Genomic DNA, 41,135 nt, shown 5'->3' with positions numbered 1-41,135 from the left:
CTTATCGGCTGTTAATTTTTAAAGAGCGTTTCTGCGAGGAACTTCGTGTTTCTCAGCAGCGCTGCGTTTTCAGCAGCAGAGAAGCGAGATTATGAACCGTGTTTCGCATTTCGTCAACAACTTTTTTCACTACATCGTTGCGACTGCGGGGTTCAACTTCCAGGCCAGTGGCGCGCTCCAGACTCCAGCACACCGCCAACCCTGCTTCCCTCTCCCGCGCCGTGTTTCCGTTAGCGCGAAAGAGGCGTGATTGTAGGCAACCTCTTCGATCTGCGCAAGGGGTTTTCTCAAAAAAATTTAAGGCCCCGCACGCTACCGCGTGCGGGGCCTTATATAGAAGCAGCCGAACCGTCAGCCCACGCGCGCCTGGCGCGCGACGATCTCCATATAGTGATCGAGATCCGGCGTCACCTTGCCTTCTTCCTTCGCCGTATCGTCCCAGCGGCGCAGACGCAGCGCGTCCTTCGCGAACGGGCGTTGCAGGAACGCCGCCGTCTCCTCTTCGCTGAAGATGCCGCCCTGCAACGCGAGGCTGCGCACCGAGTCCGGCGACAGGCTCTCGAAGTAGCCGGCGTCCGTGCGGCACAGGCAGCGCTTCGCGTCGACATGCAGCCGGATCGGCTCCAGCACCGCGTCGGAAAACAGCGGCCGCAGGAACGGCAGCACGTAATACTGATGCAGATCGTCGATCCCTCGGGCGCTCGGCGTCTCGCCCTGGCGATTCAGCAGATGCCCGAGATCGTGCAGGAACGCCGCCGCGACCAGCGCGTCGTCAGCTCCCGCCTCTTCCGCCAGCAATCCGCTCTGCAACGCATGCTCGAGCTGCGTGACCGGCTCGCCGCTATAGGCCACATGGCCATGCTCGCGATACAACCCGTGGATCTCTTCCACCGTCAATGCCATTCGTTCACTCCCAAGGCAGCGAAAACGTCTTCAGGTTCGTGAAGCTCTTCATCGCCTCCTGAACGCCTTCCTTGTAACCTAGCCCCGAATCCTTGATCCCGCCGAACGGCGACAGCTCGATCCGGTAGCCGGGCACTTCCCATACATTCACCGTGCCGACGTTCAGCTCGTTCACGAACCGCACGACCGCCGCCGTACTGTCCGTACAGACGCCCGACGACAGCCCGAACGCCGTCCCGTTGCTGATCCGGATCGCGTCGTCGATCGTGTCGAACGTGATCACCGGCGATACCGGGCCGAAGGTCTCCTCGCGCACGATCGTCATCGACGGATCGACGTTGTCGAGCACGGTCGGCGCATACAGCGCGCCGCGCCGCTCGTTGCCGGTCAACAGGCGTGCGCCCTGCGCGACCGCTTCGTCGACCCGCGCCTCGAACAGCCGCGCCGCTTCCTCGTCGATCACCGTGCCCATTTCGTTCGCGGGATCGAACGGATCGCCGTACTTCCATGCGCGCGTCTTCTCGACCAGCAACTCGGTGAAGGCGGGCGCGATCGAACGCTGCACCAGCATCCGCTTGACGGCCGTGCAGCGCTGGCCTGAATTCCGGTACGAGCCGAGCACCGCCAGCGACGTCGCGCGTTCGAGATCGGCATCGTCGAGGACGATCAGCGGATCGTTGCCGCCCAGTTCCAGCACGATGCGGCGGTAGCCGGCCCGCGCGGCAATCGCCTTGCCGATCGCCACGCCGCCCGTAAAGGTAATCAGCGACGCATGCGGATGCGTGACGAGTTCGTCTGCGATCTCGCGCGGATCGCCGGTCAGCACCTGCAGCATCGGCTCCGGCAGCCCGGCTTCGACCAGCAGGTCGGCCAGGTAGAACGCCGACAGCGGCACCTTCTCCGACGGCTTCAAGATCACGCGGTTGTTGGTCGCGATCGCCGGCGCGATCTTGTGCGCCACCTGGTTCATCGGATGATTGAACGGCGTGATCGCGACGATCACGCCGTCGAGCGGCTGCCGCTGCGAAAACACGCGGCGCGCCTTGCCGTGGGGCGTCAGGTCGCACGAGAAACTCTGCGCGTCGTCGCGCAGCGCCTCGATTGCCGCAAACTTCAGCACATCGGCAACGCGGCCGATCTCGTAGCGGGAGTCCAGTTTCGACAGGCCCGATTCGAGCGTGATCAGGTCGGACGCTTCCTCGGTACGCTCGCGCAACAGCGCGGCCGCGCGTTCGAGGATCTGCGAGCGCTCGTAACGCGTGAGCTTCGGCCGATACGCCATCGCGTAGTCGAATGCCGCGCGCACATCGTCGACGCTCGCCAGCGGCACCGTGCCGACGCGCGTGCCCGTGTATGGGTCCATGACGTCGAGCGTGCGTTCCCGCATCGCGCGCGTGCCGCACCAGCGCAGCGCCTCTGCGCGAAACGCCGGGTGATCGTGTCGGGGATGAGCCATCATGTCGCGACCCGGTTCAGCACGAAATCGAACACGTCGAAGTTGCGCGGGCGACGCGCGGGATCGAGCGGCTCGATACGGCGATTGAACAGCAGCGGCACTTCCTGCTCCGACACGCCGCCATGCGAACGCAGCGGCACCGTGAGACCCGACAGATCGTGTTCGCGCTCACGCGTGCCGAGCGTCATGTCGCGGCGGCCGATCACGACGAGATCGCCGATCCGGTCGGCCGGCAGCTCGAAACGTGCGGCAGCTTCCGCGTTGTCGAGCACGAGCTCGACGCCGTCGAGACTGCCGACGCGCCACATCGCCTCCGCCCGGTCGACACCCGGCGCCAGATAGATGGTCGCAAACGAACCGAGCGCGCCATGGTGCACGACGTACGGATCGGTGATCGGCAGGATCACGCGCGCAGCCTGCGCGCCGTACCAGCCGTCGAATGCGTCCTGCAGATAGATGACGTTCGGCCGGCCCGTCGCGGGATCGTGCTTCGCGTTCATCCCGTGATCGGCCGTGAGCCCGATCACCCAGCCGAGCGCGTCGAGCTGCGCGAGATAGCCGTCCATCATCGCGTAGAACGCGTTCGCGCCGGCACTGCCCGGCTCGCACTTGTGCTGCACGTAATCGGTGGTCGACAGGTACATCAGGTCGACCTGGCGCGTCTGCGCAAGCCGCACGCCGGCCGCGAACACGAATTCGGACAACGCCGCGCTGTAGACGTCCGGCGACGGCAGGCCTACCCAGTCGAGCACGTCGACGATCCCGTTTTCCGCGAGATTCGCCTGCGCGGCCTTCTCGGCCGAAAAGCAGATGCCGTTCATCTGCCAGCCGAGCAGCCGGCGCAGCTTGTCCTTCGCCGTCACGACGGCAACCCGCGCACCGGCGTCGGACGCCGCCGCGAGCAGCGTGCCGGCCCGCAGGTAGGCCGGGTCGTTCATCATGACTTCGGCACCGCGCCCGCCGTCGGCGGCCGGATCCCAGAAATAGTTGCCGCAGATCCCGTGGACCGACGGCGGCACGCCGCAGACGATCGACAGGTTGTTCGGGTTGGTGAAGGTCGGCACGACGCAATCGCCACGCCAGGCCGTGCCTTCCGCGATCATCCGGCCGATGAACGGCGCGACGCCCGCTTCCACCGCCCGTTCGAGATAGTCGTACTCGCAGCCGTCGACGCAGACGACGACGGTCGGCTCGACCGGCAGCCGGTAGTGCCGGCCGTTGACGTCGACGGAACGTCCCGCGAGATCCGTCGAAGCGCCCGCTGCCGATGCTTCGCCCGGTTGGCGCAATGCGAACGCGGCGTTCATGATGCCACCCGCTTGCCGCGCGGCACGCGCGCAGCGATCAGCAGCAGCGCCGCGAGCGACGCGCCGAGCATCAGCAGCGACAGCGCCGATGCCGGAAGGTAGTAACCGCGCTCCACCTGGCCGATCACGACGATCGGCACGGTCGCGAAGCCGGGCGGATACACCGTCAGCGTCGCGCCGAGCTCACCGAGCGACAGCGCAAAGCCGAGCGCGAGGCTCGCGCGCAGCGCCGGCACGAGTTGCGGCAGCAGCACGCGGCGCAGCACCATCGCGGGCGGCGCACCGAGGCTCGCCGCGGCTTCGCGCAGCACGGTCAGTTCCGGACGCAGCGCGGCGGCCGCGCAGCGATAGCAGAACGGCAAAATCAGCGCGAGCTGCACGAGCACGACGATCGCCGCCGAGCTCGACAGGTCGACCGGCTTCTGGTGATACGCGATCAGCACCGCAAGCCCGAGCACGACGCTCGGCACGCCGTTCGGCACCATCACGAGCGCGTCGACCACCGCGCCGAGGCCGCGCCGGTCGCGCCCTTCGAGCGCCAGCGCAAGCCACAGCCCGAGGATCGTGCCGACCGCCGACACGCCGAAGCCGATTTCCAGGCTCGTCAGCAGCGCGTCGTATTCCGGCGACCCGAGCCGCTCGAACCAGCGCAGGCTGTAGCCGGCCGGCAGAATCGTGCCCGACCACTGCGTCGACACGCTCGACAGCGCGACGACGACGACAGGCAACACGAACAACCAGAAGCACGCGAACGCGGCCAGCGCGAGCGCCGCGCGCGACGCATGCTTGAGCACCGTGTCGCCCCAGCCGATCTGGTGGCGCGGCACGGCTTGCCCGATACGAAATTCAGCGGACATCGTTCCCTCCCGTCGCACGCCGGTTCACCCGGCGATAAACCGCATACAGCGCCAGCGACAGCGCGAGCATCACGACCGCGCCGGCCGACGCGGTCGGCAGGTCGAGGTCGACGGTCGCGCTGCTGTAGATCGCGACCGGCAGCGTCACGAGCCGCGCGCTGCCGAGCACCAGCAGAATCCCGAACTCGTTCAACGTCAGCAGAAAGCACAGCACGGTGCCGGCGGCGATACCCGGCCACGCGATCGGCAGCACGACGCGGCGGGCGAGCATCCAGCCGGACGCGCCGAGGCTGCGCGCGGCTTCGATCAGCCGCAGGTCGAGCGTCGCGAACGACGCGAGCGTCGGCCGCACCACGAACGGCGTATAGAACACGGTCTGCGCGAGGATCACGCCGCCAATGCCGAACAGGAAGTCGAGCGGCGGATTCTCGAGATGGAACAGGTGCTGCAGCGCAATGCTGATCGAGCCCTGCGAGCCGTACAGAAAGATCAGCGTGAACGCGACCAGGAACGACGGGAACGCAACGTACAGTTCCAGGAAGCGCGTGACGAGCGACGCGCCCGGAAACGGCTTGAAGAACAGCAGCGCAGCCAGCAGCACGCCGAGCACCGACGCGGTGCCGGCACTCGCGAACAGCACGCCGAGCGTCGTCAGCATCACGTCGCGCGTGTCGGGGTTGCCGAAGAACGTGCGGTACGCGGCAAAACTCAGCCCGTGGTCGCCCGATACGCTCAGCAGCACGAGCCGCACCAGCGGATAAACGACGAGCGGGCCCAGCAGGAGGATCGCAAGCGCGGCCAGGTGCAGGTCGCCCATGCGCTTGCGGCGCCGCGCAGCGGCGGCGTGCGCGGCGGCCGACGCGAGCACGTGCGGCGGCAGGCCGGCTTCAGGGCTCGATAAGGACGACATCGTCTGCCTCGCAATGCAGGGAAACGCGCGCACCGCGCTCGGGAGCCGCACCGCGGCCGCGTTGCATCGTGACGCGCACGGGTTCGTCGGGGGCCGCATCGATCGTGACCGCGATCGACAGGTCCGCGCCCTGCCATTCGACGGACGACACCGTGCCGTGCAGCCCGCCCGCAGCGGGCGGCATCACGGTCAGGCGCTCGGGGCGCACGCAGGCCACCTTGCCGCGCACTTCGTGGCGCGGATCGCCGAGCGGGAAGATCACGTGCGGCGGCAGCAGGTTCGCCGGGCCGAGATAGCGTGCGACGTAGCCGTCCTGCGGCGCGTCGTACAACTGCTGTGGCGTGCCGAGCTGCGCGATATGGCCGTCGCGCATCAGCAGCGCGCGATCGGACAGCACGAGCGCGTCGTCGCGGTCGTGCGTCACGCAGACGACGGTCAGGTTCGGCAGGCGCTCGTGTAGCGCCTTCAGTTCGCTGCGCACCGATGCGCGCAGGTTGGCGTCGAGCGCCGACAGCGGCTCGTCGAGCAGCAGCACGTCCGGCTCGATCACGAGCGCGCGCGCCAGTGCGACACGCTGCTGCATCCCGCCCGACAGTTGCGCGGGCAGGTGATGGCCCGCATCGCCGAGCTGCACGAGCTTCAGCGCGTCGGCAACGCGGCGCGTCACTTCCGACGACGCCATGCCGCGGGCGCGCAGCCCGAATGCGACGTTCTCGAACACCGACAGGTGCGGGAACAGCGCGTAATTCTGGAACAGCAGACCGAGATTGCGCTTGTGCGGCGGCGCATAGGTCAGGTCGCGTCCGGCAACGGTCAGCGTGCCGGTCAGGCCATCGGCCTTCACGAACCCGGCGATGAAGCGCAGCAGCGTGGTCTTGCCGCAGCCGCTCTTGCCGAGCACCGTCAGAAATTCACCGGCACCGATCGACAGCGACAGATCTTCCAGCACCGTGCGTGCGCCGTAGCGCACGCTCAGGTGTTCGATCTGCACGCCGCCCGGCGCGCCGGACCGCAGCGTTGCTTGCGGTTCGGCGGCGCCGAATGCGCCGGGATGGGTCAGGGTGGTTTCCACCGGGTTCATCCTCTTGCTCACAAATACAGGCGGCGTGCGCCGATCACTTCGGCTTGACGACGTCGAGCTGCTTGCCCGAGCTGCCGATCACGTCCTTCTTCCAGCGCTCGATCCACACCGGCTTCTTCGCCATCACCTGGGTCCAGTCGACCGGGATCAGCTTCACGCCCGCGATCGCCTTCTTGACCGCTTCGCCGTTCTTGCCGGCCAGCGGCACGTCCGTGCGGCCCGGGATACCGTACATGTCCGGCACCTTCGACTGCACTTCCGTCGACATCAGGTAGTCGATCAGCTTCTTGCCGGCGTCCTGGTTCGGGCCGCTCTTGATCAGGCCGATGCCGTACGGGAGCTGGAACGTGGTCGGCTGGTCGCCATCCTTCGCGGCCAGGAAGATCGGCTTGACGGACAGCGCGCCGTGTTCGGCATCGTCGAGGTCCATCTGCAGGTCGCCGTTCGCGACGCTGATTTCGTTACGCGACAGCAGCACGTTCAGGTAGCCCGTGCCCTTCGTGTGGAACTTCACGCTCTTCGACAGTTGCGCGAGGTAGTCGAACGCCTTGTCCTCGCCCATCAGCGACGTCGTCAGGATCAGCACGGCCATCCCGTCGCCGGCCGTGGCCGGGTTCGAGTACGCGACCTTGCCCGCGTAGGCCGGCGACAGCAGGTCGCCAAACGTCTTCGGCTGGTTCTTCACGACGTCCGGGTTGATCGCGAACGAGAAGTAGTTGTTCACGAACGTTGCCCACGTGCCGTCTTCAGCCTTCGCGATGGCCGGCACGTTCTTGTAGTTCACGCTCTGGTACGGCTGCAGCAGGCCCATCTGGCCGGCTTGCTGAATGAACGGCGGCAGCGTGACGAGCACGTCGGCCTTCGGCGAGTTCTTCTCGATGTTCGCGCGGTTGACGACTTCACCGCTGCCCGCCGTCACGATGTTGACCTTGACGCCTTCCTTCTTCTCGAAAGCCGGCAGCACATCGCGATAGAGGTTCTCGAGACCGTCTGCCGTATACAGCACGACCGCGCTCGCCGCATGGGCGGGCAACGCGGCGCCCATCAGACCGGCGACGCTGGCGGCCAGCGCAAGCTTGCGGAACGCGCCGGCAGCGGCGCGCGAGGGTTTCTGCAGTGTCATCTGACTTCTCCGTAGGCGGAACACCAAATGGCCGGGGGCACGATCCGGCTCTCCTGTTATCTCCGGGCAAGGCCGATCGACGGCCCGCCTCGCCGCCGCGCTGAGGTTAGGTTTTGCGCGGCAAGCGAAGGATCACAGCGTTCGATGACAAACCCGTGACGAATACCACAATTTCCAAAAAATGACACATTTTGCCAATATCATGCAAGTCATTCAGAAATGCCGCCCGGCGTTTCTTCCTACCTTTGCAGAGGAAAACCATGTCCGATCCGATTCTTCTTACGCCCGGCCCGCTCACCACGTCCGCCACAACCCGCCACGCAATGCAACATGACTGGGGCTCGTGGGATGCCGCTTTCAATGAACTGACGGCCAGCGTCTGCGCGGATCTCGTCGCGATCGCGCACGGCGGCGACGAGTACGTGTGCGTGCCGATGCAGGGCAGCGGCACGTTCTCGGTCGAAGCAGCGCTCGGCACGCTGGTGCCGCGCGACGGCGTCGTGCTGGTGCCCGACAACGGCGCGTACTGCGCGCGCATCCTGAAGATCCTCGGCCGGCTCGGTATCGAAGCGATCGCGTTGCCGTTCGGCGAGGACGCCGCCGTCGATCCGGCCGCGATCGAAGCCGCGTTCGCGCGCGAGCCGCGCATCACGCACGTCGCGCAGGTGCATCTGGAGACGAGCGCCGGCATCCTGAACCCGCTCGACGACATCGCCGCCGTGTGCCGGCGCCACGGCAAGCGGTTGATCGTCGACGCGATGAGCTCGTTCGGCGCGCTGCCGATCAAGCTGGCCGGCAGCGGCATCGATGCGCTGATCTCGGCAAGCGGGAAATGCCTCGAAGGCGTGCCGGGGATGGGGTTCGCGATCGTGCGGCGCGATGCGCTCGACGCGAGCGAAGGCAACTCGCCGTCGCTCGCGCTCGATCTCCACGATCAGTACGCGTATCTGCGCAAGACGGGCCAGTGGCGTTTCACGCCGCCGACGCACGTGATCGCCGCGCTGCGCGCCGCGCTCGACCAGTATCTCGCCGAAGGCGGCCAGCCGGCGCGCGGCGCGCGCTATGTGGACAACTGCCGGACGCTGGTCGAATCGATGCACGCGCTCGGCTTCACGCCGTTCCTCGATGCGAGCGTGCAGGCGCCGGTGATCGTCACGTTCCACGCGCCCGACCACCCGGCCTACGATTTCCGCCGCTTCTACGACGCCGTGCGCGACGCAGGCTTCATCCTGTATCCGGGCAAGCTCACGCAGCTCGAGACGTTCCGCGTCGGCTGCATCGGCGCGATCGACTCGAACGATATCCGGCGCGCGGTCGCGGCAATCGCACAGGCGGTCGAGTCGCTCGGCATCGCCGTGCAGCGCGCATAAGCGCGGCACGACGCTAGCCGGCAGACCCGCCGGCACACGCAAACAAAAAAGCCCGGCGGCCTTGCGGCTGCCGGGCGAACGCACTGGATGTGCGTGGAGCCGGTGCTTACAGCTCGATCCGCTTGATGTCGCCGACCACGAAGATGTACGACGCCGCGCCAACCAGCGCGATCACACCGATGAACACGAGCGCGCCGACGAACGACCCGGTCGACGCGACGATGAAACCGACCACGAGCGGCGTGACGATCCCGGCGAGGTTCGCCGCGAAGTTGAAGATGCCGCCCGTGACGCCGAGCAGGCCGTCCGGCGCGATGTCCGACACGAGCGTCCAGCCGAGTGCGGCCATCCCTTGCGCGAAGAATGCAACCGACATGATCGCGATCACGGCCTCGTTGCTCTGCACGTAGTTCGCGAGAATGATCGTCGACGCGAGCAGCAGGCCCGCGATGATCGGCAGCTTGCGCGCGAGGTTCGCGGACTTGCCGCGGCGCAGCAGCCAGTCGGAGAAAATCCCGCCGAACATCACGCCGACCGACGCGGCGATGAACGGCATCACTGCGAAGAAACCGATCTTCAGCCAGCCCATGTGACGCTCGGTCGCGAGGTAGGTCGGGAACCAGGTCAGGAAGAACACGAGCGTCGAGTTGCCGGCGAACTGGCCGAGGCAGATGCCCGCGAGCTGGCGCTTCTTCAGCAGCTTGCCGGCCATCGCCCAGCTGAATGCCTTCTGCTCGCCCTTGGCGCCCTTGCCACCTTTTTCGCCGTCCTTGCGCACGCCGTGCACCAGGCCGCCGCCCGCCTCGATATAGGCCAGCTCCTCCGAATTCGCGCCCGGATGGTTGCGCGGCTCGTGATAAAACTTCCACCAGACCAGGCCGAACACGATACCGATCGCGCCGACGACCCAGAACAGCGAGCGCCAGCCGAATGCCCCCATCAGCGCAAACAGCACCGGGCTGAAGAACGCGAGGCCGATGTACTCGCCGACGGTGTAGGTACCCGTCGCCATCGCACGCTCGTTCTGCGGGAACCACGTCGCGACGACGCGGCTGTTGGTCGGGAAGCACGGCGCCTCCGCGATGCCCAGGCCGAGACGACAGGTGAGCAGCGTCGCGACGCCGGGCACGAAGCCCTGCAGGAACGTGCACAGCGACCACAACGTCATCGACCAGTAGTAAGTGACCTTGCTGCCGAAACGGTCGAGAAAGAGGCCGCCGGGCACCTGCGCGGCCACATACGTCCACGAAAACGCGGAAAACATGATGCCCATCACGGCCGCGTTGATGCCGAGCTCCTTGGTGAGCTGCGGCGCAGCCACCCCCAGCACCGTGCGGTCGAGATAGTTGATCATCGTGCCGATCGCGAGCAGCGCGAGAATCTTGTAGCGCGCCGAGGTGCGCCGGACGGTGCCGGACGCCTGCGCCGGCGCGGCGCTCGTGTGGGTGGTGTGCTGCATGGTCGTCTCCTGGTCTCTCTTTCTGGAAGGGGGTCAGCGCGCGACGAGCGACTGAAAGTGATCGAACATCCGCTCGGCGTCGGGCGTGCGTCCGGTGAAGATCTCGAACGCGTCGACCGCCTGGTAGACGGCCATCCCGCCGCCCGGCAGCGTGGCGCAGCCGGCCGCGCGCGCCGCGTGGATCAGTTCGGTTTCGAGCGGGAAATACACGATGTCGGCCACCCACATGCCCGCGTGGAGCAGCTCGGCCGGCAGCGGCAGGCCCGGATGCTTGGCCATGCCGGTCGGCGTCGCGTGGATCAGGCCCGTCGCGGCGCGCATCGCGTCCGCGAGATCGCCGCCCTGCACGACGCGTGCCGCGGGGAAGCGCTGCTGCAGCTCGGCCGCGAGCGCGGCGGCGCGCGTGCCGTCGACATCGAAAATCGTCAGTTCGGCCGCGCCCATCTGCAGCGCGGCGTGCGCAACGGCCGCGCCCGCGCCGCCCGCACCGAGCTGGACGACGCGTTCGAGCGACGCGTCCGGCAACCCGCGGCGAAACGATTTCGCGAAGCCCGACCAGTCGGTGTTGTGGCCGATCCGCTTGCCGTCCTTGAACAGCACGGTGTTCACCGCGCCGAGCGCACGCGCATCGTCCGACAGCGCGTCGAGGTGCTCGATCACGCGCTGCTTGCACGGGTGCGTGATGTTCAGGCCGTTGTAGCCCATCCGCTGCGCGGCATCGAGCAGTTGCGGCAGGGCGTCGACGGTCACGCCGAGCGCGTCGAGATCGATGCGCCGGTAGACATAGCCGAACCCCTGGCGGAATCCTTCTTCCTCGTGCATCGCGGGCGACAGCGAGCCGCCGATGCCCTGGCCGATCAGGCCGATCAGAAACGACGGGCGGCTCATCGTGCGGCTCCCTGCGCGAACAGCGTCGCCAGACGCTGCAGCGCGAACACGTAGCCTTCGGTGCCGCAGCCGCAGATCACGGCTTCGGCCACCGCCGACACATAAGAATGGTGACGGAACGCTTCGCGGCGATGCACGTTCGAGATATGCACTTCGATCACGGGCTTCGCGATCGCGGAAAGCGCGTCGGCCAGCGCCACCGACGTATGCGTATAGGCGGCCGGGTTGATCACGATGCCGTGCGTGTCGTGACGCGCGGCATGCAGCCAGTCGATCAGCTGGTGCTCGGCGTTCGACTGACGGAAGTCGATTTCCAGCCCGAGCCCCTCGGCCGCCGTGCGGCAGCGCTGCTCGACGTCGGCGAGCGTTTCCGCGCCGTAGATATGGGGCTCGCGGGTCCCCAGCAGATTCAGGTTCGGGCCGTTCAGCACCAGCACCTTGTGCTTGCTCATGGTGATTCTGCTCCTAAAACAGGGGCGGACCGTGACCGGCATCGCCCCGAAGACATCGGAATTTGGCGCTAGTGTGCGCCCGGGAAGGCAAGCTGTCTTTTCGGGTTTTCGCTAATTTGTACCACCTAGTTAGTTTGTACAATACGCATCACTAGCCCAGTAAATTCGGGATATGGCGCGCACCAGGAATTCAATGACTGGTTCATTCAGGGTCGGTTCGACCGACGCCATGCCCCGCTCATCCGCAGGATTCGCCCATGCAGCGCTCGATCGCCACCGTGTCACTGTCCGGCACGCTCGCCGAGAAACTCGCCGCCATCCAGGCCGCAGGCTTCGACGGCGTGGAAATCTTCGAAAACGACCTCGTCTATTTCGATGGATCGCCGGCCGACGTCCGGCGCATGGCCGCCGATCTCGGCCTCGACATCGTGCTGTTCCAGCCGTTTCGCGACTTCGAGGGCGTGAGCCCGGCCCAGCTCGCCCGCAACCTCGACCGGATCAAGCGCAAGTTCGACGTGATGCATGCGCTCGGCACCGACCGCATCCTGGTGTGCAGCAACGTGTCGGCCGACACGATCGCCGACGACGGGCTGCTCGTCGACCAGCTCGGCGCGCTCGCGGAAGCCGCGCGGCAGGCCGGCGTGGTCGCCGCGTACGAAGCGCTCGCGTGGGGCCGCGTCGTGAAGCGCTACGGCCATGCGTGGACACTCGTGAATGCGGTGAACAGCCCGCATCTCGGCCTGGCGCTCGACAGCTTCCACACGCTGTCGCTCGACGATTCGCCGGACGCGATCGCCGACATCCCCGGCGACCGGATCGCGTTCGTGCAGATCGCCGATGCGCCGAAGCTCGCGATGGACGTGCTCGAATGGAGCCGCCACTACCGCTCGTTCCCGGGTCAGGGCGACTTCGACCTCGCACGCTTCACCGCGCGCGTGATCGAGTCGGGCTATACGGGGCCGCTGTCGCTCGAGATCTTCAACGACGGCTTCCGCGCGGCGCCGACCGCGATCACGGCCGCCGACGGCCATCGCTCGCTGCTCTATCTGGAAGAACTGACGCGCGAGCGGCTCGCGCAGGACGGCCGCGCGCCGGCCGCCAGCCAGCCGCTGTTCGCCCCGCCGGCGCCGCCCGCGCACGTCGGGTTCCAGTTCATCGAATTCGCCGTGGACGCGCAGGCGGCGGCGACCGTCGGCGAATGGCTCGGCCGGATGCGCTTCCGGCTCGCGGGCCGGCATCGGTCGAAGGACGTGACGCTGTTCCAGCACGGCGCCGCGTCGATCGTGCTGAATGCGGAGCGCGACTCGTTCGCCGATGCGTTCTTCCAGCAGCACGGGCTGTCGCTGTGCGCATCGGCATTCCGCGTCGACGACGCGAAAGTGGCGTTCGACCGCGCAGCCGGCTTCGGCTATGCGCCGTTCTCCGGCCGCGTCGGGCCGAACGAACGCGTGCTGCCGAGCGTGCAGGCGCCGGACGGCAGCCTCGAGTACTTCGTCGACGAAGCGCCGAACGCGCCGACGCTGTACGAATCGGACTTCGTGCTGACCGACATCGACGGCCCGAGCGAAGTCGGCCCGCTGACGGGCATCGATCACGTGTGCCTCGCGCTGCCGGCCGACGCGCTCGATACGTGGATCCTGTTCTTCAAGACCGCATTCGGCTTCGAGGCCGAGCGCAGCTGGCTCGTGCCCGACCCGTACGGGCTGATGCGCAGCCGCGCGGTGCGCAGCGCCGACGGTTCGGTACGGATCGCGCTGAACGCGTCGGTCGACCGGCACACGGCGGTCGCCGAATCGCTCGACCGCTACCACGGCACGGGGCTGAACCACGTCGCGTTCCGCACGGACGACATCGTGAAGACGATCGCCGCGTTCGCGGCCGACGGCATTCCGTTCCTGCGCATTCCGCCGAACTACTACGACGATCTCGCCGCCCGCTACGCGCTGCCGGACGAGCTGATCGACACGCTGAGCACCCATCACCTGCTGTACGACCGCGACGAACACGGCGGGGAGTTCCTGCACGCGTATACAGAACTGGTCGACAACCGCTTCTCGCTCGAGATCGTCGAGCGGCGCGGCGGATACGACGGCTACGGCGCGACAAACGCGGCCGTGCGGCTCGCCGCACAGGCGCAGCGCAGGAAATAAGGGAAGGAACTGAACCGGGATTTCGGGGCCGAATCGCATTCGCAGCCCGCGGTTGCCCCAAAGGGCCACATCCCACGCGCACCATCGTGGTGAATCGCGCGGCGGCGCACCCGCCCGCGCGGCTCACCGCGATCGAGCCGGAAACCGCATTCCATATGGCGTTACATCCCGTAACCCATACCGCAGCGCAGCATCCCGTCGCCCACCGTGGTTTTAAGAATCGCTTAAGTCTTCGACGGCACCATCCGCAACCAGTACCCCATGGTTATCTTGAAAAGGAGGAAAGCGATGAGCGCCGTAGATGCACCCGCGGGCCGCCAGGCCGCGCCCCCTGTAAAGAAGACGATGCTGCGCCGCCTGCTCAGTCATCATGAAATCGCGACGCTGCTCGTGCTGCTGCATGCCCCGATCGGCGCGAATGCCAAACCCGAACTGCCCGCGCTGCAGGAAGCCGGCCTCGTCGAGATGGTCAAGCTCGACGCCGATACGACACCCAGCTTCCGGCTGACCGAAGACGGCACCGCCGTCCTGAAGGGGCTCGGCTACCGCTGAGCCGCCGTTTTCACCCTTTCCCGTTTTCCCGCATCACCCCCGATCCCAGCGACTCGCCGGCCCTTTCGGCGTGTCGCGTCACCCTGCCCGCTCCTGCAGCATCAACCGGTATTCCGTCGGCGTCACGCCGACCGTCGCCTTGAACTGGCGCGTGAACGCGCTGTGATCCGTATAGCCGCATAGCGCCGCGACATCGGTCACCTTGTCGTGCGTGACGAGCAGCGCGGTGGCCGCATCGAGCCGCGTCTTCAGCAGCACCTGGCGCGGCGTCAGGTGGAACACCTTGTGGAAGTAGCGTTCGAGCTGCGCCACCGACATCCCGGCCATCTGCGCGAGCTGCTTCAGGTTCAGCGGCTGCACGTAGTGATCCTGGATGTGCTGGACCACGTCCGCGAGCTTGCTGTACGCCGGATGCGAGCCTTCGTGCGCCTTCAGGTCGCGCGAGATGCCGGCGAGGCCGACGACCTTACCCGCCGCATCGCGCAACGGCTCCTTGCAGGTCAGGCACCAGCCCGGCTGGCGACCCGGATACAGATGCAGCTCGAGCTGATCGATCAGCTGCTGGCCGGCGTTGATCGTCGCCATGTCCTGCTCGAAATAGCTGCGGCCGAAGCGGCGCGGAAACACTTCGTCGGCCGTCTTGCCGAGCAGGTCGCGCTTGTCCTTGTAGCCGCAGCGCATCGCCAGCGTGCGATTGACGATCGCGTAGCGGCCGCTCGCATCCTTCACGAAGAACGCGACGTCCGGCAGCGCATCGAACACCGGTTCGAGCAGGCGGAAATGCGCAAGCATCGCGCCGAGATCGGCGTTGTCGGGCTGGTAGCGCAATGGTTCGGACAGGCTCATGGGCGGTACGGCAAGCAAGGTCGTCATCCCGGCAACCGCATGGCGAGTGGCAGATGGCGTCGATTATAGAAGCGCCCCTTCGATCGCGTCGTGCCGATCGCGGGGCGGGCAAGTTGGCGGAGGCCGCCGCATCGCGCCGCCGATCGGTCGGCATCGTCACGCGATATACCGCATACGTTGCGTGCGCAACCACTGCGCTGCGCATGCGGCGGCCGGCCGCGTATCCGCTTGCGTCAGCGCGGCAACCACGCATGCGCCGATGCCGACATGCCGCGAGCGCACTGGCTCACCCGCGCACCGGCACGGCGCGCCCGAACTCGCCAGCATAAAAATGCGAACGTGCAGCGTCTTGGCGCGTTTGCGCATTCGGCGTGACGAAATCGGCACATATCAGGGTTATCGACGATATGCCGATATCGTCGCCGGCCGCGCACCGAACGCGCAAGACGCACGCATTTTCGCTACCTAGACTTTGCTTCACGGTCACGAGACGACCGCCCGCCGCGGCAGCAATCGGCGTGCACGGCCTGCGGCATCGGCCATCACGCACGCCGATTCCGGCACAGCCCGGGCAGCACGCGGCAAGCACGCACGGCCCTCGCATCGGCCTGCCGACCGAACCGTCTCGCCCGGTTTACCGGCGCCGGCCCGCCAGCCGGCGGCGGCCCAACCACGCCATCAAGGGGAAGTGAAAGTGAAGCTGAAGGTATCGCACGTCGCGCTGGCCGCTGCCTGCGCACTGTCGGGCGCGCACGCCATTGCCGCCGACGTCGTCAAGATCGGTTTCGCCGCACCGCTGACCGGCCCGCAGTCGAACTACGGCACGGACATGCAGAAGGGCGTGCAGCTCGCGATCGCCGATTTCAACGCGACGCGTCCGACGATCGGCGGCAAGCCCGTCACGTTCCAGCTCGATTCGCAGGACGACCAGGCCGACCCGCGCACCGGCACGACCGTCGCGCAGCGGCTGATCGACGACAACGTCCGCGGGATCATCGGACACTTCAACTCGGGCACGAGCATTCCCGCGTCCGACCTGTACGATCGCGCGGGGCTGCCGCAGATCTCGATGGCCACGTCGCCGCAATACACCGCGCGCGGCTACAAGACGACCTACCGGCTGCTGACGAGCGACGCGCAGGCGGGCCGCATCGTCGGCACGTACGCGGTGAAGACGCTGCGCTTCAAGCGCATCGCGATCATCGACGACCGCACGGCCTACGGCCAGGGCATCGCCGACGAATTCGCAAAGGCCGTCGAGGCAGCGGGCGGCACGATCATCAAGCGCGACTTCACGAACGACAAGGCGCTCGATTTCTCCGCGATCCTGACCAATCTCAAGGGGATGAACCCGGACGCGATCTTCTACGGCGGCGGCGACGCGCAATCGTCGCCGATGATCCGCAAGATGCGCCAGCTCGGGATGAAGTCGGCGTTCGTGACGGGCGAGATGTCGCGCTCGCCGACGTTCCTGAAGGTCGGCGGCGATGCGGCCGAAGGCGCGATCGTCTACATGGGCGGGCTGCCGAAGGAGAAGATGCCCGGCTTCGCCGGCTACGCGGCACGCTACAAGGCACGCTTCAACGAAGACGTGATCACCTACTCGCCGTACTCGTATGACGGCACGATCGCGCTGCTCACCGCGATGAAGGACGCGAACTCGACCGACCCGAAGGTGTACACGCCGTATCTCGGCAAGGTGTCGGTCAAGGGTGTGTCGGCGCCCAGCATCGCGTACGACGCGAAGGGCGACCTGAAGGATGCGCCGGTGACGATCTACAAGGTCGAGCACGGCGCGTTCAAGCCGGTCGACACGATCGCCGGCAACTGATACGCGAGACCCTGCCCCGCGCGGCGCGTCAGCGGCTCACCGGCCGCCCGCGCCGCGCGCGCTTTTGCTTCGGCTTCGGCTTCGTGATCCGAAGCGTTCCTCGGCGCGCACCCGCGCGCGCATTTTGCGCTCCTGTAGAATCCTCCCACCCGCTTTGACGCATCGCCCCCGCCGCACGCCACCCCGGTGCAGCGGTGCGTGTTTCGTGCCTCACCCGGCACGCGGCACGCTTCGACGATGCAAGCCGCGCCTTGTCAGTCCATGCCGATAGCGGGCCCTGGAGACGCAGCACCGACAACAACATTCGAAAACCGATCGTCCTGACCATGCAAGCTTCCGAATTGAGCGGCGTGCCTCGCGCCGCCGAACGTGCGCTCACGCGCAGCGACTACAAGACCCTTGGCCTTGCCGCACTGGGCGGCGCCCTCGAGTTCTACGACTTCATCATCTTCGTGTTCTTCGCGCCGGCGATTGGACAACTGTTCTTCCCGCACGACATTCCCGACTGGCTGCGCCAGTTGCAGACGTTCGGCATCTTCGCGGCCGGCTATCTCGCGCGCCCGCTCGGCGGCGTGATCATGGCGCACTTCGGCGACCTGTTCGGCCGCAAGCGGATGTTCACGCTGAGCGTGCTGATGATGTCCGTGCCGACGCTGCTGATGGGCCTGCTGCCGACCTACGACACGATCGGCATCCTCGCGCCGGTGTTGCTGCTGCTGTTCCGCGTGCTGCAGGGCGCGGCGGTCGGCGGTGAAGTGCCGGGCGCGTGGGTGTTCGTGTCCGAGCACGTGCCGTCGCGCCACATCGGCTACGCCTGCGGCACGCTGACCGCGGGCCTGACGGCCGGCATCCTGCTCGGCTCGCTCGTCGCCGCCGGCATCAACAGCCGTTACTCGACCGCGGAAGTCGGCGCGTTCGCGTGGCGCATCCCGTTCCTGCTCGGCGGTGTGTTCGGCCTGTTCTCCGTGTACCTGCGCCGCTGGCTGCATGAGACGCCGGTGTTCGCCGAGATGAAGGCGAAGAAGGCGCTCGCGGCCGAGATTCCGCTGAAGGCCGTGCTGCGCGACCATGGCCGCGCAGTGATCGTATCGATGGTGCTCACGTGGATGCTGTCGGCCGCGATCGTCGTCGTGATCCTGATGACGCCCACGCTGCTGCAGAAGCAGTTCCACCTGACGCCCGCGACGACGCTGTTCGCGAACAGCATCGCGACGCTGTGCCTGACGGCCGGCTGCATCACCGCGGGTTCGCTCGCAGGCTGGATCGGCGCGAAGCGCGTGCTCGGCATCGGCGGCCTCGGGCTGGCTGCGTGCTACTACCTGCTGTTCGTGCAGGTCGCGGCCGACGCGTCGACGCTGCCGCTCTACTACGGGATCGCAGGGTTCATGGTCGGCACGATCGGCGCGGTGCCGTTCGTGATGGTCAGGAGCTTCCCGGCCGTCGTGCGCTTCTCCGGCATCTCGTTCTCGTACAACGTCGCGTATGCGATCTTCGGCGGTCTCACGCCGGTGATCGTGTCGCTGATGATGAAGTCGAATCCGCTCGCGCCGGTCGTGTATGTCGCCGCGATCTGCGTGCTCGGCGCGATCGCCGTGCAGTTCTCGAAGGATGCGAAAGAGGATCCGTCGCACTGAGCGGCGGCGCGCCGGCGGTTGCCGCCCGTGCGGCGAGCAATCGCGGTGCGTGACCGGTCGCCGGCACCCCTCACCGGCGATCCATGAACAAAGGGCCGAACCCCGCGATATGCGGGATTCGGCCCTTTCGTATTTGCTTCAGCGGTAATTCAGCGGAAGACGCGCTACGCGCTCAGCGCAGGCTGCCGTACGACGAACTCGGCCGGCGCAGCGCATCGATGCTCGCGCCGCCCGCGCCCGTGACGAACAGCAGCAGGAAGCCACCGGCGATCGCGATGTTCTTCCAGAAGTGGATGACCATGTCGTGCTGGACCGCGGCGTCCGTCGCGTCCCAGAAGTTGTGCCCGACCATCGCGGTCGCGACCGTATAGAACGCCATCAGCAGTGCGAGCGGTTTCACCTTGTAGCCGACGATCAGCAGCAGGCCGCCGAGCGCCTCGATCGCGACCACGACCGGCGCCACGTACTGGGCGAACGGCACGTTCAGCCCACGCAGGTAACCAATGAAATCGCCGTAGCCGATCAGCTTCATCACGCCGCCCCACAGGAACAACGCCGCCAGCGCCAGGCGCGCGAAAAAAATGACGCCGGAATCGACGGAACGCGTCATGCCTCTCTCCTCGTATGCAATTCGGCCGACCGCCCGGAGCACACCCGGGCCACTCGGCGCCGCGCGACCCAGCGGGGCCCGCGGCAAATGGGCCAGCATAGACAGAGTTTCGGCCGTGTCCAAGAAAAAGGTTGTAGCAAATCTTTACACGGCGGCCACCGCGCGGCCCGAAGGCGGCGAGTGGGAAAAGGCGTTTAGCCCGCGTCGCTCAACAACACGCCCTTCTTGAAGATGAAGCAGCCGTAGCCGCGCAGCTCGCCGGTGACGATCACCGCGTAGGCCTGCTGCGCGCGCTCGTAGAACGCGAACCGGTCGACGCCCGCGAGCGGCACCGCGCGCCCTTCCGCGCGGTCGATCTCGGCCTGCACCTCGCGCTGCACGGGCGGCAGCGCCGCCGCGTCGCCGACGACTTCCATCCGCCAGGCGGGCGTGTCGACGAACGTATCGAGCGGCAGCACGGACAGCACCGCGCGCACGACGCGTGCCGAGTCGGCGCCGTCGATCCGCAACGCGCGGCCGACCACCGTGTGCTCCGCGACGGATTCCGCCGGGAAATTCGCGTCGCAGATCGCAATTTCGTCGCCGTGGCCCATCGCGCGCAGCGTGTGCAGGATGTCGGCGTGCAGCAGCGGGTCGAGATTCTTCAGCATGTCGGCTAGTCTCCGGGATCAGGAACAAACCGCATAACGTTACCCGATCCCGGTGACCGCCGGGCATGCGTCGCTCGCGTCACGACGCTGCGGCCGGCATTTCGTCGATGAAACCCGTGATCGACGCGAGGCGGCCCGACGCGTCGACCGTGCCGAAGTCCGAACCCTTCACGATCGCCGCACCGTCGGGCGACACGAGCGCCCACGAGAATCGCAGGTGCTGGCCGAACCCGTCGACATCGGTCGTGCGGCGGAAGCGGAATGCAGGGAAACGCGCCTGCACGGCCGCGATCATCGCGTCGATGCCCGCGTGGCCGTCGCCGGTCATCAGCGGATCGCGATAGGCGGCGTCGCCCGCATAGGTCGCATCGATCAGCGCGCGGCGGCGCGCGACGTCGGGTTCGTTCCAGGCGTCGAAGTAGCGGTCGATCAGGACGGCGTGAATGGACGAAGCGGATTGGGCGGTGTTCATGGCGAGGCTCCTTGTGTCGATGAGAGGACGCGGTGGCGAACGTGGCGTGTTTCGTGTTCGCGTGCAGTCATCGTCGCCGGCCTCGCACGGGCGGTCGATTACGTGCGGGGTAAGGAAATCGCGCCGGTCGCTTCGAGCCAGTGACCGCTCCACACGCCGGACATGACCCGCCATGCAGCAAGCTCCCCTCATCGTGGACATCCCGCCGACACTTGCTCCGCCGCAATGAAAACGGGCGCCCTCGGGCGCCCGCTTCGTCTGGCGGCAGCGGCAGCGCGCGTCAGGTCACCGGCGCCGGATTGAACAGTGTCAGCGCATTCGCGAGCTTCCATTGCTCGGCCCACGTGCGGCGCTTGCCGCTCGCGACGTCGAGCATCAGCCGGAACAGTTCCCAGCCGGTGTCCTCGATCGTGGCCGCGCCGGTCGCGATCTGCCCCGCGTCGAGATCCATCAGGTCGTGCCAGCGGCGCGCGAGATCGCTGCGCGTCGCGACCTTGATCACCGGCACCTGCGCGAGGCCGTACGGCGTGCCGCGGCCGGTCGTGAAAATGTGCAGGTTCATCCCGGCCGCGAGCTGCAGCGTGCCGCAGATGAAGTCGCTCGCGGGCGTCGCCGCGTACAGCAGGCCCTTCTGCTTCGCGCGATCGCCAGGACGCACGACGCCGGCGATCGGTGCGCTGCCCGACTTCACGATCGACCCCATCGCCTTCTCGACGATGTTCGACAGGCCGCCCTTCTTGTTGCCGGGCGTCGTGTTCGCGCTGCGATCGACGCGGCCGCGCTGCAGGTAGCGGTCGTACCAGTCCATCTCGCGGATGATCTCGCGTGCAACGTCCTCGTTCGCCGCGCGCGACGTGAGCTGCGCGACGCCGTCGCGCACTTCCGTCACCTCCGAGAACATGATCGTCGCGCCCGCGCGCACCAGCAGGTCGGCCGCGAAGCCGACGGCCGGGTTCGCGGTGAGCCCCGAGAACGCGTCGCTGCCGCCGCACTGCACGCCGACGACGAGATCCGACGCCGGGCATGTCTCGCGGCGGCGGCGGTTCAATCGCTCGAGATGCGATTCGGCCATCTTCATGATCGAGTCGATCATCGAGTTGAAGCCGACGTGCGCGGCATCCTGCAGGCACACGACACCGCCGTTGTCCGTCGCGCCGTCGGCCGCGACCGGAATCGTGCCGGGCGGCAGCAGGCGCTCGGGCTGCAGCTTCTCGCAGCCGAGGCTCACGGTCATCACCTCGCCGCCGAAGTTCGGATTCAGGCTGATGTTGCGCAGCGTGCGGATCGGGATGTCGGCGTCGGGCGCGTCGATCGCCACGCCGCAGCCGTACGTGTGCTCGAGCCCGACCACGTCGTCGACGTTCGGATAGCGCGGCAGCAGCTCGGCCTTGATCCGCTTCACCGCATGCTCGACGACGCCCGACACGCACTGCACGGTCGTCGTGATCGCGAGAATGTTGCGCGTGCCGACCGAGCCGTCGGCGTTGCGGAAGCCCTCGAACGTATAGCCTTCGAGCGGCGGCAACGGCGGCGCGGCGCGCGTCGCGAGCGGCAGGTCGTCGAGCCCGGGCGGCTCGGGCATGCGCATCGTGCGCTCGTTGACCCAGCTGCCGCGTCGCAGCTCGACCAGCGCATAACCGATCACCACGTTGTAGCGGACGATCGGGTCGCCGGCCGCGAGGTCGACCAGCGCGACCTTGTGCCCCTGCGGCACGCCTTCGCGCAGCGTCAGCCCGTCGGCGAACGTCGCGCCCTCGGACAAGCCGCCGTCGTTGACGACGATCGCGACGTTGTCGTCCGGATGCACGCGAATGTAGAGCGGGGAAGCAGTCATCGGAATTCCTGAAGGCTAACGGCCATATCGTTAGTCATCATACGACATTCAACCCAAACCGGCGATGCTGCGTAAACCCTTATCCGGAAAGACCCTACTATTTATCTGCCAGCAAACCGCTTGCGTCCCCCCTCCCCTCGTTGTACGATGACATACAACGACATCGCCAATGTGGCTCGTATGCCGTTCCCGACGAACCCAGCACTCGCGCTAGACGGACGACCCAACCATGACTTCACCGCAAGAACTCAAACAGATCATCTCCCACGGCCTGCTGTCCTTTCCGCTGACGGATTTCGACGTCGACGGCAGCTTCCGCCCGTCCACCTACGCCGAGCGCCTGGAATGGCTCGCGCCGTACGGTGCGAGCGCGCTGTTCGCGGCCGGCGGCACCGGTGAATTCTTCTCGCTCACGCAGCGCGAGTATTCGGACGTGATCCGCGTCGCGACGGAAACCTGCAAGGGCAAGGTGCCGATCCTCGCCGGCGCGGGCGGCGCGACGCGCGTCGCGATCGAATATGCGCAGGAGGCCGAGCGCCTCGGCGCGAGCGGCGTGCTGCTGATGCCGCACTACCTGACCGAAGCCAGCCAGGAAGGGATCGCCGACCACGTCGAGCAGGTATGCCGCGCACTGAAGATCGGCGTGGTGGTGTACAACCGCGCGAATTCGAAGCTGAACGCCGACATGCTCGAGCGCCTCGCCGATCGTTGCCCGAACCTGATCGGCTTCAAGGACGGCGTGGGCGAAATCGAAAGCATGGTGACGATCCGCCGCCGCCTCGGCGACCGTTTCGCGTATCTCGGCGGCCTGCCGACGGCCGAAGTCTATGCCGCCGCGTACAAGGCGCTCGGCGTGCCGGTGTATTCGTCGGCCGTGTTCAACTTCATCCCGAAGACGGCGATGGACTTCTACGAAGCGATCGCGAAGGACGACCACGCAACGGTCGGCCGCCTGATCGACGAATTCTTCCTGCCGTACCTGAAGATCCGCAATCGCCGCGCAGGCTATGCGGTCAGCATCGTGAAGGCGGGCGCGAAGCTCGTCGGCCATGACGCGGGCCCGGTGCGCGCGCCGCTCGTCGACCTCACCGACGACGAAGTCGCGGAACTCGACGTGCTGATCAAGAAGATGGGGCCGCAGTAAGCGGCAGGCAGTCAACCGGCACACGCTTCGGCGCGTGCCGGCGCGGAGCCGCGCGTTCGGCCCCGCTTGCGCTCTTCGACGGCCGCCCCGCGCTTCGCGGGCCGGCCGTTTTCGTCACATCTGCGAAATGGTGCCGACGATCCGGTAGCGCAGGCTGCCCAGCCTGAGCCGGGTCGTGGCGATCTCCGCGCCGGTGGCCGAGCGCCGCGCACGCGTGTTCGGATCGCTGGCGAGCATCTGGTCGAGCACGTCGGGATCGACGACTGCGTCGAAGAACCGCCCGATCGTGAGCATCGCGTACTGCTTCGCAGTGGCAAGCTGGCTGTTGGCCTGCGTCAGCGCGTCGGTGCGCAGGCCCGGGTCGCGCTCGTCGATGCTGCGGCGGTGTTTCAGCGCGAACACCAGCGCCTCCATGTCCAGCCTGAACCGCCTGACGGCCTGGCCGAATCGGAGCGAATGCGGATCGGAGCCGGTGACGGGCCGCCCCTGGTTGATCGTCACGTCGAATTCGCTGCCGCCCAGGTCGCGCTGCAATTCGAACAGCGCGTTGGCCAGCACGCGGCCTTCGCTGTATTCCCCGACCTGCGTGCGCACTGACTTCGCGACGTCGCCGACCGCTTTCCACAACCCGGCCGCGAACAGGTGGTCGCCACGTTTGCTGATGTTCATGATGCCGTTCCCTCTTGGTCTTTTTCTGGATCTCTCAGGTTTCGCCTGCGGGTCGGTCGACCCGGGGCTCCGGTACTGTAGGAGAAATTCCGGCGACGCGGAAGACGGCAAGATCAACGACCTCTTTTTCCCCACACAGCGCTGGCGCTCCCCCCGGGGCATCGGATCCTTCCTACCGCCTCGGCACGATCCAGATTCATGACTCACCCGGGTCAAGGCATCACCATCGTCATCAAGTGATGCCATAATTGATGCCTCATTCCTTTCCGGAGGTGCACCATGCGCACTACCTTGTCCCTTGACGACGCCCTGCTCGCCAAAGCGCAGCAATTAACTGGGGTGACCGAAAAATCGGCCTTGGTGAAAGAAGCGCTGCGCGCGTTGATCGCCCGCGAAAGCGCCCGGCGGCTTGCCCGTCTCGGCGGCACCGAACCTGATCTCGAATCCATCCCGCGCCGCCCGTCGGAGCCAGCATGATTCTTGTCGACACATCCGTCTGGATCGACCATCTTCGAGCCGGTGACGTCACGCTCACCGCGCTCCTGGAAACCGAACGGGTACTGATCCATCCTTTCGTCATCGGCGAACTCGCGCTCGGCAGCCTGCGAGATCGCCAGACCGTGCTGGATGCGCTGCGCGACCTTCCCGTCGCCACGTCGGCAACTGACGACGAAGTTCAGCGCATGGTCGATGTCGTGCCGCTTCACGGGCTCGGCATCGGCTACGTCGATGCGCACCTGCTTGCGTCGGTCCGACTGACCGATGGAAGCAAGCTGTGGACACGCGACCGGCGCCTGCTGAGCGCAGCAGACCGCCTGGGGCTCGCCGCGCATCCCGCCCACTGACACGGCGAGATCGGCACGACCCAAACCTGCCAGGCAAAAAAGGCGGAAGCGGCTCACCGGCCACTTCCGCCTTTTCGTTTGTTGCGACCGGCAAGCACTCAGGCTCACCGGTCGCAATGGATCGCGCCCTCAATCGAGGTGCGTCGTCACTCCGCCTTCCCGTCCCGCAGCCGCGGAATCTCAAGCGGATTGCGCTCCTGCAACCCTTCCGGCAGCAGATCGTCCGGGAAATCCTGGTAACACACGGGCCGCAGGAATCGCTCGATCGCGGTCGCGCCGACCGACGTGACCGCCGGGTTCGACGTTGCGGGGAACGGCCCGCCGTGCACCATCGCGTCGCACACCTCGACGCCGGTCGGGTAGCCGTTCACGAGCAGGCGCCCGGCCTTGCGTTCGAGGATCGGCAGCAGCCGGCGCGCGAGCGGCTTGTCGTCGGCGTCCAGCTGCAGCGTGGCCGTCAGCTGGCCTTCGAGCGCGTCGAGCACGCGCGCGACTTCGTCGAGATCGCGGCAACGCACGATCAGCGACGCCGGACCGAACACCTCGTGGCCGAACGCCGGCTCGGCCAGGAACGCCTGCGCACCGACTTCGTACAGCGCGCCGCCGGCCTGGCAGTCGGTCTGCGCCGCCTCGCCCGCGCCGATCTCACGCACGCCCGGCAGTTCGGCCAGCTTGCCGCGGCCGTTGCGATACGCGTCGGCGATGCCGCGCGTGAGCATCACGCCGGCCGGCTTCTTCGCGAGCGCCTGCGCGGCGACGGTTTCGAAGCGGTCGAGATCGGGGCCGTCGATCGCGAGCACGAGGCCCGGGTTGGTACAGAACTGACCGACGCCGAGCGTCAGCGAATCGACGAAGCCCGTCGCGATCGCATCGCCGCGTGCGGCGAGCGCCGCCGGGAACAGCACGACGGGGTTGATGCTGCTCATTTCCGCGTAGACGGGAATCGGCTGCGGGCGCGCGTTCGCGAGTTGCACGAGCGCCATGCCGCCCTGCCGCGAACCCGTGAAACCGACGGCCTGGATCGCCGGATGGCTGACGAGCGCCGCGCCGATCACGCGGCCGGGGCCGACCAGCAGCGAGAACACGCCGGCCGGCATCCCGGTTTTGGCGACGGCGGCGCGGATCGCGCGGCCAACCAGCTCGGACGTGCCGAGGTGTGCCTCGTGCGCCTTCACGATCACCGGGCAGCCGGCCGCGAGCGCCGACGCCGTATCGCCGCCAGCCACCGAGAATGCGAGCGGAAAATTGCTCGCGCCGAACACGGCGACGGGCCCGAGCCCGACTTTCTGCAGCCGCAGGTCCGAACGCGGCAGCGGCGTGCGGGCGGGCTGCGCCGGATCGATCGACACGGCCAGGAAACGCCCGTCGCGCACGACGCGCGCGAACAGCCGGAGCTGGCCGACGGTGCGGCCGCGCTCGCCCTGCAGCCGCGCGACAGGCAGGCCCGTTTCGGCGTGTGCGCGCTCGATCAGCGCGTCGCCGAGCGCGACGATTTCATCCGCGATCGCGTCGAGAAACGCCGCGCGGGCCGCGAGCGGCTGTGCGCGGTATGCATCGAACGCATCGCGCGCGAGTTCGCATGCGCGCTCGACGTCGGCCTGCGTCGCGACGCCGAACGCCGGCGCGTCGATCGGCGCGCCTTTCGACGGGTCGAACGCGCGCAAGGTACCGGCCGAGCCGGCCACCGCGTCGGCGCCGATCAGCATCTCTCCTGTCAGTTGCATGGGGTGTGCTCCGTGGTTCGGGAATGGGTGGCTCATTGTAGCCCAACAGATACGATGTCCGCTCACCATGAATCAATATTCTCGCTCGTACCCGGGCCGGCGCCAAAACACACCAAATCCTTACCAAACGGGCAAATCCTCGAAATACTGACGATTTCGCGTCATCATCCAAAGGGAAAACCCGAGCTTTCTGCCTCTGATCATTGCCAATAAACTGCCACCATGTCATACGACGACATACATTAAAGTGCCTAATCAGACTACCTCTCGCGACCTTCCGCTCGACCTCGCGCGCACCGCGCGCCGGACCGCCGTGCGCTACTGGATCCTGGCGATGCTGTTCGTCGTCACGACGCTCAACTATGCGGACCGCGCGACGCTGTCGATCACCGGCACGCCGATCCGCAAGGCGTTCGGCATCGATCCGGTGACGATGGGCTACATCTTCTCGGCATTCAGCTGGGCGTATGTGCTCGCGCAACTGCCGAGCGGCTGGCTGCTCGACCGCTTCGGCGCGCGCCGCGTGTATGCGGCCAGCATCTTCCTGTGGTCGGCGTTCACGCTGCTGCAGAGCACGATCGGCCTAGGCGGCAGCGCCGCGTTCGCGGTCGCCGCGCTGTTCGCGATGCGCTTCGCGGTCGGCATCGCCGAAGCCCCCGCGTTTCCCGCGAACGCGAAGGTCGTCGCGAGCTGGTTTCCGACCGCCGAGCGCGGCACCGCGTCGGCGATCTTCAACGCTGCGCAATACTTCGCGGCCGTGGTGTTCTCGCCGCTGATGGCGTGGCTCACGCACGCGTACGGCTGGCACCAGGTGTATCTGTGGCTCGGCCTCGCGGGCGTCGCGCTCGCGTTCCTGTGGCTGCGGGTCATGAAGGATCCGGCCGACCATCCGGCCGTGAATCGCGCGGAACTCGAGCACATCGAACAAGGTGGCGGCCTGGTGCGCACCGCCGCACGCGGCAGCAACGGCTCGCGCTCCGAAAGCAGCCGCGTCGCCGGCTGGTACTACGTGCGCCAGTTGCTGTCGAACCGGATGCTGATCGGCGTGTACCTCGGCCAGTACTGCGTGAACGTGCTCACGTACTTCTTCCTCACGTGGTTCCCGATCTACCTCGTGCAGGCGCGCGGGATGTCGCTGCTGAAGGCCGGCTTCATGACGTCGCTGCCGGCGATCTGCGGGTTCCTCGGCGGCGTGCTCGGCGGGATGCTGTCGGACGGGCTGATCCGCCGCGGCGTGTCGCTGACGCTCGCGCGCAAGATCCCGATCGTCGGCGGGATGGCGCTGTCGATGGTCATCATCGGCTGCAATTACGTCGACAGCGAAGTGCTGGTGATCGCGCTGATGGCCGTGTCGTTCTTCGGCAAGGGCATCGGCTCGCTGGGCTGGGCCGTCGTCGCGGATACCGCGCCGAAGGAAGCGATCGGCCTGTCGGGCAGCCTGTTCAACATGTTCGGCAACACGGCCGGGATCGTCGCGCCGATCGCGATCGGCTACCTCGTCGGCGCGAGCGGCTCGTTCAACGGCGCACTCGTGTTCGTCGGGCTGAACGCGCTCGTCACCGTGTTCAGCTATCTCGTGATCGTGAAGGACATCAGGCGCGTCGAATTGCGTCATCGCGACGCCTGAGGTTCGACCACGCAAAAAAAACGGCGGCCGCGTAAAACCGGCCGCCGTTTTTGCATCAGGTATCGGGCGTCAGATCGACGAATGCGCGACGCGCAGCATGTCGTGCACGCCGGACGTCATCAGCGCGAGGAACGCGAGCAGGCCGACGTAGCAGAGCGCATAGGTCGTCTTCGTCTCGATCGACGTCGCGTAGTACACGCGGTTTTCCGGCGCGTCGGGATCGTAGCGCCACGCGCGTTTCAGCTGCGGCAGCGCGAGGATCGCCATCACGATCAGCAGCGGGCTCGGGCGATACACGAACAGCGCGATCAGCACGGGCACGCCCGCGAACCAGATGCGCGGCGACAGCACCGCGGTGATCCGCCCGCCGTCGAACGGCGACAGCGGAATCATGTTGAACAGGTTCAGGAAGAAACCCGTGTACGACAGCGCGAGCAGCAGGTTGCTGTCGGTGTGGCGCGCCGCCGCGTAGCAGGCCAGCGCACCGAGCGTACCGACGAACGGCCCGGCGAGCCCGACATACGCCTCGGTTTCCGCGTCGTGCGGCATCTCCTTCAACTGGATCCACGCGCCGACAAACGGGATGAAGGTCGGCAGCCCGACGTCGAGCCCGCGCCGCTGCGCGGCGAGGTAGTGGCCGGCCTCGTGCACCAGCAGCAGTGCCACGAAACCGGCCGCGAACCGCCAGCCGTAGAACAGCGCGTAGACCGCGATCGACGCGAGCATGGTGCCCGCCGACACGAGCACCTTGCCGAGCTTGAGGCCGCCGAAAATCAGCAGCAACAGCTTCGTCATTCCTTGCGCTCCGCGCCGGACACGTCGGATGCGTCGGCGACGGCCGGCACCGCGGCCGGCTTCGGCTTGCGCCCGAAGAAGCGCTTCAGCGCCGCGCCGCCGGCCAGCAGCGCCACCGCGCCGATCTTGAAGAACTTCACCGCGAACGCGCCGATCAGCGCGAGCAGGCCGAGCTTCTTCGCGCCGACGCCGACGATCAGCGCCGCGAGGCCATACTCGGCGACGTGGTCGGTCGACTTGTTGAAATCGGCGTAGCGCTTGCCGTCGTTGAAGCTGATGTTCGACAGCAGGTCATCGGCCGACGCCTTGTATTTCGGCAGGTCGGCGAGCGTCGATGCCATCGTCAGCGACAGGTAGCCGTCGCGGCCGAGCACGAGCGTCCGGTAGTTCACGCCGTCGTTCTCGGCGTTCGGGGCCGCGCCCTTGTCGCGGATGATCGCGGACCACACGAGCCGGTGCGTGGCCGCGTCGTACGCAGGCGCCTTCGCCCAGCCGACCACTTCGGTTTCCGGCAGGCCGCGCTCCTTGCGCCCGGGGTTGTCTTCCTCGGTGCCGGCCTGCAGGCTCTTCAGCAGCTCGTCGGGCTTCCAGTCCTTCGCGTCGTCGTCGCGGATATAGCCGCTCGGCTCGAACGACACGACCGAGATCCAGTCGGCATCGGGATCGTCGGGCAGCACGAGGCCGACCAGCTTCGTTTCATCGATCGAGTTGCCCATCGAGCGCAGGTAGCGGCCGGCTTCGGCGGCCGGCACGAACGATTCGCCGGCCTTCAGCTTCAGCACGGCTTCGTGTTTCACGTCGATATCGGTCGGGCCCTTCACGACCGCGTCGTTGGCGGCCGCGGCGGCGGCCCTCATTTCCACCTGCGCAGCTTCGGTCTGCGCGTAGCTGGTGGTCACGGCGAATGCAAGCGTCGCCACGCAGGCGAGCCGGACGGCAAGTTTTTTCATTGTTGGATTCCCCTGGAATGCCTTGTCGTAAATATGCACGGCGTCGGCCCAGGCGTTTTCAATCGCGGGTCCGGCGTCGTCTCTCAGTTGGCACGGGGGCTATGGTAACGCAGCGACGCGACACGCCCGAGAAACGGCGCGCTGCTTACGTCGCAGGTAATGCCCAAGGTGCGCGGGATTGCCTATCATCAGCGTCATGAACCCGACCGCCGCCCTGCATTCGCCCTCCCCGTCCGCCAGCCGCGCATCCGGCATCGGCCCGCTGTTGCGCACGTGGCGGCAACGCCGGCGCCTGAGCCAGATGGCGCTTGCGCTCGACGCGGAAGTCTCCGCGCGCCATCTGAGCTTCGTCGAATCGGGCCGCGCGCAGCCGAGCCGCGAGATGGTGCTGCATCTCGCGGAGCGTCTCGACGTGCCGCTGCGCGAGCGCAATGCGCTGCTCGTTGCGGCCGGCTTCGCGCCGCTGTTTCGCGAACGGCCGTTTTCGGATCCGCAACTGGATGCCGCGCGCCATGCGGTCGAAGCGGTGCTGCGCGGCCACGAGCCCTACCCGGCGCTCGCCGTGGACCGCCACTGGACGCTGCTCGCCGCGAACCGGATGCTCGGCGCGCTGGTCGCGCAGGCCGATCCGGCGTTGCTGCAGCCGCCCGTCAACGTGCTGCGGCTGAGCCTGCATCCGGACGGCCTCGCGTCGCAGATCGTCAACTGGCATGAATGGCGCGCGCACATCCTGCATCGGCTGCAGCGGCAGATCGATGCAAGCGGCGACCGTACGCTGCACACGCTGCGCGACGAACTCGCCGCCTATCCGGCGCCGGCCGGCCAGCCCGACGACACGCATGCGCGCACCGACTTCGCGGATATCGCCGTGCCGCTGCGGTTGCGCACGGCGGCCGGCGAGCTGACGTTCTTCAGTACGACGACGGTGTTCGGCACGCCGGTCGACGTGACACTGTCGGAACTCGCGATCGAGGCGTTCTTTCCGGCGAACCCGGAGACGGTGGACGCGATGCGGGCGCTGGCGGACGCGTTGCCGGGGTAGTCTCGACGGCGTCGTGACGGAAACGCACCTGACATGCACGCGGCCGGCGCCGGACAATCGCGTTTGAACACTACAATGTGCGCCATTCGTACAAGATCCTGAAAGACCGTCCGCCACCGAGGGCCGACCGCGTGGCGGCACCCTTCACCTGACGATGCCGGCATGTCCCGCGGCGTCGAGGCCATTCCAACAATGAATCCATTCCGTCGTTCGCGTTTCCGATGATTGCCGCTCCGATTTTCTCCGGCGCCTTCTTCATCGTGCTCGGCCTTTCGTTTCTGGCGACCGTGTCCGTGCTGGTCTGGGCTGTCACGCTGGCGTTGTCGTCTCGCGCTCGCGGATGGTTTCGCACGCACCGGGGACGCGCATCTGGCCTGTTCGGCACGCTGTGCGTGACGAGCAGCTTCTTTGTGGTGCTGGCGATCGCCTATCTGCGGATCGACCTGCAATCCAGAAAGGAGGAGGCCGCGCGGCATCCGACGCTGGAGAAGGCCACTCACTTGCTGGGCGTCGACATGCCGGCCGGCACCACCCTGTCGCTCACGACTGCCGGCAACCTGGCATCGATCGACGAGGCCACGTTTCCGCATGAGGTCAGCGTCTACGGCATTCCCGCCGTGGCGCTGCGGCCGGCGTCGGAATACGACGACGAAACACCGTGGCACGACCAGTCGCCCGTCACCCTCACGGCCCTGTCGCTGACCGTCACCGGCCCCCGCCCGATCGACGGATGGGTGTGCGGTCCGGGCGGGCCGCTGGAAATCGTGTTGCGCAAGGATGCCCGGATCAAGACGCTCTGGTGGTGCCACCTGGCCGACGGCAACCGCGTGGCCGGTTCCCTCGTGCCGGCCGGGTCGACCCTGATCAGAGGCACGACCCTGTATCTCGACGGCTCGCGTGACAACGACTATTGGCACCTGACTGTCGCCGAAGGCGCCCTGTTCGAACTGGCCGGATTGCCGTTGCGTAGCCCGGTGTTGAATCTCGACCGGCAACATCGCGTCGTGGCCCTCGCGTCCGGCACCCTGGCGCGCGCCGCCAGCGTCGGTGAGTTCACCTACCCCGCCGGAACCAAGGTCTCGTCCTTGGCACCCGGATTCCGCGAGAAATATCCCGGCGCATGGCTCTTCTCGCCTGCAGCAGGCCAGCCGGCCGTCAGCAAGAGCGACGGCACGATCGCCGACGGCCTGTCGGTCGTGCAGGCTCCGTCGGGGAAGGCTTACGTGCTCATCCGGAACCCCGCGCACTGAACGGGTAACGCGTCGCTACGCCGCCGCATCCAGAAACGTCACGGCCTGCCCGGCCGGCGCCCCGTTCAGCGCACCGTCGCGCACGACAATTTGTCCGCGCACGACCGTGTGCACGGGCCAGCCCGTCACCGCGCACCCGTCGTACGGCGTCCAGCCGCTCACGCTGGCGATCCATTCGTCGCGGATGATGCGGCGCGCGCGCAAGTCGACGAGGCTGAAATCGGCGTCGTAGCCCACCGCAATCCGCCCCTTCCCCGCGATGCCGAAGATCCGCGCCGGCCCGGCGCTGGTCAGGTCGACCAGCCGCGCGAGGCTCAGGCGGCCCGCCTGCACGTGATCGAGCATCAGCGGCAGCAGCGTCTGCACGCCGGTCATCCCGCTCGGCGACTGCGGATAGGGGCGGCGCTTTTCGTCGCGCGTATGCGGCGCGTGATCGCTGCCGATCACGTCGACCACGCCATCGCGAACGGCCTGCCACAGCGCGTCCTGATGATGCCGTTCGCGCACCGGCGGATTCATCTGCGCGAACGTGCCGAGCCGCGCGTAGCAATCGGGGGCGTGCAGGCTCAGGTGATGCGGCGTGACCTCGACGGTCACGCGATGCCGGTGCCGCGCGAGCAACGCCATTTCGTCGGCGGTGGACACGTGCAGCACATGCAGCCGGCGGCCCGTCTCGGCGGCCAGCCCGACGATGCGCCGCGTCGCGGCCAGTGCGCTTTCCGTGTCGCGCCAGCGATGATGATCGCGCACGTCGCCGCTCGCCTCCACGAGCGCCCGGCGTTCGCGCAGCCGCGCCTCGTCCTCCGCGTGCACGGCCATGCGCCGCCGCCCGTTGCGCACGATCCGGCGCAACACGGCTTCGTCGTCGGCCAGCAGATCGCCGAACGAACTGCCCATGAAGACCTTCACGCCCGCGCAGCCCGGCAGGTTCTCGAGCACCGGCAGTCGTTCGGCGTTCGCGGCCGAGCCGCCGATGTAGAACGCGTAGTCGCACCACGCACGGCCGTGCGCGAGATCCAGCTTGGCCTGCAGATCCTGCGCGGTCAGCGTCAGCGGATGCGTGTTGGGCATCTCGAAGATCGTCGTGACGCCGCCGAGCACCGCGCCGCGCGTGCCGGCCTCGATGGTCTCCTTGTGCGTCAGGCCGGGTTCGCGGAAATGCACCTGGCTGTCGACGACGCCCGGCAGCACATGCAGGCCGCCGGCATTCAGCCGGACATCGGCGCTCCAGGTGCCGTGCAACGCGCCCAGCGCGACGACACGGCCGCCCGCGCACGCGATGTCGATCCGCTCGGCACCGTTGGACGTGATCGCCGTGCCGCCGTGCACGAGCAGGTCGGCGTGCCGTCGCTGCAGCGCGTCGCCCGCGCCCCCTTCGCGTCGAATGGGCTCGTCCATGATTCAGAACTCGTTCTGGATGTGCTTGTAGCCCAGCACCAGCGCATTGTTCGTGCGCGCGACGTCCTCGGAGAAATCGCTCGCGTCGGCCGTCACCTGCGGCAAGGCGGCGAGGTCGGTTTCCGGCCCGATGCGCTCGGTCGAACGCACGTAGAAACCCGGCGGCAGGTGGCAGCCGTCGACGACCGCGTTGTAGCGCACCACACAGCCATCGTCGATCGTGCAGTTGAACAGCACGCTGTTGAAGCCGACGAACACGCCGTTACCGACCTTGCACGGCCCGTGGACGATCGCGCGATGCGCGATCGACGTATGCCGGCCGATGGTGACGCTCGCGCCCGACTTCGAATGGATCACCACGCCGTCCTGGATGTTCGAATGCGCACCGATCACGATCGGCGCGATCCGGCCGCCGCTATCCGTTTCGTCGGCGCGGATCACCGCGTACGGGCCGATGAACACGTTCTCCTCGACGATCACGAGCCCGCACAGAATGGCGGTCGGATCGACGAATGCGCTCGGGTGAATCTGCGGCAGGTCGCCGCGCGGGTTCTTTCTGATCATCAGGATGCCTGACTGGAAATGGGGCGGCCGCGCTTGATCCGCTCGAACAGGCCCGGATCGCGCCACTGCCCGGCGATGGCCGGCGCGAACACGATGTCGTCCAGGTCGATACGGCCCATGCGCGGGTTGAACGCATCGTCGCGAAAACACTGCGCGTAACCGGTCTCGGTCTCGTGAACGATGACCGAATGCAGCCGCACGTCGGCTTCGCCGTTCGCCATCCGGGTGCAGGACAGCGCCGCATCGACGAGGCGGAAGAACACGCGCGAGAACTGCTCGGCGCTCGGCGACACGGGCAGCAGCACCCAGCGTTCGGAATGCCGGCGCATGCTCTCGACATAGCCGGGGTCGTCATCCGACCACAGCGTCACCGCATGGTCGAACGCGTCGATCAGGTCGCGCACGTCGCCCTTGAGCAGCCCGAAGTCGTAGATCATCTGCCCGCGATCCAGTGCATGCGCTTCGAGCAGCAATTCGACGCGGTACGAATGGCCGTGGATCGAATGCGAACAGCGCCGCGTGCTGCAGCCGCGCACGACGTGCGCGTTCTCGAACCGGAACAGCTTGCGGATCAGCATGCGTCGGCGCCTTCGCGCACCGGCGCGGCCCAGGCCACCGCATCGTGCGGATGCAGGCTTTCCAGATGGCGCACGTGCACGCGCGGGCTCGCATGGCGGCCGTCCAGCGCGGCCTGGACGCGGCGTGCGGCATCCTCGACGAACATCAGGTTCTCGCCGTTCAGCACCGCGAATGCCTGCTCGTCCGCGCGCTTGACGGCCGTCTGCACCGGCGTGCCGAGTGCGTGCTCGATACGGTCGATCAGGTCGACCAGCCCCAGCGTCGCGCCATCGGCCGGCAGCCTCACGCTGACGACGGCTTCGCTGCGCTGGCTGTGCGGCGTGGCCGCCGTCGCATGCCGTTTCAGCCACGCAGCGACCGCCGCCGGCTCCACGCGATCGTCGCGGCCGAATGCCGTCAGGAACGCCTGCTCGACCCAGTGCCGCGACAAGGCGGCCGAGCACGGGCACGTCGACGAATAGACGACCGTCACCTGCGCGCGCAGCTCGAACCCCGCGCCGCTCAGCGTCGCGTCGACACGAACCGGATAGGCCTTCCACCCGGCCAGCCCGTCGGTCACCAGCGCGGCGCGACGCGCCAGCAGGTCGAAGCGCAGCCGCAGCCGCGCACTGCGCGTATCGCAGTCGAGATGGCTGTCGACCATGGCTTGCAACACCTGCTGAAGACCGGCCGGCGACAGCGCCGCGCCGTCGCCGAGCCCGTCGAGCAGCCGGTACAGCCGCGACATGTGGATGCCCTTCACGTGCGGCGCGGGCAGATCGACCTGTACGTCGGCGCGCGCATGCACGTCGCGCCGGCAGCCGGGCTCGGCCACCGCGACGGGCAGGTCGATGCCCTGCATGCCGACCCATTCGAGCGGGCGGTGGCCCGGCGCGGCGTCGGTCAGGCAAATATCGGGAAGCGGTGCATTCATGCTCGGGATCCGGTGGAGCGCCTTCTCCATCCGGATCGATGCAGGAAGCGCGTTCAGGTCACGACCAGTCGTGAAACGGGTTGTCCCACGTGGTCCAGTGGTCGGGGCCGGTGGCCATTTCGGTGTCGGTCAGCAGACACGCGTCGAAGCGCGCGCGCAGCGCGGGCTCGTCCATGTCCATGCCGATCAGCACGAGTTCCTGCCGCGCATCGCCGACGCGTTCGTCCCAGCGCGCACGGATCTGCGCAACGGCTTCCGCGTCCTGCGGCCAGCGCTCGGGCGGCATGGCCGCCCACCAGTAGCCGGCCGGCCCGTGCCGCGCGATCGCGCCGGCCTGGGACCACGAACCGGCGACGGTCGGGTGGGTGGCGAGCCAGAAGAACCCTTTCGAGCGGACGACGCCCGGCCATTCGCTTTCGACGAAATCGAAGAAACGCTGCGGGTGGAACGGCCGCCGCGCGCGGTAGACGAAGCTGCGGATCCCGTATTCGTCGGTCTCGGGCGTATGCGTGCCGCGCATCTCCTGCAGCCAGCCCGGCGCGCGCGACGCCGCGTCGAAATCGAACAGGCCCGTGTCGAGCACGCGCTCGAGCGGCACCTTGCCGAATTCGGCGATCTCGATCCGCGCGCGCGGGTTCAAGCCGCGCAGCAGCGCGACGAGTCGCTCGCGCGCGCTTGCGTCGATCAGGTCGATCTTGTTGATCACGATCACGTCGCAGAACTCGATCTGGTCGATCAGCAGATCGACCACCGTGCGCGCATCCTCGTCGCCCATCGATTCGCCGCGCGACTGCAGGCTGTCGCGCGACGCGTAGTCGCGCAGGAAATTGAACGCATCGACCACCGTCACCATCGTGTCGAGCCGCGCGACTTCGCCGAGGCTACGGCCGTCCTCGCCTTCGAACGTGAACGTCTCGGCCACCGGCAGCGGCTCCGAGATGCCGGTCGATTCGATCACGAGCTGGTCGAACCGCCCTTCGCGCGCGAGCCGGTCGACCTCGATCAGCAGATCCTCGCGCAGCGTGCAGCAGATGCAGCCGTTGCTCATCTCGACCAGCTTCTCGTCGGTGCGCGACAGCCCCGCGCCGCCATCGCGCACGAGCGCGGCGTCGATGTTGACCTCGGACATGTCGTTGACGATGACCGCGACACGCCGGCCCTCGCGATTGTTCAGGATGTGGTTGAGCAGCGTCGTCTTGCCGGCGCCGAGGAAGCCGGACAGGACGGTCACGGGAAGCCGCGTGGACGGGTGGAGTGCGGAGCTCATCGGGCGATTCCGGAAGGAAGGTGGGCGATCATCGAGTGATACATTGTATCGCAACGATATAACATATCATTTCAAACGTCCAGCATGCCGGTCGTGCGTCGGCGATTCACAATCCCGCCGACGTGCCGGGTTCGACACGGCGGCACCGCACGCGGCATGCCGATTGAAAGGTGTGATTGATAAGCTTCCCGGCGAGACCGATGGCCCCCCTCCACACACCATGAAAAAGAAAACCTTCGTTGCGTTGTCGCTCTGCGCCGTGCTGCCCGGTATCGCGCTCGCCCAGTCGATCGCGGCCCCCGTGCTGAAGCCTGGCGATACCTGGACCTACATCAACACTGTCGAAATCGGCCCGAACGGCTGGCACCAGACGCGCGACCAGATTTCCGTGCAGCGCACGACGTCCGACCACATCTACGTCGAAACCCAGCAGAGCGGCACGACGCAGGCGCCGCGGGAACTGATCGTGGACGCGGACTGGAGCCGTTCGCGCAGCGTCAACGGCACGGAAACCGTGGTGAACCGTCCGCTGGCGTTTCCGCTGACGGTCGGCAAGACGTGGACGATCCAGTACAGCGAGTCGCACCCGAATCCGCGGCACGCGTCGGAAGCGTACGAGACGCACTACAAGGTTGTCGGCCCCGACACCGTCACCGTAGCGGGCGGCAAGTTCGATGCAATCAAGGTCGAGGCCGAAGGCACGTGGAAGGCGCAGCTCGCGCCGGGGCAATCGGTCACGTCCGGCGTGTCACGCAACGCGAACGGCTCGACGATCGTGATGCAGAGCCGCAACAGCGGGATGGCGGAAGGGACCGGCAAGACCTACATGGCGTTCTGGTACGTGCCGGCGGTCGGCCGCTGGGTCAAGTCGGTCGAGGAGTTCTACGACACGAACGGGACGCGGAATGCACGCTACTCGAACGAACTGGTGTCGTTCAAGCGCGCCGGCGTGGAGGGCGGCGCACCGCTGGCCGGTCAGCCCACGCTCGCGCCCGCCGCGGTGGCCGTCCCGCCGGAAGCCCTGCCGACCGTCGACCAGTAACGGAGCGCGCGCTCACTTACGTATAGAGCGACGCCGTCGGCAACTCGCCCGTCAACGCGAACCGGCCCACATCGCGCAGCCGGTAGTCGAGCGGATCATGCAGCGTATGCGTGCGCGCGTTCCGCCAGAAGCGGTCGAGGCCGAGCGGCGCGGCCGTCGCGCGTGCGCCGCATGCGTCGAACAGCGCCTCGCCGTTCTCGAGCGCCGCGCGCTGGGCGACGATCTTCGCCTCCGATACCGCGAGCGCCACCTCGGCGCGCTCGTCCGCCGTCAACGCATCCTGCCGCACCCACGCGCGCTGCAACGCGGCGGCCGCGCGATCGGCCAGCGCCGCCGCCGAGATCGCCCGCACGCGCATGTCGCCGAAGCGCTGCAGCGTGTACGGATCGTCGCTCGCCTGCGCGACCGCCGACTGGATCCACGGGCGGCCCTGCGTCAGCACGTAGTCGCGCGCTTCCGCCAGCGCACCTTCCGCGAGCCCGACGAACAGGTTCGTCAGCACGAGCTGCGACACGAGCGTGCGTAGCGTCGCACGCGGGGTCGGCGGCGCCTCGGAGCGGTGCAGCACCTCGTCCGGCGCGAGCGCCACACCGTCGAAGCGCACGCTGCCGCTGTCGGTCTGGCGCTGGCCGATCGGATCCCAGTCTTCGTTGACCGTGATTCCCGCGCGATCGGTCGGCACCACGCCGAACACGGTGCGGCCAGTGTCCGGATCGTACGCGGACACCGTCATCCGCTGCGAGCCGCGCGTGCCTGAGCAGAAGCCCTTCACGCCGTCGAGCCGGTAGCCGCCGTCAGGCGTCGCCGTGGCCACGAGCCGCGTGTCGAGCGGATTGACCGCATTGCCCCACCACCATTGCTGCTCGACCGTGCCACGCAGATAGCGCTCGCGCTGCGCGGCGTTGCCCCACACGTCGACGCTCACCACCTGCAGGCACTGGAATCCGACGAGATGCGCGAGCGCGCTATCGACGCGCGCGATCTGCCGGATCACGTCGTAGATCGCCGGCCACGCCGCCTCCTGGCCGCCGAGCGCACGCGGAACCGCGAGCGTCAGCAAACCCGCGTCGGCGAGCCACTGCTTCTCCTTCGCCGCGTGACCGCCCGCGCGATCGCGCGCTGCGGCAGTGGCGCGCAGCGCGCCGATCGCGCGGGTCAGCGCGGCGCCGTCGAGGGCGGGCGTATCGGTATCGGGCGCGAAGGTCGCCGGGCCACGTGGATCGTTCATGCGACGGCTTCCTGTGCAACCGCTTCATCCGACAGCGGCACGAGCGCGCCGAGCCGGCGGCCGGTCAGCCGCGCCAGGATCTCGCGCCGCCAGTCGTCGTAGATCGCGCGGTATTCGGCGATATCCGCGCCGAATACCTGCGCGGTGTGCGCGTACTCGTCGTGCAGATAACCATCGAGCCGCGCCTGCGTTTCCTCGTCGGCCGCGATCACGCGATCGATCAGCGCGTCGCGTTCCGCCGCCGGCAGCGCCTTCAACGTGTCGAACCACCACTGGACGATCTGCACGCGATGCCACTCCTCGTCCGGCCGGATCCGGTTCTCGCCGTGCTCGCGCATCGCGGAATCGCCGATACGGCCGGTCTTGCGCTGGATCCACAGCTTCGCGAGGATGTGCAGCTCGTAATGCCATTCGAACGCGAGAAAGCCCGCGACATCACGCACCGCGATGTCGCCGATGCGCGCCCAGTGCGCGGCGACGAGCCGGTCGACTTCCGGCAGCGGATCGCGCCCCGTCAGTTCGGTCACGCGTTCGCGGCCGATCACCGCGTGCGCGCCGTCGTCGCCGAGCTGGCGCGACAGGATCAGCTGGAAATGCGGATCGTTGCTGAACAGCGTGTCGATCGCCTTCGCGACGACCTGCACGATGAACAGGTCGTGCGACGCCATCTTCGTGTAGTAATCGGCGACGGCGGCCCGTTCGTCGTCATTGCGCGGCTCGCGCGGCGGCGTGGCGAGCTTCGCCGGGAAGTCCGGGCGATGGCGTCGTGCCACGTCGAGAAACAGCGCTTCCTCGAATTGTCCGTTCCATTCGCGCGGTGCGCCGATGGGCAAAGTCATAGGTTGTGTTCTCTCAGGATCAGGAATGAAGCGAGCGGACGCTCGTGACGTCGCTCAGGTACGCCGGGTCACGCGTCGGACCAGGCGGTCGCCCGTGATTTGCACGGCCGAGACGAGCGCGATCAGGATCACGATCACGGTCGCCATGACGGTGGTGTCGAAACGCTGGTAGCCGTAGCGGATCGCGAGATCGCCGAGCCCGCCCGCGCCGACGGCGCCCGCCATCGCGGTCGAGCCGATCAGCGCGACGACGGTAATGGTGAAGCCGCCGAGCATGCCGGGCAGCGCTTCGGGCAACAGCACGTGCCAGACGATGTGGCGGCGCTTCGCACCCATTGCGAGCGCGGCCTCGATCAGCCCGCGATCGACTTCGCGCAGGCTCACCTCGGCGATCCGCGCGAAGAACGGGATCGCGGCGATCGACAGCGGCACGACGGCCGCCCAGACGCCGATCGTCGTGCCGATCAGCACGCGCGTAAACGGCAGCAGCGCGACGAGCAGGATGATGAACGGCGTCGAGCGGAACACGTTGACGAGCGCGCCGAGCACCGCGTTGGCGCCGCGCCGCTCGTAGATGCCGCCGGGCGCAGTCGTCACGAGGATCACCGCGAGCGGGATGCCGATCAGCGCCGCGATCACGGCCGATGCGGCAACCATCGACAGCGTGTCGCGGATCGCGTCGAGCAGTTCGGGCCACCAGAGGTCAAACATAACCGAGCACCTCCGCGTGATTCGCGTGGCGGCGCGCGCGTTCGAGCAGTGCCGCCACCGCACCGCCGCGGGCCGGCGACTGGCCGGCGTCGTCCGCGCGCGGGGCTGCCGCGATCACGAGCCGCCCCTGCGCATGCCCCTGGATGCGCTCGATCCCGCCGTG

At 67.5% G+C, this 41,135-nt stretch carries 39 protein-coding genes and 1 pseudogene; 12 read left to right on the top strand and 28 right to left on the bottom strand.

Annotation, left to right across the window (positions count from 1 at the left end):
- Positions 1–351 precede the first annotated feature (351 nt).
- The 7 genes from G3N61_RS22210 to phnS are packed head-to-tail and all read right to left on the bottom strand — an operon-like array spanning position 352 to position 7,637.
- Positions 352–903 carry a phosphonate degradation HD-domain oxygenase gene (locus G3N61_RS22210; protein WP_205823592.1) on the bottom strand — a complete coding sequence of 184 codons (552 nt, stop codon included), beginning with the start codon at positions 901–903 and terminating at the stop codon, positions 352–354.
- A 4-nt stretch (positions 904–907) separates the two neighbouring features.
- Positions 908–2,362, bottom strand: a complete 1,455-nt coding sequence (gene phnY, locus G3N61_RS22205) for a phosphonoacetaldehyde dehydrogenase (RefSeq protein WP_205823591.1) — start codon at positions 2,360–2,362, stop codon at positions 908–910.
- Positions 2,359–3,666 (bottom strand): phosphonoacetate hydrolase, encoded by a 1,308-nt coding sequence (gene phnA / locus G3N61_RS22200; RefSeq protein WP_205823590.1) that lies wholly within the window; start codon positions 3,664–3,666, stop codon positions 2,359–2,361. Before phnA ends, phnY begins: the two co-directional genes overlap by 4 nt.
- Complete coding sequence (gene phnV / locus G3N61_RS22195) at positions 3,663–4,523, bottom strand: 2-aminoethylphosphonate ABC transport system, membrane component PhnV (RefSeq protein WP_043180846.1); 861 nt, start codon at positions 4,521–4,523, stop codon at positions 3,663–3,665. Before phnV ends, phnA begins: the two co-directional genes overlap by 4 nt.
- On the bottom strand, positions 4,513–5,433 hold the full coding sequence (gene phnU / locus G3N61_RS22190; protein WP_043181466.1) for a 2-aminoethylphosphonate ABC transporter permease subunit: 921 nt from the start codon (positions 5,431–5,433) through the stop codon (positions 4,513–4,515). Before phnU ends, phnV begins: the two co-directional genes overlap by 11 nt.
- A complete protein-coding gene (gene phnT / locus G3N61_RS22185) occupies positions 5,411–6,514 on the bottom strand; it encodes a 2-aminoethylphosphonate ABC transport system ATP-binding subunit PhnT (RefSeq protein ID WP_043180847.1) in 1,104 nt (367 codons plus the stop codon). The genes phnU and phnT overlap by 23 nt, the downstream gene beginning before the upstream one ends.
- 34 nt (positions 6,515–6,548) lie before the next feature.
- Positions 6,549–7,637: a 2-aminoethylphosphonate ABC transporter substrate-binding protein gene (gene phnS / locus G3N61_RS22180; protein ID WP_043180848.1), complete on the bottom strand. Its 1,089-nt coding sequence runs from the start codon at positions 7,635–7,637 to the stop codon at positions 6,549–6,551.
- 260 nt (positions 7,638–7,897) lie between these two features.
- On the opposite strand from phnS, the gene G3N61_RS22175 reads away from it, so the two are divergent.
- Complete coding sequence (locus G3N61_RS22175; protein ID WP_043180850.1) at positions 7,898–9,007, top strand: 2-aminoethylphosphonate--pyruvate transaminase; 1,110 nt, start codon at positions 7,898–7,900, stop codon at positions 9,005–9,007.
- A gap of 106 nt (positions 9,008–9,113) precedes the next feature.
- On the opposite strand, the gene G3N61_RS22170 is transcribed toward G3N61_RS22175, so the two are convergent.
- The 3 genes from G3N61_RS22170 to aroQ are packed head-to-tail and all read right to left on the bottom strand — an operon-like array spanning position 9,114 to position 11,806.
- The gene (locus G3N61_RS22170) at positions 9,114–10,466 is read right to left on the bottom strand and encodes an MFS transporter (protein WP_205823589.1); all 1,353 of its coding nucleotides are present in this window, start codon (positions 10,464–10,466) and stop codon (positions 9,114–9,116) included.
- A gap of 33 nt (positions 10,467–10,499) precedes the next feature.
- Complete coding sequence (locus G3N61_RS22165) at positions 10,500–11,354, bottom strand: shikimate dehydrogenase (RefSeq protein WP_043180852.1); 855 nt, start codon at positions 11,352–11,354, stop codon at positions 10,500–10,502.
- Positions 11,351–11,806: a type II 3-dehydroquinate dehydratase gene (aroQ, locus tag G3N61_RS22160; protein WP_043180853.1), complete on the bottom strand. Its 456-nt coding sequence runs from the start codon at positions 11,804–11,806 to the stop codon at positions 11,351–11,353. Before aroQ ends, G3N61_RS22165 begins: the two co-directional genes overlap by 4 nt.
- A gap of 257 nt (positions 11,807–12,063) precedes the next feature.
- Between aroQ and G3N61_RS22155 the strand changes: the two genes are divergently transcribed.
- Positions 12,064–13,956, top strand: a complete 1,893-nt coding sequence (locus G3N61_RS22155; protein WP_205823588.1) for a sugar phosphate isomerase/epimerase and 4-hydroxyphenylpyruvate domain-containing protein — start codon at positions 12,064–12,066, stop codon at positions 13,954–13,956.
- A 288-nt stretch (positions 13,957–14,244) separates the two neighbouring features.
- Positions 14,245–14,508 carry a hypothetical protein gene (locus tag G3N61_RS22150; RefSeq protein WP_043180855.1) on the top strand — a complete coding sequence of 88 codons (264 nt, stop codon included), beginning with the start codon at positions 14,245–14,247 and terminating at the stop codon, positions 14,506–14,508.
- A gap of 78 nt (positions 14,509–14,586) precedes the next feature.
- On the opposite strand, the gene G3N61_RS22145 is transcribed toward G3N61_RS22150, so the two are convergent.
- Positions 14,587–15,381, bottom strand: coding sequence for an AraC family transcriptional regulator (locus G3N61_RS22145; RefSeq protein ID WP_043180856.1), 795 nt, complete (start codon positions 15,379–15,381; stop codon positions 14,587–14,589).
- Positions 15,382–16,048: 667 nt separating this feature from the next.
- Between G3N61_RS22145 and G3N61_RS22140 the strand changes: the two genes are divergently transcribed.
- Both G3N61_RS22140 and G3N61_RS22135 read left to right on the top strand, forming a co-directional pair.
- Entirely contained in the window at positions 16,049–17,185 is a 1,137-nt protein-coding gene (locus tag G3N61_RS22140) for a branched-chain amino acid ABC transporter substrate-binding protein (RefSeq protein ID WP_080741528.1), read from the top strand.
- A gap of 326 nt (positions 17,186–17,511) precedes the next feature.
- Positions 17,512–18,819 (top strand): MFS transporter, encoded by a 1,308-nt coding sequence (locus tag G3N61_RS22135; protein WP_043180859.1) that lies wholly within the window; start codon positions 17,512–17,514, stop codon positions 18,817–18,819.
- Positions 18,820–18,991: 172 nt separating this feature from the next.
- Here G3N61_RS22135 and G3N61_RS22130 read toward each other — a convergent pair whose 3' ends face one another.
- The 4 genes from G3N61_RS22130 to garD all read right to left on the bottom strand — a co-directional run bounded on the left by G3N61_RS22130 (position 18,992) and on the right by garD (position 22,385).
- Positions 18,992–19,429, bottom strand: a complete 438-nt coding sequence (locus tag G3N61_RS22130) for a DoxX family protein (protein WP_043180861.1) — start codon at positions 19,427–19,429, stop codon at positions 18,992–18,994.
- Positions 19,430–19,623: 194 nt separating this feature from the next.
- Entirely contained in the window at positions 19,624–20,079 is a 456-nt protein-coding gene (locus G3N61_RS22125) for an RbsD/FucU family protein (RefSeq protein WP_043180863.1), read from the bottom strand.
- A 79-nt stretch (positions 20,080–20,158) separates the two neighbouring features.
- Positions 20,159–20,551 (bottom strand): nuclear transport factor 2 family protein, encoded by a 393-nt coding sequence (locus G3N61_RS22120; RefSeq protein WP_089451814.1) that lies wholly within the window; start codon positions 20,549–20,551, stop codon positions 20,159–20,161.
- A gap of 280 nt (positions 20,552–20,831) precedes the next feature.
- Positions 20,832–22,385, bottom strand: coding sequence for a galactarate dehydratase (gene garD / locus G3N61_RS22115; RefSeq protein ID WP_205823587.1), 1,554 nt, complete (start codon positions 22,383–22,385; stop codon positions 20,832–20,834).
- Positions 22,386–22,614: 229 nt separating this feature from the next.
- Here garD and kdgD point away from each other — a divergent pair, with 229 nt between their 5' ends.
- A complete protein-coding gene (gene kdgD, locus G3N61_RS22110; RefSeq protein ID WP_043180868.1) occupies positions 22,615–23,529 on the top strand; it encodes a 5-dehydro-4-deoxyglucarate dehydratase in 915 nt (304 codons plus the stop codon).
- Between the two features lie 114 nt (positions 23,530–23,643).
- Here the strand turns inward: kdgD and G3N61_RS22105 are convergent, their stop codons facing one another.
- Positions 23,644–24,198 carry a hypothetical protein gene (locus tag G3N61_RS22105; RefSeq protein ID WP_089451812.1) on the bottom strand — a complete coding sequence of 185 codons (555 nt, stop codon included), beginning with the start codon at positions 24,196–24,198 and terminating at the stop codon, positions 23,644–23,646.
- A 279-nt stretch (positions 24,199–24,477) separates the two neighbouring features.
- On the opposite strand from G3N61_RS22105, the gene G3N61_RS22100 reads away from it, so the two are divergent.
- Entirely contained in the window at positions 24,478–24,675 is a 198-nt protein-coding gene (locus G3N61_RS22100) for a type II toxin-antitoxin system VapB family antitoxin (protein ID WP_069252544.1), read from the top strand.
- Positions 24,672–25,043, top strand: a complete 372-nt coding sequence (locus G3N61_RS22095; protein WP_205823586.1) for a type II toxin-antitoxin system VapC family toxin — start codon at positions 24,672–24,674, stop codon at positions 25,041–25,043. Before G3N61_RS22100 ends, G3N61_RS22095 begins: the two co-directional genes overlap by 4 nt.
- 146 nt (positions 25,044–25,189) lie before the next feature.
- On the opposite strand, the gene G3N61_RS22090 is transcribed toward G3N61_RS22095, so the two are convergent.
- On the bottom strand, positions 25,190–26,767 hold the full coding sequence (locus G3N61_RS22090) for an aldehyde dehydrogenase (NADP(+)) (protein ID WP_205823585.1): 1,578 nt from the start codon (positions 26,765–26,767) through the stop codon (positions 25,190–25,192).
- Positions 26,768–27,014: 247 nt separating this feature from the next.
- Between G3N61_RS22090 and G3N61_RS22085 the strand changes: the two genes are divergently transcribed.
- Positions 27,015–28,394, top strand: a complete 1,380-nt coding sequence (locus tag G3N61_RS22085; RefSeq protein WP_205823584.1) for an MFS transporter — start codon at positions 27,015–27,017, stop codon at positions 28,392–28,394.
- 69 nt (positions 28,395–28,463) lie between these two features.
- Here the strand turns inward: G3N61_RS22085 and G3N61_RS22080 are convergent, their stop codons facing one another.
- Positions 28,464–29,189 (bottom strand): site-2 protease family protein, encoded by a 726-nt coding sequence (locus G3N61_RS22080; RefSeq protein WP_043180875.1) that lies wholly within the window; start codon positions 29,187–29,189, stop codon positions 28,464–28,466.
- A complete protein-coding gene (locus G3N61_RS22075) occupies positions 29,186–30,139 on the bottom strand; it encodes a DUF2167 domain-containing protein (RefSeq protein WP_089451808.1) in 954 nt (317 codons plus the stop codon). Before G3N61_RS22075 ends, G3N61_RS22080 begins: the two co-directional genes overlap by 4 nt.
- A gap of 196 nt (positions 30,140–30,335) precedes the next feature.
- On the opposite strand from G3N61_RS22075, the gene G3N61_RS22070 reads away from it, so the two are divergent.
- Together G3N61_RS22070 and G3N61_RS22065 are read left to right on the top strand one after the other, a co-directional pair.
- On the top strand, positions 30,336–31,181 hold the full coding sequence (locus G3N61_RS22070) for a helix-turn-helix transcriptional regulator (protein ID WP_089451807.1): 846 nt from the start codon (positions 30,336–30,338) through the stop codon (positions 31,179–31,181).
- A 221-nt stretch (positions 31,182–31,402) separates the two neighbouring features.
- Entirely contained in the window at positions 31,403–32,431 is a 1,029-nt protein-coding gene (locus G3N61_RS22065) for a hypothetical protein (protein WP_205823583.1), read from the top strand.
- A 15-nt stretch (positions 32,432–32,446) separates the two neighbouring features.
- Here the strand turns inward: G3N61_RS22065 and G3N61_RS22060 are convergent, their stop codons facing one another.
- From G3N61_RS22060 to zigA, 5 genes are read right to left on the bottom strand one after another with little or no spacing between them, the layout of a single operon-like run.
- Complete coding sequence (locus G3N61_RS22060; RefSeq protein WP_205823582.1) at positions 32,447–33,829, bottom strand: dihydroorotase; 1,383 nt, start codon at positions 33,827–33,829, stop codon at positions 32,447–32,449.
- 3 nt (positions 33,830–33,832) lie between these two features.
- On the bottom strand, positions 33,833–34,393 hold the full coding sequence (locus tag G3N61_RS22055) for a carbonate dehydratase (RefSeq protein ID WP_043180884.1): 561 nt from the start codon (positions 34,391–34,393) through the stop codon (positions 33,833–33,835).
- Complete coding sequence (locus G3N61_RS22050; RefSeq protein WP_205823581.1) at positions 34,393–34,971, bottom strand: 6-carboxytetrahydropterin synthase; 579 nt, start codon at positions 34,969–34,971, stop codon at positions 34,393–34,395. Before G3N61_RS22050 ends, G3N61_RS22055 begins: the two co-directional genes overlap by 1 nt.
- On the bottom strand, positions 34,965–35,885 hold the full coding sequence (gene folE2 / locus G3N61_RS22045; RefSeq protein ID WP_205823580.1) for a GTP cyclohydrolase FolE2: 921 nt from the start codon (positions 35,883–35,885) through the stop codon (positions 34,965–34,967). Before folE2 ends, G3N61_RS22050 begins: the two co-directional genes overlap by 7 nt.
- 58 nt (positions 35,886–35,943) lie before the next feature.
- On the bottom strand, positions 35,944–37,152 hold the full coding sequence (zigA, locus tag G3N61_RS22040) for a zinc metallochaperone GTPase ZigA (RefSeq protein ID WP_205823579.1): 1,209 nt from the start codon (positions 37,150–37,152) through the stop codon (positions 35,944–35,946).
- A gap of 220 nt (positions 37,153–37,372) precedes the next feature.
- Here zigA and G3N61_RS22035 point away from each other — a divergent pair, with 220 nt between their 5' ends.
- On the top strand, positions 37,373–38,194 hold the full coding sequence (locus G3N61_RS22035; RefSeq protein WP_205823578.1) for a hypothetical protein: 822 nt from the start codon (positions 37,373–37,375) through the stop codon (positions 38,192–38,194).
- A 16-nt stretch (positions 38,195–38,210) separates the two neighbouring features.
- Here the strand turns inward: G3N61_RS22035 and G3N61_RS22030 are convergent, their stop codons facing one another.
- From G3N61_RS22030 to G3N61_RS22015, 4 genes and pseudogenes are all read right to left on the bottom strand, one after another.
- Positions 38,211–39,422: an acyl-CoA dehydrogenase family protein gene (locus tag G3N61_RS22030; RefSeq protein ID WP_205823577.1), complete on the bottom strand. Its 1,212-nt coding sequence runs from the start codon at positions 39,420–39,422 to the stop codon at positions 38,211–38,213.
- On the bottom strand, positions 39,419–40,261 hold the full coding sequence (locus G3N61_RS22025; protein WP_205823576.1) for a hypothetical protein: 843 nt from the start codon (positions 40,259–40,261) through the stop codon (positions 39,419–39,421). Before G3N61_RS22025 ends, G3N61_RS22030 begins: the two co-directional genes overlap by 4 nt.
- Before the next feature lie 54 nt (positions 40,262–40,315).
- Complete coding sequence (locus G3N61_RS22020; protein WP_175022848.1) at positions 40,316–40,972, bottom strand: methionine ABC transporter permease; 657 nt, start codon at positions 40,970–40,972, stop codon at positions 40,316–40,318.
- Positions 40,965–41,135 (bottom strand): annotated as a pseudogene (locus tag G3N61_RS22015) (NIL domain-containing protein); the annotation flags it as partial. The pseudogene G3N61_RS22015 and the gene G3N61_RS22020, both read right to left, overlap by 8 nt.

Origin of the sequence: Burkholderia sp. Ac-20349 (assembly GCF_017104865.1) — a bacterium.
GTDB lineage: Bacteria > Pseudomonadota > Gammaproteobacteria > Burkholderiales > Burkholderiaceae > Burkholderia > Burkholderia aenigmatica.
The sequence above is the reverse complement of the archived record's forward strand: the minus strand, read 5'-3'. Positions and strand labels throughout refer to the sequence as shown.

What these genes read in the sequence shown, in the direction of transcription:
- G3N61_RS22060 (WP_205823582.1), bottom strand. Translation starts at nt 33,829, where the DNA reads ATGGACGAGCCCATTCGACGCGAAGGGGGCGCGGGCGACGCGCTGCAG.
- G3N61_RS22155 (WP_205823588.1), top strand. Translation starts at nt 12,064, where the DNA reads ATGCAGCGCTCGATCGCCACCGTGTCACTGTCCGGCACGCTCGCCGAG.
- G3N61_RS22080 (WP_043180875.1), bottom strand. Translation starts at nt 29,189, where the DNA reads ATGACGAAGCTGTTGCTGCTGATTTTCGGCGGCCTCAAGCTCGGCAAG.
- phnS (WP_043180848.1), bottom strand. Translation starts at nt 7,637, where the DNA reads ATGACACTGCAGAAACCCTCGCGCGCCGCTGCCGGCGCGTTCCGCAAG.
- zigA (WP_205823579.1), bottom strand. Translation starts at nt 37,152, where the DNA reads ATGAGCTCCGCACTCCACCCGTCCACGCGGCTTCCCGTGACCGTCCTG.
- G3N61_RS22130 (WP_043180861.1), bottom strand. Translation starts at nt 19,429, where the DNA reads ATGACGCGTTCCGTCGATTCCGGCGTCATTTTTTTCGCGCGCCTGGCG.
- G3N61_RS22165 (WP_043180852.1), bottom strand. Translation starts at nt 11,354, where the DNA reads ATGAGCCGCCCGTCGTTTCTGATCGGCCTGATCGGCCAGGGCATCGGC.
- G3N61_RS22175 (WP_043180850.1), top strand. Translation starts at nt 7,898, where the DNA reads ATGTCCGATCCGATTCTTCTTACGCCCGGCCCGCTCACCACGTCCGCC.
- G3N61_RS22075 (WP_089451808.1), bottom strand. Translation starts at nt 30,139, where the DNA reads ATGAAAAAACTTGCCGTCCGGCTCGCCTGCGTGGCGACGCTTGCATTC.
- G3N61_RS22125 (WP_043180863.1), bottom strand. Translation starts at nt 20,079, where the DNA reads ATGCTGAAGAATCTCGACCCGCTGCTGCACGCCGACATCCTGCACACG.
- G3N61_RS22100 (WP_069252544.1), top strand. Translation starts at nt 24,478, where the DNA reads ATGCGCACTACCTTGTCCCTTGACGACGCCCTGCTCGCCAAAGCGCAG.
- aroQ (WP_043180853.1), bottom strand. Translation starts at nt 11,806, where the DNA reads ATGAGCAAGCACAAGGTGCTGGTGCTGAACGGCCCGAACCTGAATCTG.
- G3N61_RS22170 (WP_205823589.1), bottom strand. Translation starts at nt 10,466, where the DNA reads ATGCAGCACACCACCCACACGAGCGCCGCGCCGGCGCAGGCGTCCGGC.
- G3N61_RS22030 (WP_205823577.1), bottom strand. Translation starts at nt 39,422, where the DNA reads ATGAACGATCCACGTGGCCCGGCGACCTTCGCGCCCGATACCGATACG.
- G3N61_RS22070 (WP_089451807.1), top strand. Translation starts at nt 30,336, where the DNA reads ATGAACCCGACCGCCGCCCTGCATTCGCCCTCCCCGTCCGCCAGCCGC.
- G3N61_RS22120 (WP_089451814.1), bottom strand. Translation starts at nt 20,551, where the DNA reads ATGAACACCGCCCAATCCGCTTCGTCCATTCACGCCGTCCTGATCGAC.
- G3N61_RS22135 (WP_043180859.1), top strand. Translation starts at nt 17,512, where the DNA reads ATGCAAGCTTCCGAATTGAGCGGCGTGCCTCGCGCCGCCGAACGTGCG.
- G3N61_RS22145 (WP_043180856.1), bottom strand. Translation starts at nt 15,381, where the DNA reads ATGACGACCTTGCTTGCCGTACCGCCCATGAGCCTGTCCGAACCATTG.
- G3N61_RS22095 (WP_205823586.1), top strand. Translation starts at nt 24,672, where the DNA reads ATGATTCTTGTCGACACATCCGTCTGGATCGACCATCTTCGAGCCGGT.
- folE2 (WP_205823580.1), bottom strand. Translation starts at nt 35,885, where the DNA reads ATGAATGCACCGCTTCCCGATATTTGCCTGACCGACGCCGCGCCGGGC.
- G3N61_RS22210 (WP_205823592.1), bottom strand. Translation starts at nt 903, where the DNA reads ATGGCATTGACGGTGGAAGAGATCCACGGGTTGTATCGCGAGCATGGC.
- kdgD (WP_043180868.1), top strand. Translation starts at nt 22,615, where the DNA reads ATGACTTCACCGCAAGAACTCAAACAGATCATCTCCCACGGCCTGCTG.
- G3N61_RS22055 (WP_043180884.1), bottom strand. Translation starts at nt 34,393, where the DNA reads ATGATCAGAAAGAACCCGCGCGGCGACCTGCCGCAGATTCACCCGAGC.
- G3N61_RS22090 (WP_205823585.1), bottom strand. Translation starts at nt 26,767, where the DNA reads ATGCAACTGACAGGAGAGATGCTGATCGGCGCCGACGCGGTGGCCGGC.
- G3N61_RS22020 (WP_175022848.1), bottom strand. Translation starts at nt 40,972, where the DNA reads ATGTTTGACCTCTGGTGGCCCGAACTGCTCGACGCGATCCGCGACACG.
- phnA (WP_205823590.1), bottom strand. Translation starts at nt 3,666, where the DNA reads ATGAACGCCGCGTTCGCATTGCGCCAACCGGGCGAAGCATCGGCAGCG.
- phnU (WP_043181466.1), bottom strand. Translation starts at nt 5,433, where the DNA reads ATGTCGTCCTTATCGAGCCCTGAAGCCGGCCTGCCGCCGCACGTGCTC.
- G3N61_RS22065 (WP_205823583.1), top strand. Translation starts at nt 31,403, where the DNA reads ATGATTGCCGCTCCGATTTTCTCCGGCGCCTTCTTCATCGTGCTCGGC.
- phnT (WP_043180847.1), bottom strand. Translation starts at nt 6,514, where the DNA reads ATGAACCCGGTGGAAACCACCCTGACCCATCCCGGCGCATTCGGCGCC.
- G3N61_RS22050 (WP_205823581.1), bottom strand. Translation starts at nt 34,971, where the DNA reads ATGCTGATCCGCAAGCTGTTCCGGTTCGAGAACGCGCACGTCGTGCGC.
- phnY (WP_205823591.1), bottom strand. Translation starts at nt 2,362, where the DNA reads ATGATGGCTCATCCCCGACACGATCACCCGGCGTTTCGCGCAGAGGCG.
- phnV (WP_043180846.1), bottom strand. Translation starts at nt 4,523, where the DNA reads ATGTCCGCTGAATTTCGTATCGGGCAAGCCGTGCCGCGCCACCAGATC.
- G3N61_RS22150 (WP_043180855.1), top strand. Translation starts at nt 14,245, where the DNA reads ATGAGCGCCGTAGATGCACCCGCGGGCCGCCAGGCCGCGCCCCCTGTA.
- garD (WP_205823587.1), bottom strand. Translation starts at nt 22,385, where the DNA reads ATGACTGCTTCCCCGCTCTACATTCGCGTGCATCCGGACGACAACGTC.
- G3N61_RS22025 (WP_205823576.1), bottom strand. Translation starts at nt 40,261, where the DNA reads ATGACTTTGCCCATCGGCGCACCGCGCGAATGGAACGGACAATTCGAG.
- G3N61_RS22105 (WP_089451812.1), bottom strand. Translation starts at nt 24,198, where the DNA reads ATGAACATCAGCAAACGTGGCGACCACCTGTTCGCGGCCGGGTTGTGG.
- G3N61_RS22035 (WP_205823578.1), top strand. Translation starts at nt 37,373, where the DNA reads ATGAAAAAGAAAACCTTCGTTGCGTTGTCGCTCTGCGCCGTGCTGCCC.